We start from the raw sequence: 56851 nt of genomic DNA on the forward strand, positions 1-56851 counted from the left end.
ACCATATCATAGCGTACATTTTTTTTTATTTCAACTCTATTCTTTTTGTAAAACATAAGTGCCTATAAAAAAACAAGAGCCTAAAATCAGCTCTTGTCTTTCTACTATATAGCTACCAATGTTAAGTGAGGATCATTATAATATACGACTTCTGAAAGAACTTTACAGCCATTTGTTTTAGCAAAAGCTTCCCTCGCCTGCTTTTCAGTTTCAAATTCAAACATTTTCATTTCTTTTCCCGCATACACCGTCAGTACCCACATGAAAAGATTCGCCTCCGATTATTGTAGTGATCGCTATATCCACATTATGACGAAACCATTTCCTTTTGAAAACCCATTCTACAAAACTTGTCACAAGAAACTTTTAAAAATTTAAAAACATTTTAACTCCTCAGAATGAACAAAATGTACAAAAGGTATAAGCATTACCATACCTTTTTGAAAAGGCTTTCTTACACATCCGATGCAGCATCAGTAAAAATACGGATAACATCTCCTGCCCTGAACTCTTTTGCATAAAAATGCATTAGCTAACTATTCATTTCTTAAAGCAGAACCATGTTTGACTGTACATAGTTATAAAGAAGCTTATACGTATGATTCAATGAATCTTGATGCGTTCTCTCAAACGCATGAGAAGAATCAATTCCTGGACCAATTAAGCCGTGTACGATGTCGTGTCCGGCGCGAATAGCAGCAGAAGCATCTGATCCGTAAAACGGATAAATATCTAATTTGTACTCAATATCATGCTGATTGGCTAGCTCCACCAAATGCTTTCTCAAACCGTAATGATAAGGGCCGCTTGAATCTTTTACACAAATAGACACGGTGTATTCATCGGTAGATTGCCCATCTCCCATAGCACCCATATCAACCGCTAAGTATTCTACCGTTTGAGGCGTAATGTTGGAGTTTCCTCCATACCCAATTTCTTCATTATTTGAAATGAGAAAGTGCGTGGTATATGGCAGTTCTATTTGTTCTTCTTGAATCGTTTTAATAAGCTGAAGCAATAAAGCTACGCTTGCTTTATCATCAAGATGACGAGATTTAATAAAACCGCTTTTTGTTATTTCTACACGAGGATCAAAGGAAACAAAATCGCCGACTTCAATTCCGAGGCTGCGAATATCCTCTGCGCTATGTACTTTTTCATCCAGTCGAATTTCTATATTTTCTTGATTTCGCTCCGCTTTTCCTGCATCTTTATACACATGAACAGATGTTTGATGCATAAGGATGGTTCCTGTAAATACTTCTCCTGCTGACGTTTCGATTTCACAATATTCCCCTTCAATGGAATTGTAGCGAAACCCTCCAATCAAATCGATTTTCAGACGCCCACTCGGTTTAATTTCTTTTACCATGGCACCTAGTGTATCGACGTGAGCCGTCAGCATGCGGTGATGATTAGTATCTTTACCGGGAATAGTAGCGACTAAGCCTCCTTTTCGATTGCGATACGTTTGAACATTTAACTCTTTTACATAGTCTTCGACAAACGAAATAACCTTTTCCGTATTTCCAGAAGGACTGGGAATCGAAACAAGCTTTTTAATTAACTGAACAGTTTCCGTCATTATGACACTTCCTTTGTCTCTCATTTCTTTTATTTTACCATATGTTTCAAAAAAGATAACAAGCGGCTCCAAACAAAAAAAGCCGGGCAGATTCCCGGCTTTTTTTGCATTAAGCTATATTTGATTTCTTTAATTCATTTGTGTAATTTAATGATTTTTGCTTATCAAATTCGCCTTCAGACTTCGACATTACAATCGCGGCTAAAGCATTTCCTACTACGTTAACTGTTGTACGCATCATATCAAGAATGCGGTCGATTCCTGCAATAAATGCCATGCCTTCGAGTGGAAAGCCCATGGATTCAAGTGTAGCAAGTACAACTACAAATGATGCCCCCGGCACGCCAGCCATTCCTTTTGACGTTAACATCAGGACAAGAAGGAGCTGAATTTGATCCATAATGGAAAGGTCGATGCCGTACATTTGAGCAATAAACAGCGATGCCAGCGCCTGATAAATGGTTGAACCATCTAAGTTAAACGTGTAGCCTGTTGGAATTACAAATGATGTAACCGATTTAGAACAACCGAAGTCCTCCATCTTTTTGATAAGAGATGGTAAAACGGCTTCTGAACTTGCCGTTGTAAAAGCAAGAAGCAACTCGTCTTTTAACACTTTTATCAGTGTAAACATACTTGTTCCAGCCATTTTAGCGATGATTCCAAGAACTACAAGCACAAAGAAAATCATGGTGAAGTAAACGGCGAACACTAATTTCCCTAATGGAATTAGTGATCCGACACCAAACTTTATAATATTAACGCCAATAAGCGCAAATACACCTACTGGAGCAAATTTCATCACCAAATTAGTTACCCAAAACATCGCATCCAAGACGCCTTCAAAAAAGGCTAAAACAGGTTTTCCCCTCTCTCCAATCGAAGCTACGCCTACACCAAACAATACGGAAAATAAAATAATTGGTAAAAGATCGCCTTCTGCTACCGATTGAAAGACATTTGTCGGAACAATATGAAGAAGCTCCTGAGCAATTCCTGTACTTTCAGACGTTTTTGCCGTTGCCTCATATTGAGAAATATCGCTTTTTTCAATATGTCCCATATCAACCCCTGCACCAGGGTGAAATAAGTTAGCGGCAATAATCCCCACTACAATAGCAATGGTTGTAACAATCTCAAAATAAAGAATTGTTTTTCCGCCAAGCTTACCTAATTTTTTGATATCGCCTACTCCTGCGACCGCTACGATTAATGCTGAGATCACAATTGGTACGACAATCATCTTAATTAAATGAATAAATATGTCTCCAACTGGCTGTAAAATAGAAATGGCCGTATTGCTTCCGTAAAAGATAGCACCTACAGCTACGCCTAAAATCAGTCCAATTAGAATCTGAGTTGCTAGACCTAACCTTTTCACTTTCTTGCTCCTTTCGCACAGTTGACTTCATCCATTGAGCATATGCAGTTCAACGAACCGTGTATAAATATACACCCTTACAGCATCTTATGTAAACAGCTCTTTACTAAAAGAATGTAAGACCGCACATGCGAATTTTTAAAAGTCACGGTTCTGTTTTATCATATCAAATAATTGTTGTATATTGAGATTTTTTTGCTAAGTATTTTTCTATTTTTACTATTTCAGCGAATAAATTAAAAAAATCAAATTTTATATTGAAATATGCATTTTAGGTTAGTATAATACGATACATGTTTATTTTTATTATTCGAATATAAAATTCTGAAAATTTTAATTATTCAACGCGATAATAAAAAGCATTTATAATTTTGGAGGTTTTAATGTGTCAAACAAAGTTCCTTTTTCATTTATAGTGGTTATTGGCTTTATGCTTTTCGCCCTATTCTTCGGCGCAGGTAATTTAATTTTCCCTGCAATGTTAGGTCAGTCTGCCGGAAGCAATATTTGGTCAGCAAATGCTGGATTTTTAGTAACAGGTGTAGGTCTGCCTCTTCTAGGCGTTCTCGCATTTGGTTTTTCCGGAAAAGAGGATCTACAGTCTTTAGCTAGTCGTGTACATCCAGCTTTTGGTATTATCTTTACTACGATTTTATACTTGGCAATCGGGCCACTTTTTGCAATGCCAAGAACGGGAAGTGTTTCGTTTGAAATTGGCGTTAAGCCTTTTTTATCAGAAAATTCAGGTCATCTTCCCCTTATCATTTTCACCGTAATTTTCTTTACAATTACGTGCTTTTTTTCGCTAAATCCTGCGAAAATTGTCGACTTAGTAGGTAAAGTTTTAACACCTATTAAATTAACATTTATCGGAATATTAGTAATTGTAGCCGTTGTGAATCCGATTGGAAAATTTGAAGCACCAAGCGAAGCTTATACAACTCACGCATTCTTTAAAGGCTTCCAAGAAGGTTATTTAACAATGGATACACTAGCATCATTTGTTTTTGGAATTATTATTATTAATGCAATTAAAGAAAAAGGAGCAAAAACAAACCGACAAATTATCACAATTTGTGCAAAAGCTACGGCTATCGCTGCCGTTATTTTAGCTCTTATTTATAGCGCATTGTCCTACATGGGTGCTTCAAGCGTATCAGAACTTGGCCGTCTTGATAACGGCGGTACGGTTTTGGCTAAAGTATCAGATTACTACTTTGGCTCTTACGGAGGAATCCTTTTGGGTCTGATGATTACGGTTGCTTGTTTAACAACAAGTGTAGGCCTTGTAACATCTTGTTCTTCCTTTTTCCATAAGCTGTTTCCAAAGGTTTCTTATAAGTTGATTGCTGTCATTTTATCAGTATTCAGCGCCGTTGTAGCAAACTTTGGTTTAACGGAATTAATTGCTATTTCGGTTCCGGTCTTAACAGCTATTTATCCATTAGCTATTGTGTTAATTGCTTTAACATTTTTACACCCTTTATTCAAAGGGCGTTCTGAAGTATATCAAGGAAGCCTTCTTTTAACGTTTATCGTTAGTTTATTTGATGGCTTAAATGCTGCTGGATTCAAAATTGCGGCAGTAAACGATCTGTTTACATCGATTTTACCTATGTATGGAGTGGGTCTCGGCTGGATTGTTCCTGCTATTATAGGAGGATTAATTGGTCTTGGTATTACCTTCCTTCGTACAAATGATAGTACAAACAGAAACGCTTCAAGAAAATTGATTAAATAAAAAGAGGATGCGCATGCATCCTCTTTTTATTATGGCGTTTTATAAATAAGGCGTTTTTTTCTCCGTTAACTTCACTTCTTTTGTTAACACATGTTTTTCATATAGATATTTATCCGTTCGTTGAAAATCGTATCTATCAGCTTTTTCTTTTTCAGATGTGGTTAAAAGCACCCGACCATCAGAAGAACCTGACACCCCAAACGTTTCATTTTGATAAGTAGCATACGGAGCTACAAAAAATACTTCTTCAACAGCCTCTCTAGGAATTTCTTTTGTGAATGTCGTGTCATTGTATGAAATGAATCCATTTGCTACGTCATCTTTATCATAACTAATCAGCTTTATACAGCCGTTTTCCATTTCATAACATTCGTAATCTCGTTCATAATATGTTGCATACAAACCTTTTCGAATCATAAAAAACAGTCCTTTATAGTAGTTTAGCAATGGCTGGCACAAATCGTTTTTCTTCCGCCACATAGGTAGCTAAAAGCACTTCTTCTCCATTTACCACTTGGTATAGTTCTGCATCGTTTGCTGGTGGATAATAGTTATCAAACTTGAACTCTGGAACAGTTTCCCCGTTTCGAGACCCTGAAACCCATTAAGCGTGCATGGAGGTCCATCTGTTGTTTTTCCTCCAAACACAGTTCCGTATGGAATATCAACGTGGCTTACGGCTTGTGATTTAAATTTAATTACACCATACACTGATCCTTCTTCAGGAAACTGCCTTTTACCCGAGCCATCTGTATAATCTAAACGTAAGCTTTCAACAAAATCTTTGTAAGAAGTAATATCATGGACATCTTCGGCTTTAGCTACGTACCCTCCTACTGCTGTATAAGATCCATCTACATACTTTTCAATATCTTTAGCAGGAATCATCTTTTGCAGCAGCGTATCTTTTGTAATGGGCGAAACAGAATCCCGTATAGCTTTCATCACCTCTACTTCATGAGATGTTAATGTTTTAACATCTTTTAATTTTAATTCATTGAACTCTTTTTTTGTAAGACCGACGCGCTTCAGCACCTCATCAATTTTTCGATCAAAATCTTGTAAGTTTTCTAAATCTAAAGCCGTATAATGAGCATCAACTGTTCTTACATCTTTATGTATTTTTTTCACTTCATTTAATTCATACTGCTCTACTTCATCAGCCGTTTTAAATGTTTCAACATTTGAAATGGTTTTGCCGTTCGTATCAGCTACAACGTAACCATCTTCAGCTTTTATCACATATCCGACTTCTTCGTTACCTAGCGCAATTAAGTCTGACTGTTGAAAAGCCGCTTTCTCTTTTTCTTTTTGAAATTCTTTATCTGTCATTCCTTTAGTAACGAGAGCTGTAAGTTCTGACGTGTCTTTACTGCCTTTTTGGTTTGCTTCTACTTTCTCGGCTGTAATTGACGAAGTTTTTGTATTAGATGAAGAATGACTAACTGTCCCAATTACAAAAACAAGTCCAAATACAATTCCTATTCCATACAACAATTTGCTTGTTTTGTGAGCTCTAAATAAAATCCCGAGCACAATACAAACAATACCTACAATCAAGCTATCTACCAATAATAAATGTCCCAACTGAATCCCTCCTCTTTAATTCTTATTTATGTTAAAAAAATCCACAAATGAATCCAATACAATTAAAGTAAATAAAGTATTAAATAGGAATGTAATCGTATTTATTACTAATTAATTCCTTTTACTAGTTCTCAAAAATAAAACACACCATCTAAAATAGATGGTGTGTGAAGTATAGTAAGTAATTAGGAAATTTGTTTAAGTTCTGATGAGAGCTTTAAAAACTCTTCTTTATTTTTCATTAATAGCGTGCGGTCGATTTCTTCTTTTAGCTGTGCTTTACGAAATTCTGCAATCGCTTTGTCTAAAATCATCTCAGCGAATAATGCATCAAGCACCTTTCCGTTGGATTTTTGCGGTGAATTAAGTAAATTCTTTTTCATAAGAAATCAACTCCTTGGCTTTTTTATAATATAACACAAATATTCTGACTTTTCAATCATTTAAACCGAGTTTTTTAAACCTATTTTTTCCCACATAAAAAAGCTGCCCTTTGGTTATAAAGAGCAGCCTTCCCTTAAGAATCCGCGGTTTTTTCTTTCACTTCCGCATAGTAGTTTTCATATTCAATAAATTCAGGAGCTTGATGAGCTGCCATGATACCATGATAGCTGATATCTAAGCCCACTTCTTCTTCTTCTTCTGTAGATCGAAGCGGAACCACCAAGGAAATAACCTTTAACCCTATCCACGTTGTAACAAAGCCCCAAATGCATAGAGCGATTAATCCAAGAAGTTGAACACCGAGTAGCGTCCACCCTCCTCCTGTAAACACTCCACCATCTGTAGAAAACAAGCCCACAGCCAACGTTCCCCATATTCCCGAAGCAGCGTGTACAGGAAAAGCTCCTACAGGATCGTCAATTTGACGTGCTTCAAGCCAGTTTGTAGCTGCCATCATTAATAAGCCAGATACAGCTCCAATAAAAATTGCAGATGGTGTATTAACAAAAGCACAGCCCGCTGTGATGCCAACCAGTCCGGCAAGCGAACCATTTATCACAGAAGGTGCATCTGAACGGTTGTAGCGAAATAAGGTATAAAATAAAGTAGCTGCTCCGCCTGATGCTGCTGATAACATTGTGACAATAGCAATGTGACCAATTCTAACGTCAGTGGCACTTAGCGTACTTCCTGCGTTAAACCCAAACCAGCCAAACCATAATAAAAAAGCACCCACTGATGCAAGCGGCAGATTGCTTGGAAGAGAAACAGAACTAATTCCATTTTTCGTGAATTTTCCTTTTCTTGGTCCAATCATTATTGCAGCTGCTAAAGCTGAAAAACCACCTAGTGCATGAATAACTGCTGAACCAGCAAAATCCAGCATTCCTAACTTACTAATCCATCCGCCTCCCCAAATCCAGTGACCGGCTATAGGATAAATAAATGTAGTCATTAAAATTGCATATAGAAGGTATGCACGGAAATTAATTCGTTCTGCTACTGCTCCAGAAACGATCGAGATGACAGCAATAACAAAAGCACATTGAAACAGCCAAAACGTTTCAAGCCCAATCGGAATGTCGAGATGCGATAAATTCCCTGATAGCGCAAAGCCGCTTTTACCGACAATCCCACCTAAATCGTCTCCGTACATCAATCCAAAACCAATTAAATAGAAACAAAGCGTTCCTATTGTAATATCAGCGAATACTTTCATAATAATATTTACGCTATTTTTATAGCGGACAAACCCTGCCTCTAGTAAGGCAAAGCCGCCTTCCATTAACAAAATCATCGCGGCTGTTAACACAACCCACGTCGTATTTATACCTAAACTTAGTTCATTAACGCTCATATAGCCACGTCTCCACAGTTTTTTAGTCGTTTTATTTCTTGTACAATAGCAGGCGAAAGCGTAATTTCACTTGTTTCTTCATTTTCTGCTTTTATTAGTTCGAGTACGTCATGAAGTTCTCTCATTTGCGCTTTAAGGTTATCAATTTTTTTAAAGCGTTCCTTTACGTATACCATATATTCGACCGCTTGATGCTGACTTAAAGGACGCCCGGTAAAAAATTTACGAAACGGCGATAGTGATTGATACCAAGCTTCTTCAGCACGTTTCTTCTCTTCATATTTACTAATTTTCGTCTTTATCTCTTCTATCTCTTGTGCTTTAGCTTCTTTTAACTTCATTATAAATTCAATTAATTTTAATTGAGGCAATGTAATGACCACATTATGATAAAGTTCATCCACTATAACCATGTTATATCTCCTTACATAAGATGTTATATTTAGATTATATGTAGAACACTACAGTAAGTCAATGTAATTTTTTGAAAACTCTTTAAATAGTAAATGTGCCCTATCTTTTTAATACTTGTAGAATATTAAGTTCGTATGTATTGAAATATGACGTTATTTGTTTTATCGTAGGAAGAGGAATTATGTTAGTTCCCTATTTTAATTTTATTTACCTAGGCAATTATTCACGTTATTTTTATGAACTTTTATTAAACAAAGGGTTACGAGGTTTTTCACTCTATTTTTTCAACGAAATGAGTTGATTTTATCTCGTATTAAAATTAAAATAGAATTATGTGCAAGATTTCACAACTTCACAATGTAGTTTAGAAGTCTAGCAGATAACTAGGAACTACATATGCAACAGTATCCAGCAAAGGAGGACTTTTCATGTCTCAATCAACTATTCAAAAATCAGCTGCAGAGGAAAATGCTGCTGTACAAACAGAAGCGGCAGTTAACAAAGGTCAAGCGGATGTGTTAGATCAATTGTTAAAGCCTGAAGTACAAGAAGCTCTTACTGTTCTTGTAGATAATTTACCAAAATTATCTGAAATGGTAACGGTGCTTACAAAAACTTACGACGTTGCGCAATCATTATTAACTGACGACGTATTAAAAGAAGATCTACTTGGTGGAGTAAAAGAATTTATCGAGCCAGTAGAAGGAACAGTAAAAGGTCTTGCAGCTACTGCAATCGAAGCAAACGATCGTGCAGAAGCAAATGCTTCTAATTCAATCGGTTTATTCGGTTTATTACGCATGCTTAAAGATCCACAAGCTCAAAAACTATTCCGCTTTGCACAAGCGTATTTAGACATTACAAACGAAAAACAAAAATAATTTTCATTAAAAAGTGTGGACGGAGGATCGACTATGTCAAAACATATTTTAATTTTAGGCGGCGGTTACGGTGGTTTGTTAACTGCAATGACAGCTCGCCAACACTTAAGTGCGGATGAAGCAAAAATTACAGTAGTGAACCGTTTTGCTACTCACCAAATCATTACAGAATTACACCGTCTAGCTGTAGGCGGCGTTTCTGAACAAGCGGTAGCTTTACCACTTGATAAATTACTTAAAAACTACAACGTTGATTTAAAAATTGCAACAGTAAAAGAAATCTCACCAGATCAACGTGAAGTATCTCTTGAAGATGGTACAAAATTAAGCTATGACTACCTTGTTACAGCTTTAGGTAGTGAAACGGCTTACTTCGGTATCCCTGGTTTAGAAGAGCACAGCTTCGTTCTTAAATCAGTAAATGATGCAAACCGTTTACGTGCACACGTAGAAGCTTGTATCGCTGAATACAGCAAAACAAAAAATAAAGCTGACGGTACAATCGTAGTTGGCGGCGGCGGATTAACAGGTATTGAACTTGTTGGTGAATACGCTGACTTAATGCCAAGCCTATGTCTAAAACACGGTATTGATCCAAAAGAAATTTCTCTATACTGTGTAGAAGCAGCTCCTACAGTTCTTCCAGGCTTCCCTGCTGAATTAGTAGAGCGCGCTCAATCAAGCTTAACAAAACGCGGCGTTACATTCGTTACGGGTACACCTGTAACAAAAATGGATGCTACAACTGTTGAACTTAAAGACGGCAGCAAAATTGAAACAAAAACAATGGTATGGACTGGCGGAGTTCAAGGTAACTCTGTAGTGGCTAACTCAGGTATCGAAGTAAACCGCGGTCGTGCACTTGTTAATGAATTCTTACAATCTACATCTCATAAAGATGTATTCCTTGCTGGTGACTCAGCAGTTGTAATGGGTCCAGAAGGTCGCCCTTACCCACCTACTGCTCAATTAGCTTGGCAAATGGGTGAAGTTGTAGGCGTGAACTTAGCAGTAGCTATTCGCGGCGGAGCAATGGAATCATTCGTTCCTGTCTTCTCTGGTACACTAGGAAGCCTTGGACGTAAAGATGCAATTGGTACCATCGGCGGAAACAAAACGCAATTAAAAGGTTTACCAGCGTCACTTATGAAAGAAGCAAGTAACGTTCGTTACTTATCTCATATCAAAGGATTATTCGCATTAGCTTATTAATCCGCTTGAAAACGAAAGAGGAATTCTCCTCTTTCGTTTTTTTATTATTTACATAAGCCAAGAAATAAGGAGCGGCAGCGTAACCAATGATAAAATAGCACTAATGACAAAAGCAGATGCCGTTTCGTTTTCCAAGCTTTCAAACCGTAAAGCAATCATGGCTGCTACAGCAGAGCCAGGAAAAGCTACCAATAAAATAGCTTTTGTCACTTCATCTGAAGACAACCCTACCCATACTGCAATTCCAAGCATAACGATCGGTTGGACTGCTACTTTTAAAATAGCAATTCCAAGCGCGCCTTTACTGAAGTTAATTTTTCCAATTCCAATCGTTACTCCTACTGCAAATAAAGCAGCTCCCGATGTGATACTTCCGATTTGATCAAGCATATCTTGTAGAAGTTTAGGTGACTGAAAGCCGCAAAGCGTTAAAATAACTCCAATTAACGGTACGCATGCCAAAGGCTCAGATAAACCATGCAAAATAGAATGAACCGTTACTTTGAATAAACTTGTTTTCTCTTCCCCTTTCTTTTGCCCCCGTTGTCCAACAGTTCCCAAAATCGTTGCCAACGGATCTAAAATCGCATTCACAACGATTCCGGTTATTGCAATGGGAATAGCTACTGCACCTGCGCCGAACAAGCCTCCGAGTACCGGAATGCCCATAAAAGCAAACGTTGGCTGAGCTGAGTTTAGGGCAAACATAGAAGAAGAAGTTAACGTATACTTCCCTGCATACTTCACAATAAGCAATATAATGAGATAAAACCCGACAATTCCTAAAATCAACGCGACTAAAAAGGACCATTCTTCAATAAGTGTTTTTCTTGGCGTTGTCGTTACACCTACAAATAAGTGTGCAGGAAGCGCAAACTTCGTTACTAATGTATTAAGCCCCTTAGACGTTTGCTTATCAAATTTTTTTAAATGCCCTGCTAAATAACCAAGCAAAATGACAAAAAAGATAGGCGCGAGAATGAGAAAAATTTGACCTATGCTCATTTATTCATTCACCTCATTCATTTCTTGCCTTAACATGTTTATAAATAGGCTGCCATACAGCTGCTTCTACAAGTTCACTTACATTTTGCTCAGTAACAGTTGCTACGTTATCTTTTACGGCAGCATTGGCAACCGCCACAGCAACCGCCTTTGATACTTTTTGAAGGTCTTTAATATTAGGAAGAAGCGTATCTCCTTTTGTATCTGTTTCTGCTATACGCGCTACTGCATTGGCTGCTTCAGCAAACATAGATTCAGTAAACTTTTGAGCACGAACAACAATTGCCCCTAAACCAAGACCCGGAAATACAAATGCATTATTTGCCTGTCCAATTTCATAGGTATGGCCGTTATATTCAACAGGTTCAAATGGACTTCCCGTTGCAATAAGCGCTTTTCCTTCCGTCCATTTTATAATATTTTCCGGAACAGCTTCAGCAAGTTTTGTTGGGTTGGAAAGCGGCATGATCACTGGACGCTCTACATGTTTTGCCATTTCTTTAATAATTTCTTCGGTAAAAGCATCCGTGACGCCTGACGTTCCAATTAAAATGGTTGGCTTCACTTGCTTTACGAGCTCGAGCAGTGAAACTTTATTTTCATCATCTTTTTCCCATTCTTTAATCTCTTCACTTTGACGAACGTAAGGCTGTTGAAAAGGAGCTAAATCTTCCATACCTTCGGTTAATAGACCTCTATAATCATACGCCCAAAAACGATCATATGCTTCTTCTTCAGATAACCCTTCAAGCATCATCGCACTATGGATACGATCAGCATTCCCAATTCCAGCAGACCCCGGTCCAAATACAACAACCCGCTGATCTTTTAAAGGCGTTCCTGTAATACGCACCGCTGTTAAAACGGCTGCAAGAGTAATCACTCCTGTTCCTTGGATATCATCATTAAAAGTTAAAATTTTATCTCCGTATTCTTTCATAATGTGACGCGCATTAATATTCCCCAGATCTTCCCAATGAAGAAGCGCTTTAGGAAACTTAGTTGTTATTTCTTTTACAAAGTGATCAATAAAGCGATTATAGTCTTCTCCTTTTACTCGTTCATGGCGATTTCCTAAATAAAGCGGATCTTCAAGAAGCTTTTTATTATTGGTTCCCATGTCAAGAACCACAGGCAGTACGCGGCTTGGATCAATTCCTGCTGCAGCTGTGTATACGGCTAACTTTCCCACTGCAATATTTATGCCTCCTACCCCCCAGTCCCCAATGCCTAAAATACTTTCTGAATCCGTTACAACGAGTAAATCAATATCTTCGCTGTCGAGCCCTAAGTTTTCAATCGCATCACTTAATCTATCCGCTTCATTTACAGATAAATATAAGCCGTCAGGTCGGTGGTATTCATGGCTATATTCTTGGATGGATTGACCTACAGTAGGCGTGTAAATAATGGGAAGCATTTCACTTAAATGATCGGTTAATAAACGATAAAATAAGACGACGTTCCGGTTATGTAGATCATTCAACGAATTATTTTTTTGAAGATCATTCGGTGCTTTTTTGAACTGCTCATAGGCTCTCTTTGCCTGTTCTTCTAACGTTAAAACCGTTGGAGGAAGAAGTCCCTGCAGATGAAGGTCTTCTCTTTCTTCTTCAGTAAAAGCAGAACCTTTGTTTAAATAAGAAGTGGATAAAACTGATTTTCCTTTTAGTGAAGTTGAAATTGAACCATCTTTTTCTACTTTATATGCTCTCATGCTTTTTTACCTCTTTTCCTAAACAATTAGATAGGGTTAGGTTCAGCAAAGAGATATATTTTTAACCATTTATTTTTAATAAAAATAAAAAATCAGCACATGAACAAGAGTTCATGTGCTGTTCTTTATACAACGCTATAGTCTTCTTGGTCACTTTCTGAGTAATTAGGGGGCTGTATATGTGAAGGTACAAGATATTCATAGCTTTCCCCTTCTAGCCTATCCTCTAGCTCTTGTTTAGCTTTACTAATCAGCTCTTGATTTTCTATCATTTCAATCGCCGTAGCCGCAATGGCTTTTCCAGCTAATAACATCGCATTGTGAGCATACTCCGTTTTCCCTTGAGCAACAGCTTGCCATGTATGAAAAGGTGTTGCATAAGCCCATGTCGCCGTCACGCACTGCGCAGCGGGAACATTCCAGCTAACATCTGCAACATCGGTTGATCCTGTCATAAATGAAACATTTTTGAACATAGGAGCAATTTGGTTGAAGACCGGATACTCTGCTAAAGCTTTGTCTAGTAATGAACCTACTTGTTTTTTTGCTGTTTCTTTATCTTCAACAGATGTAGATTCGTAGATAGCTTTAGCAAAAACCATTTTTTCTTATTTAACTTGAGGTAAATTTATCTGTTCCATTGTTTGGTTTGGAATTAGGTTCGCACAAGCTCCTTGAATTTCCTGTTCCATTTACGTTTCTGTCATTAAAGCCGCGCCCTTTGCAATTTTCACAACGCGTTCAACAAGTTCTTTTACCTGAGATGGCTTTGGAGCACGAATTAAGTACATCACTTCCGCTTCTGCTTGAACCACATTAGGAGAGAAGCCTCCGCTATTTGTAATTGCATAGTGTACGCGCGCTTCGTCTATCATATGTTCACGCATATAATTCACGACAATATTCATTAACTCTACAGCGTCTAAAGCGCTTCTTCCAAGGTGAGGGCTAGCAGCCGCATGACTGCTTCTTCCTTTAAATTTAAAAGTTGCTTGCATGACCGATTCGATGACGTATGCATGACGCCATTAACCGTAGCGGGATGCCTTGAAAACGCTATTTCTACATCTTTAAAAAATCCTTCTCGTACCATATACATCTTTCCGTAGCCACTTTCTTCAGCTGGACAACCATAGTATCGTACGGTCCTCGGAACGTTTTTTTCTTTTAAATATTCTTTTACAGCAAGTGTAGCTGCTAGTGAGCCTACACCAAGTAGGTTATGCCCTCACCCATGGCCATTTCCATTTTTTTGACCGGATCTGCTACTGCACACTTATCTCTTTGACTCAGCCCGGTAAGCGCATCGTACTCACCGAGAATAGCTATGATTGGATAACCGTGCCCATAGCTTCCAATAAAACCTGTTTCAAGAGAACTATAACTATGTATTTTTTAACATTAAGCAGTCTATAAGAGGTTGTTAATGTGAATGATTTATTAGCTAATATGAAAGGTTATCTTACATCTGTTATCCAAAACAGTTCTTATCAAATTTGGGCAAGTATTGATTCTGCAAATTTCAACATGATTTTTTCCAGTTCCTCATGCTCTTCTCTAATTTATGCTCCTCCAACTAGCCTACATAACGGGAGTGATTACTTTCAAAAGCATATTGTATATGAAGAGTAGGAAGAAATTTACTTATCCTTTCCAAATCGCTATGCGTTTGTTATTCGCGTGTTTGCTAAGCATCACTGGACCTCCCAACAAATAAAGCAGCTATCTGCTAACTTTTCTCCTTATGTGCTGCAAAAAAAAGCTAGAGCGGCACGAGCGAACGTGCTTATGAAAAGCATTAAGGAAATTTTCCTTTTACAAGACTTTGACTATCTATTAACAAGAATTCTTGGAAATGCTCTTTCGGTTATTTCTGTTGCGGATATAGGCGTGCTATGGATGTTTGATTCTTCCGCTCAATTTCTTGTGCCTCGCGCCTGAGCCGGGGGCCAAACAATGAAATTCAAAACATGAAAATGAAAGTTGGCGAAGGAATTATTGGAAAGACATTTCAACATAATAAAAGCTATATGTATACGAAGTTAGAGGATATATTACATGATTCTTCTACCATGACTCACGACAATATTCATTATCTTAATCAGTCTTATACATTTACAAACATTCAATCTATTATTTCTGTCCCCATTTGTATGGAAGAACAAACGGTATGCGTACTCATTATTTATCAAAACGGGACAATCCCTCTTTTAAATGAAGAGGATAAAGAATTGTTGGAAAGCTTTTCCGATCAAGTTTCTATTGCTCTCTTAAACTCAGCGCTTTTTGAAGATGTAAAAAAACAAAATGAACTTTTAACACGCCGCGATCAAATTCATCGCACATTCATGAATATTTCACTTCAAAGTAAAGGAATTGAACCAATACTTACCGAATTGCGCCGAATGGTTACATCTCCGGTCACCATTGTAGATTTTGTTGATAATAAGAGCTATGGCTTTTTGAAGTTCCTTGATATAGACACAAAAGCAGCTGAATTTCATACGCATTTTCTTTTGAATAGCAAACCTTGCTTTTATACCATTGATGCAAACAACCAGGCACAAAGCGTCTATATTCAACCCATACACGGTATTGGCACGCTCTTAGGATTACTTATTATAAAGGCAAACTAAGGAGACCTTTCCTCTTTAGATCAAGTGACACTCGAACAAAGAAACTCTGTTATTGCACTAGAAATGTTGAAAAAACAAACGTTAGTCGATTTATTTTACAAGCGAACGCATGAATTATTCAGTGAATACTTATCATGTTATGACACCACTTTGCTGTATCAAAAAGCATATTCTGGTCGCTCTTATTACCATTCGTGCACAAGCTGATCTGCATCTCTTAACTTTACATCTTCATCGCCTTGTGTCTGACATTAAATCTGTTTTCATTTCAAAAGCGCCGGTCGTATACGGATTCGACACCAAAGTAAACATTGTATTTACGCTTGACCCTTCTGAAGAGCAGCATGCTATTATCAAACAATTAGAGGATTTACTTTTAAAATGGCGTTACTATAATGAATGTCATGTAAAAATAGGAATTGGAAGTCGTTATTCTCGCTTTACTCAAATAGGAAAAAGTTATAGCGAAGCTGAAAAAGCTATCTCTTACCTTCTGTCTCAGCAGCAAGATAGATGCATGTTGTATGAGGAAATAGGAATTAACCGATTATTTATTAATCAATCGAAAGAAGAAGTAAAAACTTTTATTGATGAAGTCTTTGCCCTCTTAAAAACAATCACTTGAATGATGAACCTTTAGAGCAAATGCTAGAAGCGTACTTCGATAATAACCGCTCTGCTTCGCTTACAGCTAAGCAACTTCATATTCATGTTAATACACTCTATCAGCGGTTGAAAAAAATCGAAGAAAAAATGAACATATCATTTACAAATAGTGAACACCTATTAAAAATCCAATTGGTATGCTATTTAAAAAAATTTCACTACAGCTAAAAACCGATTCTTATTTTTAAGAATCGGTTTTTTCGGTGGAAAAAACAACCTCAAGTGATTGCTTCCAGCGGCTCAGTACCTCTTTAGAATCATGCAGCTGAAATTGAATTCCTGATGTCAAAACTGCATATTTTGCGTAATCTTCTTTAACAGCGGCTACTTCTCCCGTAAATAGCTCATAGCCTGATAACACAGGAGCTTCTTTTTTTAGCAAAAATTTAATGTAATAAGCTTTTCCTTCAATAACTAATGTAACGGTTGCTTTATGATTTTGTATCATGTTTGTTGAAGACGTTGTATTTTTCCATACTAACAGCTTGACGCGTGAGGAGCTAATAGCTAACAGCTCTCCTACGCTAATCATTGCTACGTGAGGAAAACCCTCGGGTGTCACAGTAGATAGCAACATTGCATCATGCTGTTTCCTTTCTAAGTCTTTTCCATTTAAAAATACACGCACGGCTTTTGGCAGCTCTGCTTTATTCATTTTACTTACCACCTCTGCTTATTAAGATTGGAGCGGCACAGGAGGCACATGTGTTGCTAGCGGTACGTCTTTTGGATTGACTTTAAATGGTCGAGGGTATTTTTCAGGGTTTGTGATCGTCTCAGGTTCAGAAGAACGCCAGGTAAACAAACATACATTGCATAAATAAATTTCCCAGGCTCCTTCAACTGGTGATTTAGACACTAAGTTCGCTTGTTTGGCTTCACATCTTGGACAAGTATGCATGTTGATTCCTCCTTGATTATTTTTGCATCATATTCGTTAAGATTTTTTCCCATTTTTCTGTTTCAAGCGGTGTATCTAGAGGCTGGGAGTAGTGACCTCTTGTTTCTGGTGCTACTGGTGTTGTAGCATCCAAAATCATTTTATCTGTAATACCAGCTGGCTCAGATCCTGGATCAAGCGGAAGAACCGAGAGATTAGGCACTGTTATAACATCATGTTTTGGGTGCATTTTTGTTGAGAGCGCCCACATGACTTGCGGTAAATTGAAGGGATCCACGTCTTCATCTACTAAAATAACTAGCTTGCAATATCCTAATCCGTGCGGCGTAGTTAATGCCCTCATACCAACAGCCTTAGCAAACCCTCCGTATCGGCTTTTTGTTGAAATGATAGCAACAAGCCCATGCGTATACATCGCGTTCACGGCTTCGATTTCTTCAGGGTATGCTTCTTTTAGCTGCTGATATAAAGGAACGCTTGTATTAATGCCAATTAAATAATCTGTTTCTGTCCAAGGCATACCGATATATAAACTTTCAAAAATAGGATCTTTTCGATGATATACACGGTTGATTTTGATAACAGGCATGCTTCTACCACCGGAGTAATGACCTGTAAATTCACCAAAAGGACCTTCATACTCACGTTCACCGGCTAAGATTTCTCCTTCTAAAATAACTTCTGCTCCCCAAGGCACATCTAAGTCAGAAAGTTTAGATTTCACAATTCTGTATGGTTCACCTTGAATAGCTCCTGCCATTTCATACTCTGATTGATCGTAATGAAGCGGTGTAGCAGCTGCTGTAACAATCGCAGGTTCACATCCTAAAGCAATTGATACAGGGAGGTTTTCACCTTTTTCTTCGGCTTGTTTTAAATGAATGGCAATATCGTGCTGTGGCACGGGCTGAATGCCTAGACGGTCTTTCCCTTTGACCTGCATACGATATATACCTACATTTTGTTTACCGAAATTGCCCTTATCATGCTGATCACGAGAAATAACGCACGCTTTATCTAGATAATAGCCTCCGTCTCCTTGATTTAAGCGAAACAACGGCAAAAGGTCGAATAAGTTAATATCGTCTGTTATTTCACACTCATGAAATGGCGCTGTTTCTTCTCTTTTCACTTCGACAGGAAATTTTTCATATCTCCGAGCAAACTCAAAGAACTGTTCTTTTACAGGAGTCGATTTAGGCAGTCCCATCATTAACGCGTGATTTGACCAGGAACCCATTACGTTTAGAGCTACCTTTGCATTGTGATATCCATAAATATTAGTAAACAATAACCCCGGCGTTTGATCTCCTAAATTACTGATGGCTTGACCTGCTGAACCCAAATCAGGATCAGGCTGCACTTCATCTGTAATCGTCAGCAGCTGCCCTTCTTTATGTAGCGTATCAAGGAAATCTCTAAAGTCTTTATAAGCCATTTTTATTTTCCTCCTTGTGATAAATGTTTAATTCCTTGCCATCTTTTTGCTTCAGAAAGCTCAATTCCCAACTGATCTAACGTTCGAACAGCAATATGTGTGACAATATCGTCGATCGTCATAGGTTTGTTATAAAAAGCTGGCATAGGCGGCACGAGGATAGCTCCCATTTTTGAAAGATCCAGCATGTTTTCTAAATGAATTGTATTTAAAGGCGTTTCGCGAGGAAGTAGCACAAGTGGCTTTCTCTCTTTTAACATCACATCTGCCGTTCTCGCTATTAAGTTATCTGCCAGTCCCATTCGAATAGATGCTAATGTTTTCATGCTGCAAGGACTAACAATCATTCCATCTATACGAAAAGAACCGCTTGAAATTTTTGCTGCTTGGTCTTGATATGAATAGCAATAATCTGCTAGCGCTTCTACTTGCTGAACGCTATAAGATGTTTCCAGCTTAATTGTGGCATGAGCCCAAGGTGACATGACTAAATGCGTTTCAACAGAAGCCTTCTTTAACAGCTCTAAAATTCGAATACCTAAAATAGCCCCCGTGGCTCCCGTTATTCCTACAGCTATTTTCATTTCCCTTCCTCCTCTCTGCTCTGGTTACACATTTAACTTTACACTTATTTTCCATACAATTAAAATATTGATAAAGTATATAATAATACCTTTAAAGTATGGAGTTGAATACAATGGAATTAAGACAGTTGCATTATTTTATTGTCATAGCTGAAGAATTAAATGTGACCAAAGCGGCGAAGCGTCTGCACATGGCTCAGCCTCCTCTAAGCAGACAGCTAAAGCAGCTCGAAAATGAGCTAGGCCTTTTACTCTTTGAACGAAACAATAACAAGCGCTTATTGTTAACAGTAGAAGGAGAGCTTTTTTTAAAACGAGCGAAAGAAATTGTGCAAAGGGTCGAAAAATCAGTATTGGAAGTACAGGAATGTAAAAACGTAACAAACGAAAAGCTTGAAGTAGGGTGTACAATCTACTGTGCATCAACGGTTCTCGATAAGCTAACTCTTATCCAAAAACAGTATCCAAACAGTACATTTAATATCTATGAAAACGAACCAGCTCATTTAAACGAATTATTGACGGAAGGAAAAATTGATGTAGCGGTCACCACTACAGACTTACCTTATCAACATGTCAAAACAAAAACACTTGCACCAGATGTCTTTGTTGTAGCAATTCCCAAAGAAAGCGGTTATGCAGAAGAAAAGATTTCAGTAGCTGAAATTGCTTCTCTCCCTCTTATTCTTCTTCGCTCAAACCGGGAAATAAGCATATATAATCGTATTGTGACGGAATTTGAAAAGATGGATATAACACCTAACATTTTATGTGAATGTCATGATTCAGCCATGCTTCTTAATTTAGTATGTCGTGGTCTTGGTGCTGCCATTGTCCCTTATTCAATGCTATCCTCTTTTTCACTAGAACATATTAAAATTTTAAACATAGAAGATAATCCATTTGTGATTGAGCCTTTAGTTACCTGGCGTACTGACAGTTATCTTCCCAAAATCGCCCGAGACTTTTTAAAGCTTTTTTAAATATAAATGCATAAAAAAAGACTTTACTAAGATAGCAAAGTCTTTTTTCTTTTATATGGATATATGTGATTACATTAACCAAGAAATTAACAATGGTAATGTAACAAGTGACATAATGGCACTAAGTACAAATGCTGAAGCCGTTTCACCAGCTAGGCTGTCAAAGCGAACTGAAATCATCGCTGCTACAGCTGAACCTGGGAACGCTACTAATAATACTAATTTTACGATGTCAGCTGATGATAGGCCCATTGCTGTTGCAATTCCTAACATCACAAGCGGCTGAATAGCAACTTTTAAAATCGCAATACCAAATGCTGCTGGGCTAAATTGAATTTTACGAATACCAATTGTTACCCCAACTGCGAATAGTGCCGCACCAGACGTAATTGAACCAATTTGGTCTAAGCTGCTTGATAATAAATCTGGAGCTTGGAAGCCAAATAATACTAATACTACGGCGATTAACGGAACACAGGCTAATGGCTCAGAAAGACCGTGTAAGATTGATTTGATTGTTACTTTAAATAAGCTTTCTTCTGAATCATCTTCGCTTTTTTCACGTTGTCCAACCGTACCAATAATAGTGGCTAAAGGATCAAGCATCGCGTTTACTACAATACCCGTAATGGCGATTGGAATCGCTACTACATCCGCACCAAACAAGCTACCTAATACGGGAATACCCATAAATGCAAACGTTGGTTGCGTAGAGTTTAGAGAGAACATTGATGCTCCTGTTAATGAGTATTTGAATACATATTTTGCAACAAGTAAGAAAAGAACATAAAATCCAATAATACCAAGAACTAATGCTAATAAAAACGGCCACTTTTCAATAAGCGTTTGTTTTGATGTTGTCGTAATACCAACGAATAGATGTGCAGGTAACGCAAATTTTGTTACAAGCGTATTTAACCCTTTAGATGTCGTTGCATCAAACTTTTTAAAATACCCTGCTAAATAACCTAGCAAAATAACAAAAAAGATTGGGGTTAAAATAATAAAGATTTGACTAATTTCCATTTTTGAACACTCCATTGTCTAGATTAGAATCAATCATATAATTTTGCTTTCTTAGAAAGGTAATTATTTTCTAAGGCTTGTCTATGGATCTTGTTTACGTCAGGCCATTCATCTCCCCTTTTGCTAAATATCTCTACGAATATGAAGTAACGTATAATGGTTCATTAAAACGCATGGACTTTGTTTTTCTGCAATCATTTCTTTACTTCGAGGCTGTTCATTTAGTTAACGTCAAATCACACAAAACTTGTCATACAATACAGTAACTATACAACCTTATTGAAAACTTGTCATACAATCATGTTGCTAGCTTACTTAGACTGAAAAAAAACACCTTCAAATGAAAGATGCTTAATCTTATAACGAAAGAAAGCTACTTTTGATTGACGAGGAATGATGTGTAAGAGTTTGAAACTCCCAGTTAGAAAATTCCATAATTTCACAAGTTCTTTACAAATAATTTTACGTATTTGTATATTGCTTTCTGTGACGAATTTATGAACATGTTTTAACTTAACATTTGTAGGGCAATTATTCAATTACATTGCTTAAAATTTTAATGAAAAAAATATTTTAATCCTGTTTTTTTTACATAAAATAGATAAATATAGTCTTAAAGATCTATATATTATTCGTTAAAAAGAAGATGGCTCATCTGTCATCTTCTTTCGTTCACTTTATTTAATGGTTACGCTTAAATCATAACGTTATTTTATTTTAGCATCAATAATAGAAAAATTGTGTTCTTCTGAAAACCACGCTTTAATTTTTTCTTTTGCTTTTAGTTTAACATCTTCATCAATGTACATGGCAACTTGAATCAATGCAAGCCCTAAAGCTCCTAAATCATCTGTAAACCCAATTCCTGCTGCAAAGTCCGGAATTAAATCTAAAGGAAGAATAAAGTACCCTAATGCTCCTATTATAACTGCTTTGGCTTTTGGCGGAATATCAGGCTTTTGCAGCGTGTAGTATAAAAGCAATACGGCATAAACAACGTTCGCTCCCGCTTTTTTACCAAACTTTTTAAGCTTGTCCCAAAATTTTTCTTCCGAATAGTATTTGGCTGTTTCCTCTGTACGAACGGCTACAATTTCTTGTTTCTCTTCCATACCGATCACCCTTTCATCACCATATGTACTTATTATAAACGATTATCTCTACCCGATTCCATTGAGAGATTAAACTCCATAAACCTGCACAAAGCAGGCTTAGGAATTTTTTAATGAATAATGCTTCATAACGATGGTAACTAAGTCATTCAGCGCTGTTTTACTTTTAGAATGATTTTCAAACTGTTGAATGAGATCCATATGTTCAAGCAACACTTCGTAATTACCCGTCATCTTTCTGAGAACTTCATATGCGGAACTATTCAAATCCACTTGTATTTTTAAATCCTCCAGCTGTACTAAATACTCGTTCCAGCGCTGGTCTTGTTCTAGTAGCAGCCATACAATTTCCTTTATCGCTTTCCGCACATCGGATTCCATCTTTTCATCTCCTTTGATAAACAGATATAACAAAGTCTATGAAAAAAACGAGCTTTTTCATGCCCTAATTAAGCAAAAAGAGTTCCTTTTATTTTATAATAAGCCCGCTTAAAAGCTCTTCCCATACTTTATCATCGCGCAGTACGTCCATTGAAAAAATAAGTGCATGTAAGACACACGTATACGGCAAGTCCCAATTAGCTTCAGACAAAAGTTCTTTTTCACTATTTGTCAGCAACAGGATATAGAAATCGTTTTTGACCATTCCCTTTAAGATATGCTCTAATTCTTTTGCTTCTTCATACGTTCCACCCATACGAATAAACAATATACAAGAACTAGTTTCCAGCGACGTTAAAAACCGCTCCGTTCTCCGCTCATATTTTTCTTTAACTTCATTATACGAAAGCCAGTTATCTTCTGTATTAATAGACGATGGAAAATCATGAGCAGAATCAATTTGATACACCTTATCTCGCAGTCTAAGCGTGGAACCATCTCCGAAAGAACTGACGTAGGTTAAATGTTCATATAAAAATAAATCTTTACAGCGATTTTTCAGAAGCTTATTTACATGAGAAAGAGAAATACTAATACACCAGTCAATCACGCCGGCTTGTTTTCGCAAAGAATATTTTTTCATGTATATCCCTGGAAAACAGTTATAGCCTAAACTGTATATCATATCGTACCGTTTGCTTTTTAGTTCACTTAAAGTAACCATATTCATCCTCCCTTCTCCTATAAAATATGACAACCTTTTATAGAAAGAGGCGGCTTCTGCCTTATACTGTACAAGCTTTTTGCTTCTTAGGAGCTTGTGTAATAAAAGAAGAACCATTTAACGAAAATAACCGAAGCAAAATATTTTGGAACTCGAAAGATTATTGTTAAAATACTTGTATTCCATTGAAATAACAAGGCGTATGAAGTCTTTAAAGAAAGAAGATGAAATTGATGAGTAAAGAATTAAAAGATATTCCGATTTCCGTATTGGATCTTTCTCCTGTAGTCGAAGGAGGAACTGTATCTGACTCACTTAGAAATACATTAGATTTAGCTCAGCACGCTGAAAAATGGGGGTATAACCGCTACTGGCTAGCTGAACATCATAATATGACAGGTATTGCAAGCTCCGCTACCTCTGTTGTAATTGGCCATGTAGCTGCAGGCACCTCACGCATTCGCGTAGGTTCTGGCGGTATTATGCTTCCTAACCACTCTCCGCTTGTTATTGCGGAGCATTTTGGAACGCTTGAATCACTATTTCCAGGGCGTATTGATTTAGGCTTAGGGAGAGCACCCGGGACAGATCAACTGACAGCACATGCGCTGCGACGTGATCGCAGAAGCGACGGCAGTGACTTTCCAGAACAACTAGCTGAACTACAAGAATACTTTAAACCTGCTTCAGAAAGCCAAATGCGCGTTAAAGCTGTTCCAGGGGAAGGGTTAAATATTCCGATTTGGCTACTTGGCTCAAGCGGTTTCAGCGCACAGCTTTCTGCTCAGCTAGGTTTGCCATTTTCATTTGCAAGTCACTTTTCACCTAATAATACAATGACAGCTCTTAATATGTATCGCCGTTATTTTAAGCCGTCTGACGTGTTAGAGAAACCATATGCGATGCTAGGTGTAAACGTAATTGCTGCTGATACAGATAGAGAAGCTGAACGCTTGGCTACTTCTATGCAGCAGCAGTTTCTAAATTTAATTCGAAACACACCAGGTAAACTAAAAGCTCCTGTGGATAATATGGATGAATTATGGACTGACTTTGAAAAAGCTTCTCTTCAACAGCAGTTGGGCTCTTCCATTGTCGGAAGCCCTGAGACAATTAAAGTCAAGCTTGAACAATTTATTGAAGAAACAGAAGCAGATGAACTTATGATTAATGCTCAAATTTACAATCATAAAGCTCGCCTTCGTTCGTACGAAATTGTTTCTCAGCTGTTCAAATAATAAAAAGGCCGGATATGTCGGCCTTTTTTATTTACTTTCCACTGCTTCAAGAAGTAAATCTGCAAGATGAATCGCTCTTACACTTCCTTCTGCTCCTTCTCTTATTACACCTAGCTTCATTTGAATGAGACAGCCAGGGTTTGCTGTTACAATTGTATGTGCATGCGTTTCTTTCACTTTTTCCATTTTGTAATCCAAAATTTGCATGGACATCTCTTGTTCCGTTAAGTTATAAATACCCGCTGATCCACAGCAATGATCGGCATTTTCCATTTCGTTAAACACCGATCCGTTAATCGCTTGGATTAGTTTTCTCGGTGCGCTGGACGTTTTCATCACGTTTTTCAAATGACACGAGTCTTGATACGTAATAATTTGACTTGGAAGCGATAACTTTTGTTTTTCCATAAATTGCTGCTGTAATAGAATCTCTGAAAAATCTTTGACTTTTGCAGAAAAAGCCGCAGCTCTTTCTTCCCATCCTGGTTCATCTTTTAATAAATGATCGTATTCCACTAACAGCGCACCGCATCCTCCTGCATTAAGAACAATATCATCGGCTTGAATGGATTCAAACGCTATAATATTTTGCTTCGCTAACTTCTTTGCTTGATCTTTTTCTCCTCCGTGCGCATGCAGTGCACCACAGCACGTCTGCAATTCCGGTATTATGACTTTACACCCCGCTTTTTGTAAAAGCGCAATCGTTGCATTATTTGTTTCCATAAACATCGTATCCATTAAACACCCTGTAAAAAAAGCAACCGTACGCTCTGCTGTTCCTTCTGCTTCAAATAAAAAAGGTCGCTCTTTCATTTCTTTTTTAGTTGGCACAGGCGGAAGCGTTTTTTCCATTTGTGCTAGATTACCGGGGAAAACATTTAATATATTTGTTTTTTGAACAGCTTTTTGCAAGCCGCTTCTTTGATAGAAAGCAAGCAGAGAATGTACATTTTTTAATCGTTCTTTATGCGGAAAAAGCTGGTCAAATACCATATGTCTGAGCGCTTTTACCGGCCATTTATGTTTTTTCTTCTGCTGAATAATATCACGCGCTTCTTCTAATAAATGCCCGTACTTCACACCCGAAGGACAAACAGGTTCACACGCTCGGCAGCCAAGACAAAGGTTCAATTGTTTTTCAACGGATTCATCAGGTTCAATGAGCCCGTCTACCACTCCTTTCATTAAGGCAATTCTCCCACGCGGTGACGCTGCTTCATATTGATTCGTTTGTCCATACGTAGGACAGCTAGGCAAACAAAAACCGCATCTCATACAATTCATTAACTCGTCATAATCTAAACGCTCTTTGAACGCTTGCTGAATGTCTTTTGTTGCCGTCATGAACGAACCACCACTCTTTTTCTTGTGTCTTTAGCAAAAATTTTACCTGGATTCATAATTCCTTGTGGGTCCAGAGCATACTTGATTGCTTTCATCGCAGCTACTCCTTCTCCGCCCATTTTTAACGCTAAATACGGTGCTTTCATTTCTCCCACTCCGTGTTCGCCCGTAATCGTTCCCCCAAGCTCGATAGCTTTGTGGAAAATTTCCTCGAAAGCTTGTTCGACACGCTGAAGCTCTTCTTCATCGCGTGCATCCGTTAAGCAAGTTGGATGCAGATTACCATCTCCCGCATGACCAAACGTACAGATTTTAACGTTATATTTTACAGCAATTTCGTTAATCGCTTTTACCATTTCACTAATTTTAGACCGAGGAACGGTTGCGTCTTCTAAAATCGTCGTTGGCTTCATTCGCGCTAAAGCAGAAAGCGCAGATCTTCTTGCTGTACTTAAAGCTTCTGCTTCTGCTTGCGAAGCCGCTACTTTTACCGATACAGCCTTTCCTTCGCTGCAGATGCGTGAAATCATTTCGATATCGCGATTCACTACCTCTGGTGGGCCATCTTGTTCAATCAATAAGACAGCGTTTACATCTGTTGGGAGCCCAACTTGTGCAAAATCTTCTACTACTTCGCACGTGGGCTGATCTAGAAATTCAAGCGTAGCTGGAATAATTTTATGCGCAATAATAGCTGAAACGGTCTTAGCAGCTGCATCCATGTCTTCAAATAGTGCGAGCAGGGTTTGTTTTGTTTCTGGTATTGGAATGAGCTTTAAAATTGCTTCTGTCACAACGCCAAGCGTTCCTTCAGAACCGACAAACAAGTTCGTTAAATCGTATCCGGCTACATCTTTAGCTAGCTTGCCTCCGGTCTTAATGCAGTCGCCGTTTGCAAGCACTACTTCAAGACCAAGAACATAATCTTTTGTCACGCCGTATTTTAAACCTCGTAACCCTCCTGAGCATTCATTGATGTTTCCCCCGATGGTTGATATTTTCATAGAGCTTGGATCAGGAGGATAAAATAAACCTTTTGCCTCTACAGCCTTAATTAAATCTAACGTTATAACGCCCGGCTGAACGGTAACGGTTAAATTTTCTTCATCAATTTCCAAAATTTTATTCATTCGGTTAAATGTAAGAACAACTCCACCTTGCGTTGGACACGTTCCTGCGCTTAAATTTGTACCTGAACCTCTTGGAACAATAGGAACATGATCTTCATTACATATCGTTAAAATCCTTTTCACTTGATCTTTGTTTTCGGGCATAATAACCGCATCAGGAAGCGACTGAAAGTTAGGTGTTGCGTCATAAGAATACACGAGTCTTGCCTCACCGCTATCTTGAAAATTGGCTGCTCCTACAACTTCAACAAGCTTTGCTTTTGTTTGTTCATTAAGCATAACGTTCCTCCTTATATGTATCTCTTAATCTTATTATAGTGGCAGAAGCAACATGGGACTATGGATAAAAGACTAAAAAAAAGGGCTTTAAAAACTCGTTTTTTGTATGTTTATCTAATGAAGAGCGCACTTCACTCTAGTAGAGACAGCGCAAGGTAAAAAAGCGTGAGGCCCTTTACGCTTTTTGGATCAATGCCTGTTAGCTCTTTCATTTGTTTCAAGCGGTAATGTAGCGTATTAATATGAATATGTAAATCAATCGCCGTTTTTTTTAATGATTGATCATTGTCCAAATAATATTTCAGCGTTTCGAGAAGCTCCTTTTCTTTTTCAAGGGAGGAAAGCACTCGACCCAAAAATTCCTTTTTTACGGGTTCAGAAACGTCTTCTAAAATCATGTCCATCAGCAGTTCCTCGTAAAAAACGACGGTTTGACGTTTCGAAGCCACTTTAAGCGCTTTTTTCGCTTCTTCATATGAAGCATGCAAATCAAATTGCTCCGCTGGCTTTCCTACGCCAATGGTTATAATAACTTGGTTGTTTGCTTGAATGTACTGCTGACATTTTTTCAATTCTTCTTTAAATCCTTGTCTTGCCTTTTCACTTACAGCCTCTTTCAGTAAAAGCAAGCGGTCGTATCCCCAGTTTGCGATATAATCTCCTTCATCTTTATGACTTTCAAACCAGTAGCGAATCATTTCTTGTACCTGCTGCTGCTTATTTTTAGAAAGAGATGAGTCAAATTGAAACAGAGTGCAGCAATAAGAACTGTCTACTTGTACTCCTAAAGTATGACCTCGTTCCATAAATTCTGCATCTACTTGCTGGCCATAAATCCATTCACGAAAAAAAGCTTCCACTCCTTTATTTTCCCATTCCTTTGCTTCTATATAATATGCTTCGCGAATAATTAACTCCGTTAATCTTCGAATAATGTCTGCAAAAGGCTCAACAGCTTCTGGAGTACCTGTAATGCCAATAACGCCAATAATGTCTCCTTGATAGCTGATGGGTAAGTTAATACCTGGCTTAACACCTTTTAAATCCGCTGCCTCTTTTTTGGAGATATATAGTTTTTGCTTTCTTTGCATCACCTTCCATGCACCTTCATGAAAACAGCCAACCCGCTTTTCTTCCGTTGAGGCAATAATAATTCCACGTGGATCCGTTACAATCACATGTTCTTTCATCACAAGCTGCACTTCTTTTATAATTTTCCTCGAAAGCTCAGACACAAGCTGCACGTTGTCTACACCTCATCTGTAATCATTTAAAAGAGCTGAAAGAATCGTTTTCTCTCAGCCCTCCTTTTTTTATTACGCGTTCACTTTTTCAGCTTTTTTTAGTACTTTAAGAAATTCTTTCATAAACTTAGGTAAATCAGGCCAAGCTTGTCCTGTTACTAAGTTTCTGTCTACGTGAAGCGTCTGTTCAATAAACACAGCACCCGCCGCTTCTACTTCCGGGCGACAAGCAGGATAAGCCGTTACTTCTCTGTCTTCCAGGTACTCTCTCACCGTCGTTAACACGAGCTGACCATGACAAATAACGCCTAAAGGTTTACTTTCTTTTAAAAAATGAGCAGCAATTTCCTGAACTTTTGTGTTCATTCGAATGTATTCAGGCGCTCTTCCTCCAGGAATAATAAGTCCATCATAATCAGCGGGATCAACTTCATCTACGGAAGCGTGAGAATCAATTTTATATCCTGTTTTCTCTGTGAATGTTTCCATTTCTGGAAGGAAATCATGAACAACCGTTTGGAGCTTCTTTTTCACGGGGGAAGCAATGGTACACTGAATATCTTCTTCTAAGCAGCGATAGTACGGATAGAAAACTTCTAAAGCCTCCACGGCATCTCCTGTTAAAATTAAGATTCGTTTACTCATCTTTCATCACCTTTTCTTTCTTAATGTCGTCATTTACTTCTTCTCTCCAACTGCTTTTCATTCCTGCTTTTTCCTCATATGAATAATAAAAAAAAGCAGGGCCTTCATTCCTTCATCAGGAATGTCAGCCTTGCTTTTTATCTTGTAATCTTTTTAATTCAGCTGTTAATTCGATAAACCAAGCTTCGTCTTTCGTTAACAACGCGAGATCAATCAATGAAAGAATCTGCTCTTCATGCACCGTTTTTTGAAGGGGCAGCTTCTCTATTTTTTCATCCATCATGCCAATGGTTGTTCCCACCATTTTTTCATCATCACTTTTCACCACATTGATTAGTGCTGCTTTTTTAGACGGATTAATCGTTTTAATATATCCATATATAAGTTCACCATCGCGAGACTTTCCTTTGACCCAGTCGCCTACTTTTAAATTTCCTTCAAATAGCTTCATAGTCATTCTCCCTTCTTCATAAACATGCTAAAAGCTAATATAACGGCATATAGTATTGCAGAAAGTAGTGTAATCATAATACTTACAGTTTAGAAAGTCAAAGAATCTGTTTTATAGCAAAAAGCTTGGAATATAACTAAATCACTCCAATCTAAAAACAAACAGATGGGGTAAATGATTTAGCATGGATCACTTAGTACACCGCTGTTGATTTCCGTGCAAGGCTCCTCTTTCCGCGCTGGAGTCTTCGCCTTGCCCTCCAATCAACCGCTAGAAGTAACTACATACATGAAACCTACGTTCACCATCACAATAAAAAAATCCGAACGAAGTTGATTCTCAAATAAGAACCTGGATTCATCGTTCGGATCTTTCTTCAACTAAACTACTTTTGTCCTAGCCTCTTTATTTATTATACGAGTCCAGTTAAGCTGTAGATTCCAATGATTAAGAAACATGCAAGCGTTTTTATAATAGTGATAGCAAAAATATCTCGGTAAGACTGTTTGTGGGTTAACCCCGTAATAGCAAGCAGTGTAATAACGGCTCCGTTATGAGGGAGCGTATCCATACCACCTGATGCCATTGCTACAACTCTATGCATAACTTCAGGAGGAATGTTGTACTGATTAATAGCTTCTACATACTTATCTCCCATCGCACTAAGCGCAATTCCCATACCTCCAGAAGCAGAGCCTGTAATACCTGCCAAAATATTGGTGGTGACGGCTCCATTGACAAGCGGATTTGTAAACGTATGTGAAATACCGTCACGAACGACTGCAAACCCAGGGAGAGATGAAATAACGCCTCCAAAGCCGTACTCAGCTCCCGTATTCATCGCAGCAAGAAGCGCTCCGCCAATACTTGCGTTAAGACCTGCTTGGAAACCGGTGGTCACTCTCTTCCAATCATACGCAATCGTTGCAATAATTCCGATAACAAGTGCCAACTCCACTGACCAAATACCAACAACTGCGGTTAAATCTACTTTTCCGAACGCTTCAAGGCCAATTTTGGCAAAATCAAAACCGTCTGGATACCATTTTGGAATAGAAACGGTGAAAAATTTGTTTGCAACCCCTACAAGCACAAGAGGAACAAATGCAAGAATCTGTCTTGCTACGCTAGGTTCATAGTTAGGTTCTGTAGAAGGTACAGACTCTTTTTCTAGTTCTGCAGCAGCCGCTAGTTCATTATTAAATCCGTAGTAGCCTTCTCCAGCTTTTCTCGCTTTTTTGCTTCGACTTTCTAAATACCAAAGACCTAAGCTAAAGACAATAACCGATCCGATAATCCCCAGTGTCGGAGCAGCATAGATGTCTGTTTTAAAAAAAGTCGTTGGAATAACGTTTTGAATTTGCGGTGTACCCGGAAGCGCATCCATGGTAAACGAAATAGCTCCTAATGCAATCGTTCCCGGTACTAACCGTTTTGGAATATTCGCTTCACGGAATAAGTTAGCCGCAAACGGATAAACTGCAAACGCAACAACGAATAAACTTACTCCGCTATACGTTAAGATTGCCCCCATTAAAACAATAGCCAAGATGGCACGTTTAGCCCCTACTACTTTAACAATGGTTTTCGCAATCGACTCAGCGACTCCAGACATTTCAACCATCTTCCCGAAGACAGCTCCTAATAGAAAGACAGGGAAGTAGTTTTTAATAAACCCAACCATTTTCTCCATAAAAACATTTGAGAAAAACGGGAGTGCATAGCTTGGTTCCGTTAAAATAACGGCTAGTAACGCACAAAGCGGAGCAAACAAAATAACTGAAAATCCGCGGTAAGCAATCAGCATCAAAAGCCCCAGAGACAGCAAAATAATCAGCAAATCCATAACGTTTCCCCTTTCATCCCTCAATCAATTTGTCTTGAATTCATCTTATTTTTTATAAAGTGTAGACTCAAACTCATATTCATAGCACGTGTAATAAAGCTGAATAATTTCTTCTACCGTCGGTACAACCGGATGGTTAGCAGGACTTCCGCTTTGAATCGCATCCGCTGCCATTTTCTCAACCGCCGCGTAAAATAGCTGTCGATCAATGCCCCACGATTGAAGATTAGGAATGTCTAAATCGATACAAAGCTGCTTAATGGCTTCAATTAACACATTTGCTCCTTCTTTTTTGGTATATGATACATTTGGAAAAAGAGCTTGTCCTATTTCACCTAAACGATCTATTGAAGCCTCTTTTGTATAATCCAAAACGGCAGGCAAAAGCATGGCATTAGAAATCCCGTGCGGCACATGGAATAACGCGCCAATAGGTCGTGACATCCCATGCACTAGAGCAACGGATGAGTTTGAAAACGCCATTCCCGACAGCATAGAAGCATAGGCCATTTCGTTTCTTGCTTGAATATTTTCTCCATTTCTGTACACAAGGCGGATATTTTTCATGATTAATTCAATCGCTTGAATCGCAAGTGAATCTGTAAACGGATGCGCTTTTCTAGATAAATACGCTTCCACTGCATGACTGAGTGCATCAATTCCTGTAGCTGCTGTCACATTTTTCGGACATGATCGAGTTAATAACGGATCAACAATGGCTGTATCAGGCAATAATTGAGGACTTGCGAGCATCATTTTCACATCATACGCCGTGTCTGTAATAACCGTCGCTTTGGTCACTTCTGAGCCTGTTCCGGCAGTCGTAGGCACCGCAATCAAAGGAAGAGGGCTATCCTGAAAATTTCGTTGCTTTTGAAAATACGTGCGTAGATGTCCTTCATTTGTCATCATAACGGCAACCGCTTTTCCAGTATCGATACAGCTGCCTCCCCCTAAAGCAATAACCACATCGCACTGCTCCGTTTTACATACAGCAAGCGCTTCATCTAGATGAATATCCGTTGGCTCTGAATTCACCCCTGTATACACGGCACAGTCCATGCCAACCTCTGCTAAGTAACGACGACAAGTTTCTACATTTCCTGCTTTCACCATAACGTCATCACTTATAAGCAATGCTTTTGTTCCCAGCAGTTCAGCCTGCTTTCCTATTTTAGAAAATGATCCTTCTCCGTATAAAACCGTGCGTGGTACAAGTAATTCATAAATTGCCACTGTTTTTCCCCCTTGTTATCTCGCTAACAATCTCTCCTTCCGTATTTTCACGCTGACTTATGTAAGCGATTTCATTTGTTCGTGCAAAAAACCAACATGAACTTCGTTTTTCTCCCCTATTTATTCTCTTTTTATATACCCCTTTCCTCTTTCATTCTAAAATTTCATCTTATATTTTTCAATCTTTTTTTGTAACTTTTTAAAAATTACAAAAAAAGCCAGAGGTATTCTCTGACTTTATCATTTAAATAAACTTTTGAACAGTATTATTTCGATTTAATTTATAAATAGACAGCAGGAAAAAAACGAGCGCAAAAGCTAGTAAAATACTGATATTTAACCATAGGCTGCTTAAAACAGCTCCTTGTTGAACACTTTTTAACGTGCTTAACACCCACGTTTGAGGAAGAAAATCGGCTATTTTCTGCATCACATCCGGCATGAATTCAGGCGGGAAAAAGCACCCTGACAGTAAACAAGTTGGCGTAATAATAAGCGTCTGAAGACCATTCGCTGCTTTTGAACTTTCTGTAAAAGCGATAATTACAAGCGACAAGCCGATGGCTACTAGCCCAAACAGTACTAAAATCAAAAACAGCTGCCAGACGGGAATGTTCATATCTACGTGAAAAAGAGTCGTAATACAAACAAGTGTAATCATTACTTGTAAAGTTAATAAAATCATGTTTGTAATAACATTGGATATCACGTATTGCCTTGCACTAACTGGAGAAGCTAACAGTCTAAAATACGTTCGCTGCTCTTTTTCTTTTGTAATAAGAGCGGATAAATTCACCGCAGAAAAAAGCATAAACATAATTAAATACCCAATTGTCTGCTTGACAATATTCTGATCTGTTCCTTTGTCTTCAAGTGCATGCGTAGACACGTGAAACGGCGCTTTTTGATAGCTCTCATACATTTGTTTAAACTCAGCATCGTTACCCTCAGCTGCTTGATTAAGCGCAGAAATATTATCAATATATTGATACAAATAAGACTTAATAAAGCTCGTTACTTCTGCTCCTTTTATTGAAGTGATCGTAATATGATCTGGTTGGTTCGTTTTGACGCTTTCAGAAAACCCTTTTTCAAATGTAATCACTGCATCAATTTTCTTTGAAGTAATTTCATGATCCACTTCTTTGTCAGTGAGCATTTTGACATTTGTTTTGTGCAGCCCTTTTAAAAACTGAACTGTATCTTTTGTGATATCCGTTGAGTCGTGATTGACAACTCCGATATTCACCGAAGCTCCTCCTGCATTTCCATAAATAAGAACAGACATTAAAATACCTGCAATAGGCAAACCAATAACAAGCACAAGCGTTCTTTTGTTTCTAAGCAGCATATTTCTCAGCATATTCGTTACAAGCCACATGATATTTTTCATGTTATAACCCCTCTCTCTTTCTCAAAAGCACAATTGCTATACCCAAGAATAAAATAGAGAAGCCTACATTCAATCCAATAACTGGAAGAGAAGCACCGATATCATTTGTATAAATCAATTTAATAAGTCCATTATTCATCCAAGTTAAAGGTGATACATTGACGAAGCCCTCTCCAGATCCATTTTGAAAATAGGTTCCTCCCACAATACAAGACACTTGAATAACAACCATGATGATCGCTCTTGCCGCCGCTTCTGTCTTAGTTAGGTAGCTAACTCCTAACCCAAAACTAATGGTAAAAAGAATTTGAGATACTAACATCAGCAGTACTAGGAGTAAATGATCTCCCCAGTTGGCGTGAAAAAAGTATTTAGTCGACATAATCACGACTAATACACAAATCGAGTGAACCAAAACAGTACCTAAAATTTTCCCTGCAAAAATTTCAGCAGTTTTAATCGGAGCTGCTACTAATCGATTGGCTGTATTTCGCATACGCTCTCCTCTAATTAAATAACTCGCTGAGATAGATCCATACAAAACAATCATGGTGGTCATTGAAATGGCGTAGTAGTCTATTGAATTAGGCTGTTTTTGAGAATGAAGGGATGTTTCTTGAATATAGTCACGCTTAGACGCACGTAGCAGGTTATCCACTTGCTGGGGGTTTACTTTGGCCACTTCCATAGCCACATTGTACTTATCAACAAACGTACTTAACATACCTTGCACCATGTTAAATTCAATGCTGTTTTCTTCATTTCCGTAAAGATGAATTTCTTGATCTTTCACTTCTGCATACGCTGTATAGCGCTGCTCTTTTACTTCTTTTTTTCCATTCTGATCTTTTTTCAGCTTTTTAAAGTGAATGCCAGATTTTTTGGCATTTGCAGCAAACTGCTTAAAAGCAGCAGATGCTTCATTACTTGTGTCAATTTTATATAGAACGTAACTGTCGTCTATCGTCATATCGTTATTGAAGGCTTGAGACAAAGCCGTTCCTAAAATAAGGACAAGAGCTAGCGGAAAGAGAATCATAAAGATAAAGGCACGTTTATCTCGCAGATCACTTTTCATTTCTTTCAAAGCAATTGCAATAATATTCATTCGTTATTCCTCCTTTCTTTTATAAATCTCTTAGACTGCGTCCTGTCAACGTCAGAAAGACCGTCTCTAAATTTGGTGCTTGTTCTTTAACTGCTTTAATTTCGATATGGTGCGTCATTAAATAATGAAGGACTTTGTTCAAGTTATTCACTTCTGCACTTGAATTAATTTTAATGATTCCATCTTCATACGTAACGGCTGTTACGCCGGGAATTTCTTTTAGATCGCTGCAATCTATATCATCGGCTGCTTTTACTTCAATCCAAATATCTTTTGTATCGGTAATAATAGCTTTCAGCTGCTCTTTTGTTCCTTCAGCAATAATTTTGCCGTGATCAATAATCGCAATCTTTGTACATACCTCTTCTACTTCTTCCATATAGTGACTCGTATAAATGATTGTGCTTCCCATCTCATTTAGCTTTTTTACAGATGTTAAAATATAATTTCTTGACTGAGGATCAATGCCCACCGTCGGTTCATCCATAATGATAAGCTTTGGGCGATGAGCAATTGCGCATGCGATATTTAACCTTCGTTTCATTCCTCCTGAAAAACTTTTCGGATACGCCTTTTGTTTATCTAAAAGCCCCACAAACGCTAAAGCTTCTTCGACTCGTTCGTTAAGCAATGAGCCTCTTAATCCGTAAAGTCCTGCAAAAAACTTCACATTTTCATATGCTGTCAAATCTTCATAAATCGCTAAGTCTTGCGGAACAATTCCAATGTTCACCTTTGCAAAATTTCGATGTTTCTTTATATTTTTCCCGAGCACTTCAATATCGCCGCTATTGCTTTGAAGCAGACTAGCCACCATATGAATGGTTGTGCTTTTCCCTGCTCCGTTTGTTCCTAAAAAGCCAAATATATCTCCTTCTTCTACTTGTAAAGATAAATTATCTACCGCAATAAAATCTCCAAATTTCTTTGTTAATTTTTGAATTGATAATACGTTCATCATTTCACCTCTAGTGTGTTGGTATATCCTTATTTTATGAAAAAAAGGCAAACTTACGTCAGTGCATAAGTTCACCTTTTCCCCATGAGAAATCTCATTATTTATGTATGAAGTTTCTCACCTATCGGCAGCAGTGTAGTAACAGAAAATCCGTTTGCCCCGTCAACAATGACCGTTCCGTTAATTGAAGCAGCTCGTTCTTCCATTCCTGCTATACCAAGTCCTTTTTGAAACAAAAGAGCGCCTTTTCCATTGTCTTTTACTTCTACTTTAACCATTTTATTGAGTACATGAAGCTCAATCGCAATCATCGTTGCTTCTGCGTATCTTAAGGCGTTTGTAATAGCTTCCGTTATATTTTCATGGATAATTTTCCACTGAAGAGGCGTAATAAGATCTAAATTCCCTTTGTATACAAGAGGCATGGCTATACTATGCTTGGCCTCGAATTCACCAATAAATAATTTGAGCCTGCTGATTCCTATTTGCTCAGCTGGAGGCTTTATACTTTTTAACGTTAATCTAATTTCTTCAATACCTTCTTTAGAAATCGTAATCGCATTTTGAAGAAGAGACAGCGCTTTTTCTTGATCATGCTTCATCACATGCTTCGCTGCCTCCATTTGAATAAGCGCTCCTGTCATTGAATGACCAATCTTATCGTGAATTTCCTGCGATAGTCGATTTCGCTCTTCTAATTTTGAAGCATATTGAGACTGTCTCACGTACTCTTTATTTTCATTGACATACTTTTGCAGTTTTTGCATACTTACTCTCATTTCATCGAGCTTTTGTTCATAATTGATGGTCCGTTTTTGATAGAGAGCTACTCCTGTATAAATAAAGAAAGTAAACGCAGCGACTAAAGCATACAGCGCACTAATATCAGAGGGAACAAGCAGCACTGGAAGCAAAACAATCAGCAGCACCATCCATTTTTTTGCGACTGATTCTCCAATGAGCTCACAAAGGTTTAGCGGCAAAAGAAGAAAAAACAACGGATGAAGTTTATACGCACAATATAAGATAAGGACAATTGAAATAGCAGCAAACATACGCTTGAACACGCTTTTTTTCACAATAGACGAGGCGATATTAACACAGCTGTAAAGAAGCAGCGCTAACACAATAGCTGAGATGGAGTGTACATAATTAAACTGAATGTATGTAATAGCCAAAAACAGCATAAGGATGAGCTTAGTCATCATTAACCCGACTTCCATAGCCCTACTTTCCTTTACCAGTTAAATAATAAATAGCAATTTGAGTGCGGTGTTCGAGTCCCGTTTTACTTAAAATCGAACTAATATAGTTTGCTACAGTACCTTCTGAAATAAAAAGTGTTTTAGAAATTTCTTTATTCGAAAGCCCCTTGGCAATCAGCGTCATAATGCTTGTTTCACGCTCTGTAAACTGTGTCATATCTGCTTTTGAATTGCGATCAGATGTAGCGTTTAAACTTGATTTAATCTTATCAAGCACAACATCTTGAAGAACCGTATGCCCGTTGAACACACTTTTGATTGCGTCTCGAATGCGCTCTGGTTCTGTATTTTTTAACAAGTAGCCTTTAGCTCCGTTTTTTACAGCGTCAATAATATATTCGTCGTCATCAAACGTAGTTAAAATAAGCGGCTTTGCTTGCGTTGACTCTGAAATGAGCTTTGTAGCCTCCACACCGTCCATAACAGGCATTCTTACATCTAACAATGCAATATCGACGGAATAATTTTTGCAATATTGAACGGCTTCCCGACCATCTTTTAAAGTAGCCACTACGTCGAAATCCTCGTATGTATTTAATATGATTTTCATTCCTTCTCGAATAAACGAATTATCATCTGCAATAATAATAGTAATTTTCATTTCTGTAAGTGAGAATACCTCACCTTTTTTCACATCCTTCTTTCACATCCATCCGCATGCTTCTCATTTATTGTATCCATAATAAACCAAAAATTCAATGTGATAGTTTGCAGTCTTTTCTAAGCATTAAAAAAGAGTAAACCCTCGCAGATTTACTCTTTTTCCCGTTACTTCTGCGCTAACTTGATTACCGTTTCTAAAAGCACATTTACACCTTTTTCGCATTCTTCCCAAGGAGTAAATTCTTCTTCACAGTGACTTTTTCCGTTTACGCTCGGAATAAAAATCATAGCTGTCGGAATATAGCTAGCTAAAAACTGTGCGTCATGTCCAGCTCCGCTTACCATTCGCTTATAGGAATAGCCAAGCGAACGAACGGATTCTTCTACTTCATCGCAAATGGTTTTGTCGAACCAAACGGTATCACGTCCCCAAAGCTTGGTGACTCGCACTTCGCAGCCTTCTAACAGCTCCGCTTGGTCAGGCAGTGACTGAATGACTTTTTCCACGGATGCAATGATGTCTTCATCTGTATGTCTCGCTTCAAGCGAAAAAATAACTTTATGTGGAATAACGGTATGAATATTAGGCAGTACGTTCATACGACCCATTGTATAGACTAAATTTGAATCTAATCTGCCGAGCTCATGACGGGCTTCAGAAATTAAATTATTGGCTGCAAAAAGCGCGTCTTTTCGCATATCCATCGGCGTCGTGCCAGCGTGATCTGACTCTCCGGTAACTTCAATTTCATAGCATACCATTCCGAGCACACACTCGACTACGCCAATAGATTTGGCTTCTCTTTCTAAAATAGGTCCTTGTTCAATATGTAATTCCACAAATGCCGAGGCTTTCGTCAGACGGTTACTCGTATCACCTTCATACCCGCACGCTTGAAGCGCTTGCTCAAAGGTCACGCCGTCAACATCCATCTTCTTCATCATAACGTCTTTTTGAAATTTGCCCGATAAAATACCTGAAGCCATCATAGAAGGCTCAAAACGCGCCCCTTCTTCATTTGTAAAGTTAACAATCGTAATCGGTACCTTCGGCTTAATATTATGTTCAACCAGCGTTCTTACTAATTCTAGTCCTGCAACTACACCGAGTATTCCGTCAAATCTTCCGCCTTTTTTTACGCTGTCCATGTGTGAGCCTATCACAACAGGCGGCTTATCTTCTAGTCCTTCAAGCGTGGCGTAAATACATCCAAGGTCATCGATTTTAATATCCATTCCAAGATCACGGCAGCATGAACAAAAATAATCTCGTGCTAACCGATCTTCTTCTGACAGCGCTAAGCGGGTTACGCCGTTATTCGGTGTTCGTCCATAATCGGCAAATCGTTCAAGCGTATTTTTTAACCTTTCTCCATTCACTGCTACTTTTTGTCGTTGCAACTCAACCACTCTCCTCATTATTTGGTTATAAAGTGCGTCTAAGATGCTGTGTTAATGAATATCATTCATTATGACATAAAATAGGCGATATCACTTGAAGTCTGTTAGAACCCCTTCCATTATTTTTATAATGAAAGTGCGCAGCTTGCCTTATGTATCTATTAGCTTCAAAAAGTAAATTTCCTGCTTTTTTCTATGAATAATGCACGCGTTATTTATGCATTTTTATTATAAAAATAGCGATAGGTTTTTTTCAAAAAAAAGAGAATTAGTTATTATACTAACTCTCCTCTACACACTTACTTTTTATTTGCTTTCTTCGCAATCGCAATCATTGTAGCCAAAACACCAACTGTAATAATCACAATAGCAATTACAGCAGTGGTAATAATAATTCCTGATGTTACTTCTGAAACACCCATTAGTTTACGTTCTCCTTTTGTATCTGACCCATTTATCTACATCAGCGTATTGGTCGATTTATTCCTATTATATACGAACTTGTAAAGCGACGAAATATGTGACACATAATTGACATACTGTTTATATGTTTTCTTTTAATTCTACGTTTTATTTAAGAAAATACGGGAATAATTCAAACATATATAAGAAATACTCTTTATTTCTTTAAAGAAGTATTGTAATATAAATGTAACAATTGTAATATCAACAACATGAATGTTACATATATTTCAATGAATGAGTAGGAGGGAAATGGAAATGAAAAAATTTGGAATAATCTTAGCATCACTTGCTCTTTTCTTTTCACTAAGCACAGGAGTTACAGCTCAAGCAGCATCACAAAATCTATCAACGACTAATGCGGTAAAGATTGCAGCAAACGCAAGCAACCATTTCTGGAATGCACTTCATGGATCTAAAGGTAATCTATGTACTCAACAAACATTTAATTATAAAGGCACTCAGTACTCATATCTTTGTCAAGATTTTAATACAAAAAGTAAACTCGTAAGCTATTTATCTGAAACTTTTACAAACAGTGCTATTCAAAAAGGATTAACAAACTATCGCTATATCACATATAATGGAAAGCTTGCTCGTCCTGTCGGTGACGGATTCAGTATGCTAGAGTGGAACAAAGCAAAAGCAAAACTAACTTATCAGCGCGCCGATGTTCGCTCTTATCAATTTACGGTTCCAACAGTTGACGGAGGAAGTGTAAAACGCACTGTTACATTTTATAAATCTGGTTCACAGTGGAAAGTAAATAAGTTTGATGCTGTACTATAAGTAATAAAAAACAAGGTCTACTAAGGCCTTTTTTTTTTATGCTCCCTTCAGCTCTTTATTGAAGAAGTTTCACTTTATTTTCATCAATTCCCCTTATAGTATGGATACACACTACTACTTATTCGATACATTGTCATCGGAGGATTTTATATGAACATACTACAAAAAAGAACGGCTTTTATCGTCATAGCGGCTTTTCTTTTAGCATTTGTTTTCAGTATCGTTTCACTATCACACTATAAAGGAGAGGAACATTTATTTTCGATTCAAGAAAGTCATCAGTTAAAAAAGATTACTAATGGTATATCTGCTCCTGATAATAATGCGAGGGATTATCGTCTTCCTTCAGGAAACGGTCCTGCTTCGTCTAACAATTCTGGAGAACACGTGACGCCTTTCCATAACTTATCTATGGATAACGGTGCAGGAAGTCAAGGAGCTAATAAAGACTATGAAACACCGCTAGCGCTTTATACCGTGGGCTTTTTTACAGCAGCGGCTTTCGTTTACGGCTTATTAAAGAAAAAGAAATGGCATCATTCTATACGGCATTCTCGCGTTATTTTATGGGCATTACTTGGCACTGGTTTATTTATTCGGATCGCGCTTATTCCGTGGGTAGGCTCCCACATGGATGCGTCTCTCTTCAAAAACTGGGCATCGGTTGCGGCCAATCATTTTTCAAACTTCTACGCTAAAAGTGGAAGCGATTATCCGCCGTTTTATATTTATATCTTGTTTATAGTTGGAAAAGTTAGTAGTTTACCAGATTTTCAGCAGTATTTTTCGCTGTTGATTAAGATTCCGCCTATTTTAGCAGATGTCGTCACATCTTATTTACTCTATCGTTTAGCTCGTAAGTACTTCGCACCTTCTTTTGCGTATTTGTTAACAATTGGGTATTTATTTAATCCGGCGATTTTAATCAATTCAACGTTTTGGGGACAAGTCGATTCATTTTTCACTTTACTTATTGTCCTAGCGATTGTGATGATTACGGAAAAAAGAATTTACGCGTCGGCCGTTATTTTTACAGCAGCGGTCTTAATGAAGCCGCAAGCGATTATTATTCTGCCAATTTTGTTTTTTGAACTCATTCGCCTAAAGCAAGTGAAACATTTTTTTGGCATTGCTTTAACGGCGGCTTTCACTGCTGCAGCGATTTTATTACCTTTTTCAGTTGGAAAAAGTCCAACGTGGATTATTGATTTGTTTTCATCAACCATTGGAGAATACCCGTATGCTTCTGTTAACGCCTATAACTTCTTTAGTTTAATAGGCGCAAACTATAAAGACAGCTCTACAACGCTGCTGTTTTTCAGCTATCACACGTGGGGACTTATTTTCATCGTCGTGACAACTGTTTTTTCATGGTTTATTTATATAAAAGGGCGCAGCTTCAAATACGCCGCTCTTGCAGCGCTTATTCAAATTTCAGGGGTATTTACGTTTTCTTCAAGCATGCATGAACGCTACTTATTTCCAGCAGCAGCGCTTGCTTTACTCGCTTATATTTATTTAAAAGACAAAAACTTGCTGTACTTATCCCTTGGATTTAGCATCAGTATTTTTATGAACACTTTTTTTGTTTTATATGGTGACAGCAACATGCAAAACAGCACGTCCTATCCATTTTCTATGTTCGCTACGTCTATGCTGAACGTTTTGCTGGTTGTTTTTTTAGTAAAAGTTGCTTGGAACTTAGTCCAAAAACGCACGGTTTTAAAAACCGCCTAATACAAAAAGCTCAGTGAGTATGATTGATCACTGAGCTTTTTACATAACAAGCGACATGCCTGGCGCGTCTTCTTCTCTTTCTTGAAATCCTAATTTTTTATAAAAATGATGTTTTCCTTTTGCTGCAAACAGCTGAATTGATTCGATTCCACTTTCTTGACATTTCGTCAACAGCTCTTGGATAATTTGCTTTCCAAGTCCTTTGTTTTGGTATGTGGGATCCACCATCACGTCGCAAATAAGCGCTTGATAAATTCCGTCTGAAATCATACGGCCGAATGCAATTAACCGGTCATTATCATAAATACCGACTCTAAACCAGCTGTTGGCTGCGGCTTCAAACAGCTGTTCTTTTGTATAATTGCCTTTTTTACTTTTATGTAATCCGCTTGCCTCATGCAAAGCTGCAAACTGCTCAAATGGCGGAATTTCTTTTTTTGTTACGTAGGACACGTTCATTCTCCTCTCAATACCGTTGCTTTCTATATCTATATTTATACATCAAAAAGAATAATAATTCAACATTTTTATCTAGTTATCATGTTACCCTTTCTTAAAATAAAAAAACTGCCAAAAGGCAGTTTTTTAAGCTTGAAGTGATTTTTTTCGTTTTTTAAGATCAATTCCTGCAATAATAAGCAAAATGACTCCAAGAGCAATCATGAGTTTACTCACTGTTTCTAACCACGCCGGTGCGCTTCCAGCAAGTAAAATGGCAAACCCAATGATATAAATAGGAAACCCCGCGAGTGCCCAAGGGGATTTTATCTTCGCTTTCTTCATATATACAATCTCCTCTTTCTTTACAGATTCTATGTAGGCTGTATATGATGAGTTTATCGAAAAAAAATGGAAACGACAAAGGAGTTGTCCTCATGTATACGCTGCCTCGAGCATTTTGTGATACCGTTACTCACCTGCATCCTCATAAAGGTAAAGAGTGGCTCGCTGATTTTCCTCAGCTGATTCGCTACTGTAAACGGCGCTGGTGTATCAACATTCACAGTCACTTTCCTCTTTCTTACCATTTTGTTGCTCCTGCGCGTAAAACAGATGGAAGCGAACTAGTTGTCAAACTTTTTGTAGAAACTTCAGAGTTACTTCATGAACAAGAAGCACTGACAGCACTAGCTGGAGAGAACATGGTAAAGGTAGTGGACAGTGATGCTGTAAAAGGCATTTTACTGCTTGAAAAGCTATCTCCCGGACGCTCACTTTCCTCTTTATCAACTAAAGACGAAGCTACGTTAATAGCTGCTCAGCTCATGAAATCTCTATGGCGTGTGCCTTATTTAGACTCCACTATCGACACAGCCGTTAAAAGAGAGAAACAGCTCCGAAAGTGTGTAGAAACGCACCCGAGCGGTATTGATTTTCTTTCTTCGGAAACGCTTCAGAATGCACTAGCCACTTTTTCTGAATTAAATCGATCTTCTCAGCAGCTTTTTCTGCTGCACGGCGACTTGCATCATGATAACATCTTACAATCTGTTGAAGATACGTGGAAAATTATCGATCCAAAAGGGTTAATTGGAGAAAAAGAGTACGAAATCATCCCTTTTCTTTTAAATCATCTGCCTAAGACAAACCCGGCAGAGACGATTGACCATCGAATCAATATATTTGTCGAAGAATTAAACGTAAGTAAAAAACGAATCTTACTGTGGGGATATGCTCATTCTGTACTAGCCACGTGCTGGTTAATAAAAGACCGCCAAGACGCTACTTCTTTTTTAAGTGCCATAGAAGCATTTCAGCACTTATATGAACGCTATTACGGATACAAAAAATAAGAGCCTAATCAGGGCTCTTATTTTTTACATTTCTCTGCTACAAGCTCATACGATTTTAATCGGTCAGCCGGATCGTACGTAATGGTGACAAGCATTAGTTCATCCGCTCCGTAACGTGCTTGAACTTCTTGAAGACGCGCGTGCACTTCTTCTGGATTGCCGATAATCATGGCTTCTTTCATCTTCTTCATTTTTTTCTCTTCTTCTTCCGTAAGCGGATAGCTAGCCGCTTCTTCAATAGAAGGCACGCCTTTTGCTTCCATTTTATCCTGCTGAATTTTCCATACGAGTGAGCTCGTTGCGATGCGATGCGCTTGCTCGGTTGTTTCAGCGCAAATAACTGATACAGTGACAATCGCATAAGGCTGATCACCGCTCCGTCTTGGCTGAAATGCTTGCTTGTACTGATCAATAATAGCTGAACCGTCTTGTTCACTCATAAACTGTCCAAACGTATAGGCCATTCCGTTTCTAGCGGCGAGCTCGGCACTTTTTTTACTTGTGCCAAGCAGCCACGGTTCTGGAGAGACAGGCGGCAGCGGCGAAGCTGAAAGCTTTGCGTATTCATGTTCAGCCTGAATTTTATCGTCTAAAAACTGCAAAAGCTCTTCAACAAGTTCAGGCATTTTAAATACTTGCTGCAAGAAATTATCCGACAGCGCATTTGTTGCTTCAGCCGATCCACCAGGCGCGCGCCCAATCCCTAAATCAATGCGTCCTGGAAACAGCGTTGCCAGCATATTATAAGTTTCCGCTACTTTATACGGCTTGTAGTGAGGCAGCAGCACCGCTCCCGATCCAATGCGAATAGTGTCTGTCTGTGCGCCGATATAGCCAAGCATCACTTCAGGAGCCGAGCAAGCAAGTCCAGACAAATCATGATGCTCTGCAATCCAATAGCGCTCATAGCCAAGCTTGTCACCAGCTTTGGCCAGCTTCATTGATGCTTTTAACGCTTCAGCTGGCGTCTGATGGGATGAAACGGGCGATTGGTCGAGTATACTTACTTTCATCACACATCTGCTCCTTATTCATTCACTTCAATTAAGCTTAATGAAAAATCCCCTACCTGTCCTTTTTCATATAAATTTGTAAAAGACGTGGAGTACTGATGAATCGTTCCTTGGAAATCTAGATCTTCTTCCGGCACGTTCACATGAAAGGTGCCCTTATATAACAGTGTAGTAATATCATGATATTCCTCACTTGTCACTTTAAAATCAACTGAAATTTTCGTTTTGCCTTTTACAATCTCTTGTTCATAGCTGTAAATTTGAATAGGCGTATCATTTAATACAATTTCCTGTACCACGTTAAATCGTCTCCTTTTTTAGTGCGTATGAAAAATAATAGCACTTGAAGAAGTCATGAGCAAATAAAAGAGCTTCTTTTTGCTCATGCAAAAAAGCATGGCTTTTTGCCATGCTTTTAGTCCAAAAACGATATTATACGCGCTTTGTACGCGTGCGTTTGAATACGAAATAAAGAACAATAATAACAAATGCTGCAACCACAAACGGAAGCGTATATTTGCTTGCTACGTCTTCAATGTTCGCCCAGTTCTCGCCGAGCTTTCCGCCTAAGTAAATAAATAAAATCGACCAAGGAATCATCGCTAACACCGTTAAAGATGTAAACTTCCAAAACGGCATTTTAGCAATACCTGCAGGAATCGAAATCGCATGTCGAACAACCGGTACAAAACGAGCGGAGAAAACAACGCCCGCGCCGTATTTATTAAACCAGTTTTCCGCAAGATCAATATGCTTATCATGAATGAATAAGTACTTCCCGTATTTTTGAAGAAACGGACGTCCTCCGTAGGCTCCAATCCAATATAAAAACCACTGTGCAATCGTTCCGCCAATAATTCCGGCAATGACCGCTCCAGGAAAACTAATCATCCCTTGAGAAATCATATACCCTCCGTAGGCTAGTACAATTTCACTTGGAATGATTTCAATCATTAAGCCGAGCGCAATACCTAAATAGCCAAGGCTCGTTAGAAAATCCAAAATACTTGTAATAAATGAACTCACCTTTAATCACCTTACTCATTCTTTAATAATTTTACACTACTACTATATTCCAACCATCAGTATAAAAGGAAACTATGAACTCATTATGAACAGCTTACTTCCCTGCAGACTGCCGGTACCTTTTCCGCAGCTCATGCGTATGCAGATCTGCTAGGCGGACCGGAATCGGAAGCTTACTTTCTCTTGAAATAAAATGCATCATGAGCTTATAAGACATGTCCAAATCAATATAGTTTCCGCACGACAGAAAAATAGGCTTTACTCCTTTTGCTGTCCTTACTACTCTACCATAAACTTCATCATCAATCACAATATCTTCATAAGCGCCTGCTGCATCGTCCGGCATAACGTAATTATGTCCGTTGATCTTCAAATAGCTTTTCCCAATTCCAACGGTAGGTTTATTGAGAAAAAACGAAGCATGTGTGGCTACTCCCATGTGCTCATAGTGCAAATATCCGTTGCCATCAAATAAAAACACATCGGGCTCTACTTGAAGCTTTTTAGCCGCTTCAAGAATTAAAGGAAGCTCTCGAAAAGCTAGAAACCCAGGAAGATAAGGAACGGTTACTTCTCCTACACTGTGTACTTTTTCCACAACGTTTTTCGTCTGATAATCAACCACTACAATGCTGCACGCTCCGTAAGATACGCCGTTTTCTTCCCAATACGCCACATCAACACCAGCACAGTTATGTATATGCGCCATTTTGACACGTGATGTTAAATCAATTTGTGCTTTTAGCTTTTGCTGAAGCGTCCGGCACTCTTCTTTTGTTTGCATCGTAAACGTATGTATGTACTGAATATCCATGTTCCATTCCTTTCATTGACTGACTCACCTATTATACAACTATTTTCTAAGAAATTCCTATTCTTTTTTTCCCACCTTTTATTATAGCGCTGTTTCCTTAATATTTAATTAAAATCACTATTCTTTTACGCATTTTTTGTAAACATCACCATGAAAAAGTCCCTATTTTTCTTTACGAAATGTCAACGCTTTCTACATACTTTCTCTATATCAGCATCACATTTTTTCGTTATGCTATTTCTATACCAACGCATAGGAGAGAAACGTGATGAAAAAATATTTAGCTGGTCTAAGCGCAGTCGCCTTGTTATGCTGTTCAATCACATCTTCTGCTTTCGCACGCACGGAAGAAAAACTCACGAACATCGCGCACCGAGGAGCCTCCGCTTACGCACCTGAAAATACAATGGCTGCTTTTCACCAAGCGCTAGAAATGAATGCAGACTACATTGAACTCGATGTGCAGCAAAGCAAAGACGGTGTACTGGTTATTATGCATGACCGTACCGTAGACCGAACGACAAACGGAAGCGGACACATTCGGCAGTTAACCTACGCTGAGCTTCAGCGCTTGGATGCAGGAAGCTGGAAAGACGATTCTTTTGCGAATGAAAAAATTCCAACTCTGTCACAAGTATTAGATGAATTTCAAGGAAAAATCGGTATATTAATAGAGTTAAAAGCCCCGGAACTTTATCCTGGAATTGAAAGAAAAGTAGCTTTTGAAATCAACAAGCGACAGCTCGATCATGTTATCATTCAGTCTTTTAACGTTTCATCCATGAAAAAAATGCATGAGCTTCTCCCAAACGTTCCTATAGGCATACTAACTTCTTCAGAACAAGATGCAAACCCAAACTCAATCCAGCAATTCGCCGCTTTTGCCACTTACTTTAACCCGTCTTATGACATACTAACGCCTACTCTCATCCACCAAGTCCATTCTGCCGGAATGAAAATATCGCCGTGGTCTGGAACCAAGCGGCTTCCCGCTTCATTTTTGTGGAAAACAAAAAGTGACGGAGTGATTACGAATTATCCCGATGAAGTGAATTGGGTGCAAACATCAACAAAAATAGGGAAGACCATTCACGCAAGCTCCGCGAGTCACACTGCTCGCTTAGTTGGTGTAAAAAAGTGATAGCAGCTTTCTTTAATAAAGAGCTCTTATAACCCTTCTCTTCTGTATAAATCTGACTTTCGATTATCTAAATAGTTCAAAATTTCCTTTGAACTTGCCGAAGACGATAGGTCTATGTCAACAATCGCAAGGTCCTCATTGTTAAGAGATTTAAACACACAGTGCCCATTAGGATTAATAACTTCACTTTCACCAAAATAGACATAGTCAGCTTCTAATCCAACTTTATTAGCAGCTGCAATAAAAATATGATTTTCTAAAGCTCTTGACCTCAAATAAATGTGCTGATGATGCTCGTGTGGTATCAAGATTGATTTCTAATGGATCATCTAAATCATCAAGAATCCCCCATTCATCTTCTTTAAAATAAGTTACTCTCTCTAACGGTACTAGACCCATTGCTCGACTTGGCACATAATAAAAGCCATTATGTAACTTTTCATAAAATTTAACAATAGATTGCGGAACACTTGACCAGGCTTGTTGCATTTCTAAATCGTAAATTGATTTGTTTGGTATTCCCCCTTCATAATAAAGAATTTCGTCATTTTCACTCTTCACGCTATATAGAATGGCGTACTGTCCATTATCTATAATGAGTTCAACATTCTACTAAATTCTCTTTTAAATATGAGATCCTATGACTTAATTCTTTCTCACATACCCGATTCCATAAAGCTATTAATTTATCTTTTCTCTCAGTCTTGTCAGTTCCTATAAATACTTCCATCCATTCTTCCGGGATGTTCTCTTTCTCAATACTTAGTAGTCTTCAGTAGATACAAACTCAATACTTTTTCTGTATTGTTGTAGAAAAGACAACTTATCCACTTAGAATCATTCCTATTTATCCTCTTAAATTCATTTATTAAACTATCTTTATTTTCTGCTGTTAGACTGTTGTAGAAACTAATAGGTGATTTCCAGTATTCATCAGTTTTCGGGTCTATTTAAGCTAGTCAGTATGTTTAAAATCATGAGTTTTCGGCTTTTCACCTGTCTTATTACTTCAATACATTTCATTTTCGTATCGACCAATGATCTTTAATAATTTTTTGTGGAACTGGCTTTGTTTGAACAGGAACTTGCAAAATTAATTCTCCCTCTAACCGACCACCATTTAAAATATTTAGGTTAAATTTACCAGAAGAATACTTTTTAGTAAACTTACTTAAATAACTTAATCCGATTTTTTCTTGTACTTCAGTCAGTTGAGTAAATTTCCTCGAAACAACTTCCTCCCCTGGAACATAAGAATCAACACTATATTTCTTCCCCTTGATTTCTGTTGCCTCCAACTCTACTTCATTATAAGGATATCGAGGACGTCCTTATTAAATCTATTTCCTGCTTCCCGTTGTTTTTTCACAAAATCGGGTATTGATTTCTTTTTAAATACTGCTTTATCCGTACCCTTAGTACACTTATAAAATTATCATGCTCGTTTCACTTTTCATACTACAATACAAAAAGCACTCATCATCTATCGTAGACAATTAAGTGCTTTAAGTTTGCAAGTTTTATAGTGAGAGTGTGACACCCTTTACATGCTGTGACAAATCATACATTAAAACGTATGTGCCAAGTTTACATACAATTTAAAATCAACTTCTATATCATTTTCAACACTTGTTCTTTCACATTTTCGTCAAACTTAGCTCCTTCTACATTTGCTCCTGTCCAAACTACATTGTCGAGTTTAGCACCGGTAAAATCCGCTTCTGTGAAATCCCCATTTAAAAGGATTGCACCGGTAAAATCCGCTTCTGTGAAATTAGCATTTCTAGCATCTACCTCTGATAAAATTACATTTTCCAAATGCACTTTTTCAAATTTACCATTTGTCAGATTGGCACCGCTGAAATCCGTTCCCGTACAGTCGGCCTGTTCCGCATCAATTCCTGACAAATTTGCATGGCGAAATGTAGCATGATTTAAAATTGTTCCCACTAATTCTCCATGTGAAAAATCAACTTCATCAAAACGAGTTTCAAAGCAACTACTTATATTTATCTTTGCATATTTCATATTTGCTTTAGAAAAATCCGCTTCGCCAAACCTACAATCCGCAATGTTAATTTCCTCTAAATTACAACTTCTGAAATCAGCCAACTCAAAATCGCAGTCATGAAACGCTGCTCTCATTAGTGAAGAGGCTCTCAACACAACACGTTTTGCCATAATACGCCTTGCCATTACTTCTGACAGGTCTGAAAAACTAAGGTCTAAATCACTCATATCTACCTGATCTATAACCTCATTATTATATTGAGATCTATTTACTATTTCCATGACTCTTATTCGATCATTACTTTTCTCATCCATGATTACAAATTCCTTTCCTTTAATTTTCTAGATACTTCTTCCAAGCAACATTGGGAGAATACGTGACAACCATTCGACTTTCATGAAAACTTGGCACAGCTATTACTTGAGCTGGTTCTAAGTATTTCATTACATGTAACCAACGATCTAGCAATGTATCACTATCAGCTTCTAATGGATTTTGTAAAAGATCCATACAAACCCCGCCCCATTCTAATTCTGATACGACAGCGGGAGTATTTAGTAAGAATTCTTTATCAAACATTTCCAAAACCTGACCACTAAAATATGTTCTAGCTCCTACTCCCAAAGGACCGTTAGGAAGAAATCTAACCGGTATAGGTAGAGATGAGATATTCATCCACTTTTGTAAACGTTCACGTTCAGTATTCCAAGGATTAGGTACTGGCCAACAAATTTGAGCTACTCCAAAACAAGGTTTTGCAACTTCTGCGATTTGATCAGATAGCATAAAAAAATCTGACCAAAATTTTTGAGGAATAGATTTTTGAAATTCAAATTTCAGAAATGAACCATAGTTCAAGTTAACTTCAAAGCGTCCTCTATAGTGCACAGATTTATCACGATACAGGTGAACTTCAGATACTTTACGTCCCGAAATTACTTCTTCTAGAATTTCCTCACGATTATATTCTACCCGTACCGTTTCGGCGTTCCCCCAATGAGTAGGAGCAAATTTTTCATTTGACTCAAACACATCCAAAAGACGACCCAATAGCTCCTCTTCGTTAAAAGCTACTGTGGGGTACATTGAAATTGAAAAATAATTAGGTTTCATCTATATCCTCCTTAATATCACTAAAATAAAGTTATACAGCATTTTCAATTCACTGCTTTATCCACATACCACCACCAGGTATAGTTGGATCTGGATACCATTTATGTGTCACTTTACCACTCTTTGGATCAGTATAGAAAATGTCACTATTTTCTCCTAAAGGCCCACTTGGTCTTGGCCTAGGAGGAATCCCATTTAAATCCGGATTGTCACTTGATATCGTCACGATATGACTTCCTTTTGTTTCTTTCGCCAGTTCTCTTTCAGCTCGCATTTGACTGTCATTATGAATAACATGTTCTTTGTCACTTATTTTGTGTTTATGATCATGAACCAAGTCAATTTCACCCTTACTATTACGCCCTATACTGTCTGGACGCGTAAGATGCCCTTCACTGGATGTATAGGTAACAACCTCACCGACGTTATTGTTTTCTAGCTTACGACCAAGATGTTCTCCTAAAGCTTTTCTTCCTTTTATTTCTTCTTCTCTACCACGCTCTGTGATCTTTTTAAGATTCTCATTCCTAACATCCCATTTTTCACGATCTAAAGGTTTTTTTGCTTCTTCACAATAACGATCATATCTAATATCATCGGCTACATCATACTCTCCTCGTGCTTCGGCTTCATCTATTTTCTTTCGATAATATATTTCTCGTTCTGGAGTTAGTTTAATTTTGTTTGGGTTTGTATTACTACCTTTACCCATACCCTTAGTACCCTTTTGAATTTGACGTTCACTCACACGCTCTACTTTTACAGGCTTTTCAATCATCTGCATCGTCTGTTTCTTCACATTCTGCAAGGTCTCCCTCACCGTCTGCTGGGCAAGTGCTGGACCTGCTGGTGCTAGTTCTGGCACGAGTCTTGGCATACTGCTGTCTAGGATGTTGTTATACGTTTTATGTAGCGACTGTGTCCAAGAGGCCGGTGCGTTTTTGACGCTTTGGTAGGCTTGCTTTGTGACGTTGGCAACAACGCTTGTGCGAAGCGTGTTGCGCATGTTGTTAAGCTTTTCGGTGCCTTTGGTTACAAGACTTTGTCCCATTTTCCCCGCTACCTTCGTAGAAAGCGCCCCAGCTCCAGCAATTCCTAAGGCTTGCAGAAGACTTGCTTTACGCTGCTCTTCACTGATTTTATTCCCGAACATATCGCGTCCGGTCATATATTCTCCTAGGCCGTTTGCAGCCACAAGACCATAGAGGCCTTTTTCGGTTTGCTGCAGGACTTTGAAGGATTTGGCGGATTTATATGCGTCTAAGGCATGATCCGCTGCGCTTAGGCCTTTAGCCGTTTTGTAGATTGCTTTTCCGCCTTTTGCAGCTCTTCCTACCCAGCCGACGACCGGAATGAAGCCGGCTGCTGCCATGGCTCCTGCTGCGACGCGCTGTGAGGTAGAAAGTTTTTCACCCGTAACAGGGTCCACGCCTTCTGCTGCTCGTTTATAATCATAATATCCGCTGACCTCTCCTGTAAAGGTAGAAACCGCATCCCACGTTTTTTCATACCATGGCTTGTTTGCTTCTTCTTCTTGCTTTTTTTCCAGCTCGTATACTTCTTCTTGCTGCTTGTTGTAGTCAACATACGAAGTCGCATAGTCGTTTAGCTTTGTTTGAACTTTATACAGCTCGCTGTCGTGGTACGCTTTTTCGTTAAAAGCAAGCTGATAGGCGCTTCCTCCTTGGCTCGTAGCAAGCTCTAAGCCGCTCACTAGCGTATTAACCACCGTATAGAAATCGTCCATTTCGCTGTATTCTTTTGACCATTCAGCATCAAGCTGGTTCACCGCTTCAATCGTATCGGTACGTTTTTTCTCTGCTTCTTCTATTTTATCGTTAAACTCACTCGTTGAAAACGCTGAAATAGAGACAATATCGTCGATGCCTTTTAAAATACTCTGCAGATCTTCGTGCTGCTGAGCAACCATTTCTTTAGCGTTGCTGTTGGAATTTTTTAACTCTGTTTCTAAAAAAGATTCATTTACAACCGTGCTTCCGGCTAGCTTTGCTTTCTCAGCTTTGACGTGAAGCGCTGAAAAATAGCTTTTTTGCATTTTAATTAAGTTTTCCCACTGTCCGGCCGTATCGGCGTGCTGCTTGTAAAAAGATTTTATATTGTCAGCGCCTTTTCCTTCTAAGCTGCCGTCTAAGTCCACTACGCCCTGCAGCGCTTTTTTCAGCTCACCCAGCTGGCTTAATAATTCCTCGTAGGCGTTTTCCCTGTCTTTTGCTACGTCAAACAGCGCTTTTGCATCGTATACCTTTCCCACAGTCATCCCCCTTGCTGCTACGAATGGATAATAGATTCGTCTTGTTCTTTTAGTAAGTCTACATTAGATTTTGTATCTTTTACGTTTTTGTTTAGCGCTTTTATATAAGTAGAAATAAGCGTTTGAATTTCTTCTTCGCGCGCTTCCCATTTCTTTGTAGTATCAAGGCTGTTTTTTCCGAGGTCAGGCATTTTGCTGATGGATAAATTTCCAATCGCTGTGCTGACTGCTTCAAGCTTTTTGATAACGTCAGCGTGATCAAGCTTAATCGTCATGAGGACAGCCCCTTTCTTATTTCACTAATCTTGTTTTCTACTGCGTCGTAGGCTTCTTCACCTTTAGCTAACAGAGAATCAGCTTCTCCAATAGCTGCGTTCAAGCCGCTAAAAAATCCTTTTTCGGCTTCTAACAGTCCAATCTTTATTTCGATTTGACGAATATATCCGTCATAATCACCGTCTAAAATGCCTTTTATATTGTCGTAGGCTGCCGTACGTTTTTCTTCAAAATCATCCGATAACATACCCGTCCACTTTTCTCCCAGCTCAGGCTTTTTGATGTGTTCAATTTCTTTTAATGAAACAGCTTGTTCATGCTCAATTTTACTTTTAGCTGTTCTTAGCTTAGAAATTTTCACTTCTACATCTGAGACTCTTCCAGATACTTCGCTCAGCAGTCCGTCTAATACGCTTCCTAAACCCATATCGTTCCTCCTGTTCCGCACATTTGGAGTTTAATCCAATAATTATAAGTATAAAATTTGTCTCATTATAGCTAAATAGGAAAAAACTCTCTTTTTTATGCTTCTAGTTTCATGAATTAGGATAAAAATGAAAAATAAGAGAAAAAAGACTCATGTCTAAATACGTTACCCACCCATATTCCGTTATCTAAAAGAGAGAATAAGTAGAATAAAACCATTTCTTTGTGCCCACACCTATTTTCTTCCATAAATTAAAGCTTTTCGCGTAAAAAGACTAATTTACACTTCGCTTTTTTACACAGCAAAAAACCTCTGCAAATTCTGCAGAGGTTTTATTTTATACTTGAACCGGCGTTGGTTCTTCAGCTGCTGGTTCATGCTGTACAAGTCCGTAGTTTTCCCACGCTCGGCTTCTCCAGCGGAAAAACATAATAACCGCGCGCGTCCATTCATCGGCTGCAATGGCAAGCCAAATGCCAGCGAGCCCCATGTCTAAATGAAAAACAAAGAAATAACCAAGCGGCAAGCTCATCATGACCATCGACATCGCACCAATTAACACCGGATATTTGGCATCTCCCGCTGCCCGCAGCGAGTTAATCAGCACAATATTCATCGTTCTTCCTGTTTCAAGCACAATACTCAGCAGCAGCACCGTCGCCCCTAGCTCAATGATATGCGGGTTGTCTGTGAACACGCTGATCAGCTGTGTTCTAAATGTCATCACAAGAATAACCATCATCATCGTTACAGCACTAGCCCACTTGACGCTTTTCCATACGCGATGGTATGCCTCATCTTTTTCATTTCCGCCTACTAAACGGCCGACAATAATCGCTGTACCCATTCCAATCGCAATGGCAAATAAGTAAATGAACATAGAAATATTCATCGCGTACTGTCTCGCAGCAAGTGATTCTGCTCCTAGGTAGGTTGCATAGTATAAAAAGACAATTTGACAGCCTTGATACATTACTTGTTCAAAAGCTGACGGAATACCGATTTTTAAAATTTTGCCGATATATTCTTTTGAAAGCGTAATGTAGTACTGAAATTTCACTCTATATTCCATCACTTGATACAGCAGCCAAAAGAACACAATCAGCGCAACGAATCGGCTGAACGCAGATGAAATCGCTGCTCCTTGCACGCCCATTTCCGGAAAGCCGAACTTCCCGAAGATTAAAGCATAGTTTCCTGCAATATGAAAAATGTTCATTCCAAGTGATACAAACATCGCCTGCTTCGTAAAGCCGTGTACGCGAATAATCGCTGCAAGAGAGTTAATAATCGCTTGAAGAAAAATAGCTCCTCCGACGATGGATAAATAGCTTTGTGCATACATCAGCACGTCGCCTTGCAAATTCATCGCTTCCATCATATGTCTTGAAAACAAAAGAAAACCCGCGCTAATGACTAGCCCGACTCCTAAATTTAACGTAACGGCCAAAGCAGAAATCTTTGACGCTTCCATATAACGTTTTGATCCTAAATACTGAGATACAACAATTGCTGCCCCGTTACCAATGACCTCTAACACCAAAATTGCAATGTGAAGGTATTGATTGGCTGCTCCGACTCCAGATACGGCATCATCCGAAAGCGCACTTAGCATAAAGGTATCAGCAATTCCCATCAACATAAAAAGAAACACTTCTAAAAAGATTGGCCACGTTAAGAAAAACAAATTCAGCTTTTCTTTTGGCCCTTTTTTTGTTTCGACCGCGGTCATCCCATCACCTTCTTTACCGATATCTAATTTCAAACAAGAAGTATCTTACCACACATTTCCTTTGTATACATCCCCTTTTTAGCACATTTTTTATTTTATTTGTTTAGGCATAAAAAAAGCTGCTCCCTTGAAGGAAGCAGCTTTTTTCGCTATTAAATTGAAATTTTCACTTCTGCACTCATACCTGGGAGAACTTTATCTGATGCATCATCAATTGAAATTTTCACCGGTACTTTTTGCGTTATTTTTGTGTAGTTTCCTGTATTTTGAGCTGGAAGCATAGAAGAAACTGAATTTGTTGCGCGGCCGATTGCTTCAACATGACC

At 38.3% G+C, this 56851-nt stretch carries 62 protein-coding genes (1 of these 62 cut by a window edge); 13 read left to right on the plus strand and 49 right to left on the minus strand.

All coding sequences use genetic code 11. The features are described from left to right. Positions 1 to 104: 104 nt before the first annotated feature. From ACLHDF_RS20505 to ACLHDF_RS20515, 3 genes are all read right to left on the minus strand, one after another. The gene (locus tag ACLHDF_RS20505) at positions 105 to 263 is read right to left on the minus strand and encodes a hypothetical protein (RefSeq protein WP_013057318.1); all 159 of its coding nucleotides are present in this window, start codon (positions 261 to 263) and stop codon (positions 105 to 107) included. A 284-nt stretch (positions 264 to 547) separates the two neighbouring features. Then, on the minus strand, positions 548 to 1585 hold the full coding sequence (locus ACLHDF_RS20510; RefSeq protein WP_413920492.1) for a M42 family metallopeptidase: 1038 nt from the start codon (positions 1583 to 1585) through the stop codon (positions 548 to 550). Between the two features lie 109 nt (positions 1586 to 1694). Beyond that, positions 1695 to 2966: a cation:dicarboxylate symporter family transporter gene (locus ACLHDF_RS20515; RefSeq protein WP_413920493.1), complete on the minus strand. Its 1272-nt coding sequence runs from the start codon at positions 2964 to 2966 to the stop codon at positions 1695 to 1697. A gap of 385 nt (positions 2967 to 3351) precedes the next feature. On the opposite strand from ACLHDF_RS20515, the gene brnQ reads away from it, so the two are divergent. Then, positions 3352 to 4707, plus strand: a complete 1356-nt coding sequence (gene brnQ / locus ACLHDF_RS20520) for a branched-chain amino acid transport system II carrier protein (RefSeq protein WP_413920494.1) — start codon at positions 3352 to 3354, stop codon at positions 4705 to 4707. A gap of 39 nt (positions 4708 to 4746) precedes the next feature. On the opposite strand, the gene ACLHDF_RS20525 is transcribed toward brnQ, so the two are convergent. The 5 genes from ACLHDF_RS20525 to ACLHDF_RS20545 form a co-directional block, all read right to left on the minus strand. After that, on the minus strand, positions 4747 to 5124 hold the full coding sequence (locus tag ACLHDF_RS20525) for a hypothetical protein (RefSeq protein ID WP_413920495.1): 378 nt from the start codon (positions 5122 to 5124) through the stop codon (positions 4747 to 4749). Positions 5125 to 5214: 90 nt separating this feature from the next. Beyond that, positions 5215 to 6294 (minus strand): hypothetical protein, encoded by a 1080-nt coding sequence (locus tag ACLHDF_RS20530; protein WP_413920496.1) that lies wholly within the window; start codon positions 6292 to 6294, stop codon positions 5215 to 5217. A 185-nt stretch (positions 6295 to 6479) separates the two neighbouring features. Continuing rightward, the gene (locus ACLHDF_RS20535) at positions 6480 to 6677 is read right to left on the minus strand and encodes an IDEAL domain-containing protein (RefSeq protein ID WP_013057324.1); all 198 of its coding nucleotides are present in this window, start codon (positions 6675 to 6677) and stop codon (positions 6480 to 6482) included. A 134-nt stretch (positions 6678 to 6811) separates the two neighbouring features. Further along, positions 6812 to 8095 (minus strand): ammonium transporter, encoded by a 1284-nt coding sequence (locus tag ACLHDF_RS20540; protein ID WP_413920497.1) that lies wholly within the window; start codon positions 8093 to 8095, stop codon positions 6812 to 6814. Further along, positions 8092 to 8508 carry a hypothetical protein gene (locus ACLHDF_RS20545; protein ID WP_413920498.1) on the minus strand — a complete coding sequence of 139 codons (417 nt, stop codon included), beginning with the start codon at positions 8506 to 8508 and terminating at the stop codon, positions 8092 to 8094. The genes ACLHDF_RS20540 and ACLHDF_RS20545 overlap by 4 nt, the downstream gene beginning before the upstream one ends. 429 nt (positions 8509 to 8937) lie before the next feature. Between ACLHDF_RS20545 and ACLHDF_RS20550 the strand changes: the two genes are divergently transcribed. Both ACLHDF_RS20550 and ACLHDF_RS20555 read left to right on the plus strand, forming a co-directional pair. Next, the gene (locus ACLHDF_RS20550; protein ID WP_013057327.1) at positions 8938 to 9390 is read left to right on the plus strand and encodes a DUF1641 domain-containing protein; all 453 of its coding nucleotides are present in this window, start codon (positions 8938 to 8940) and stop codon (positions 9388 to 9390) included. 33 nt (positions 9391 to 9423) lie between these two features. Beyond that, positions 9424 to 10602, plus strand: a complete 1179-nt coding sequence (locus ACLHDF_RS20555; RefSeq protein WP_413918288.1) for an NAD(P)/FAD-dependent oxidoreductase — start codon at positions 9424 to 9426, stop codon at positions 10600 to 10602. A 48-nt stretch (positions 10603 to 10650) separates the two neighbouring features. Here the strand turns inward: ACLHDF_RS20555 and ACLHDF_RS20560 are convergent, their stop codons facing one another. The 4 genes from ACLHDF_RS20560 to ACLHDF_RS20575 form a co-directional block, all read right to left on the minus strand. Beyond that, a complete protein-coding gene (locus tag ACLHDF_RS20560; RefSeq protein WP_413920499.1) occupies positions 10651 to 11607 on the minus strand; it encodes an AEC family transporter in 957 nt (318 codons plus the stop codon). Between the two features lie 13 nt (positions 11608 to 11620). Beyond that, on the minus strand, positions 11621 to 13324 hold the full coding sequence (locus tag ACLHDF_RS20565) for an NAD-dependent malic enzyme (RefSeq protein ID WP_413920500.1): 1704 nt from the start codon (positions 13322 to 13324) through the stop codon (positions 11621 to 11623). 125 nt (positions 13325 to 13449) lie between these two features. Next, the gene (locus ACLHDF_RS20570) at positions 13450 to 13926 is read right to left on the minus strand and encodes a hypothetical protein (protein WP_413920501.1); all 477 of its coding nucleotides are present in this window, start codon (positions 13924 to 13926) and stop codon (positions 13450 to 13452) included. Positions 13927 to 14016: 90 nt separating this feature from the next. Further along, on the minus strand, positions 14017 to 14322 hold the full coding sequence (locus ACLHDF_RS20575; RefSeq protein ID WP_413920502.1) for a peptidase dimerization domain-containing protein: 306 nt from the start codon (positions 14320 to 14322) through the stop codon (positions 14017 to 14019). Between the two features lie 790 nt (positions 14323 to 15112). On the opposite strand from ACLHDF_RS20575, the gene ACLHDF_RS20580 reads away from it, so the two are divergent. The 4 genes from ACLHDF_RS20580 (at position 15113) to ACLHDF_RS20595 (ending at position 16794) form a co-directional block, all read left to right on the plus strand. Next, positions 15113 to 15265 carry a hypothetical protein gene (locus ACLHDF_RS20580; protein ID WP_413920503.1) on the plus strand — a complete coding sequence of 51 codons (153 nt, stop codon included), beginning with the start codon at positions 15113 to 15115 and terminating at the stop codon, positions 15263 to 15265. Positions 15266 to 15294: 29 nt separating this feature from the next. Continuing rightward, positions 15295 to 15960, plus strand: coding sequence for a GAF domain-containing protein (locus tag ACLHDF_RS20585; protein ID WP_413920504.1), 666 nt, complete (start codon positions 15295 to 15297; stop codon positions 15958 to 15960). Between the two features lie 121 nt (positions 15961 to 16081). Further along, entirely contained in the window at positions 16082 to 16585 is a 504-nt protein-coding gene (locus ACLHDF_RS20590) for a hypothetical protein (RefSeq protein WP_413920505.1), read from the plus strand. A gap of 20 nt (positions 16586 to 16605) precedes the next feature. Next, entirely contained in the window at positions 16606 to 16794 is a 189-nt protein-coding gene (locus ACLHDF_RS20595; RefSeq protein WP_413920673.1) for a PucR family transcriptional regulator, read from the plus strand. A gap of 16 nt (positions 16795 to 16810) precedes the next feature. Here ACLHDF_RS20595 and ACLHDF_RS20600 read toward each other — a convergent pair whose 3' ends face one another. From ACLHDF_RS20600 to ACLHDF_RS20615, 4 genes are read right to left on the minus strand one after another with little or no spacing between them, the layout of a single operon-like run. Further along, positions 16811 to 17281 carry a pyridoxamine 5'-phosphate oxidase family protein gene (locus ACLHDF_RS20600; RefSeq protein WP_413920506.1) on the minus strand — a complete coding sequence of 157 codons (471 nt, stop codon included), beginning with the start codon at positions 17279 to 17281 and terminating at the stop codon, positions 16811 to 16813. A 21-nt stretch (positions 17282 to 17302) separates the two neighbouring features. Then, positions 17303 to 17527, minus strand: coding sequence for a non-oxidative hydroxyarylic acid decarboxylases subunit D (locus ACLHDF_RS20605; RefSeq protein ID WP_216889755.1), 225 nt, complete (start codon positions 17525 to 17527; stop codon positions 17303 to 17305). 16 nt (positions 17528 to 17543) lie between these two features. Then, positions 17544 to 18965 (minus strand): non-oxidative hydroxyarylic acid decarboxylases subunit C, encoded by a 1422-nt coding sequence (locus ACLHDF_RS20610; protein WP_413920507.1) that lies wholly within the window; start codon positions 18963 to 18965, stop codon positions 17544 to 17546. A gap of 2 nt (positions 18966 to 18967) precedes the next feature. Beyond that, positions 18968 to 19549: a non-oxidative hydroxyarylic acid decarboxylases subunit B gene (locus ACLHDF_RS20615; RefSeq protein WP_413920508.1), complete on the minus strand. Its 582-nt coding sequence runs from the start codon at positions 19547 to 19549 to the stop codon at positions 18968 to 18970. Positions 19550 to 19662: 113 nt separating this feature from the next. Here ACLHDF_RS20615 and ACLHDF_RS20620 point away from each other — a divergent pair, with 113 nt between their 5' ends. Continuing rightward, positions 19663 to 20532 carry a LysR family transcriptional regulator gene (locus ACLHDF_RS20620; RefSeq protein ID WP_413920509.1) on the plus strand — a complete coding sequence of 290 codons (870 nt, stop codon included), beginning with the start codon at positions 19663 to 19665 and terminating at the stop codon, positions 20530 to 20532. Positions 20533 to 20601: 69 nt separating this feature from the next. Here the strand turns inward: ACLHDF_RS20620 and ACLHDF_RS20625 are convergent, their stop codons facing one another. From ACLHDF_RS20625 to ACLHDF_RS20640, 4 genes are all read right to left on the minus strand, one after another. Further along, the gene (locus ACLHDF_RS20625; RefSeq protein ID WP_251393283.1) at positions 20602 to 21558 is read right to left on the minus strand and encodes an AEC family transporter; all 957 of its coding nucleotides are present in this window, start codon (positions 21556 to 21558) and stop codon (positions 20602 to 20604) included. Positions 21559 to 22265: 707 nt separating this feature from the next. Further along, complete coding sequence (locus tag ACLHDF_RS20630) at positions 22266 to 22670, minus strand: YkvA family protein (protein WP_413920510.1); 405 nt, start codon at positions 22668 to 22670, stop codon at positions 22266 to 22268. A 99-nt stretch (positions 22671 to 22769) separates the two neighbouring features. After that, complete coding sequence (locus ACLHDF_RS20635; protein ID WP_413920511.1) at positions 22770 to 23051, minus strand: hypothetical protein; 282 nt, start codon at positions 23049 to 23051, stop codon at positions 22770 to 22772. An 88-nt stretch (positions 23052 to 23139) separates the two neighbouring features. Continuing rightward, positions 23140 to 23781: a DUF1796 family putative cysteine peptidase gene (locus ACLHDF_RS20640; protein ID WP_413920512.1), complete on the minus strand. Its 642-nt coding sequence runs from the start codon at positions 23779 to 23781 to the stop codon at positions 23140 to 23142. Positions 23782 to 24008: 227 nt separating this feature from the next. Between ACLHDF_RS20640 and ACLHDF_RS20645 the strand changes: the two genes are divergently transcribed. Beyond that, positions 24009 to 25013, plus strand: coding sequence for an LLM class flavin-dependent oxidoreductase (locus ACLHDF_RS20645; protein ID WP_413920513.1), 1005 nt, complete (start codon positions 24009 to 24011; stop codon positions 25011 to 25013). A 27-nt stretch (positions 25014 to 25040) separates the two neighbouring features. Here the strand turns inward: ACLHDF_RS20645 and ACLHDF_RS20650 are convergent, their stop codons facing one another. The 14 genes from ACLHDF_RS20650 to ACLHDF_RS20715 form a co-directional block, all read right to left on the minus strand. Next, positions 25041 to 26360 carry a (Fe-S)-binding protein gene (locus ACLHDF_RS20650; protein ID WP_413920514.1) on the minus strand — a complete coding sequence of 440 codons (1320 nt, stop codon included), beginning with the start codon at positions 26358 to 26360 and terminating at the stop codon, positions 25041 to 25043. Continuing rightward, positions 26357 to 27769: a glycolate oxidase subunit GlcD gene (glcD, locus tag ACLHDF_RS20655; RefSeq protein ID WP_413920515.1), complete on the minus strand. Its 1413-nt coding sequence runs from the start codon at positions 27767 to 27769 to the stop codon at positions 26357 to 26359. The genes ACLHDF_RS20650 and glcD overlap by 4 nt, the downstream gene beginning before the upstream one ends. Before the next feature lie 131 nt (positions 27770 to 27900). Beyond that, the gene (locus tag ACLHDF_RS20660) at positions 27901 to 29013 is read right to left on the minus strand and encodes a CdaR family transcriptional regulator (RefSeq protein ID WP_413920516.1); all 1113 of its coding nucleotides are present in this window, start codon (positions 29011 to 29013) and stop codon (positions 27901 to 27903) included. A 72-nt stretch (positions 29014 to 29085) separates the two neighbouring features. Next, a complete protein-coding gene (locus ACLHDF_RS20665; RefSeq protein WP_413920517.1) occupies positions 29086 to 29658 on the minus strand; it encodes a DJ-1/PfpI family protein in 573 nt (190 codons plus the stop codon). Between the two features lie 124 nt (positions 29659 to 29782). After that, a complete protein-coding gene (locus ACLHDF_RS20670) occupies positions 29783 to 30109 on the minus strand; it encodes an IDEAL domain-containing protein (protein ID WP_413920518.1) in 327 nt (108 codons plus the stop codon). Positions 30110 to 30521: 412 nt separating this feature from the next. Then, positions 30522 to 31955, minus strand: coding sequence for a GntP family permease (locus tag ACLHDF_RS20675; RefSeq protein WP_413920519.1), 1434 nt, complete (start codon positions 31953 to 31955; stop codon positions 30522 to 30524). Positions 31956 to 32000: 45 nt separating this feature from the next. Then, on the minus strand, positions 32001 to 33191 hold the full coding sequence (locus tag ACLHDF_RS20680) for an iron-containing alcohol dehydrogenase (protein WP_413920520.1): 1191 nt from the start codon (positions 33189 to 33191) through the stop codon (positions 32001 to 32003). Between the two features lie 244 nt (positions 33192 to 33435). Next, a complete protein-coding gene (locus ACLHDF_RS20685; RefSeq protein ID WP_413920521.1) occupies positions 33436 to 34584 on the minus strand; it encodes an ABC transporter permease in 1149 nt (382 codons plus the stop codon). A 1-nt stretch (position 34585) separates the two neighbouring features. Beyond that, positions 34586 to 35692: an ABC transporter permease gene (locus ACLHDF_RS20690; protein ID WP_413920522.1), complete on the minus strand. Its 1107-nt coding sequence runs from the start codon at positions 35690 to 35692 to the stop codon at positions 34586 to 34588. A gap of 19 nt (positions 35693 to 35711) precedes the next feature. Next, a complete protein-coding gene (locus tag ACLHDF_RS20695) occupies positions 35712 to 36650 on the minus strand; it encodes an ATP-binding cassette domain-containing protein (RefSeq protein ID WP_413920523.1) in 939 nt (312 codons plus the stop codon). Between the two features lie 101 nt (positions 36651 to 36751). Further along, positions 36752 to 37873: a sensor histidine kinase gene (locus ACLHDF_RS20700; RefSeq protein ID WP_413920524.1), complete on the minus strand. Its 1122-nt coding sequence runs from the start codon at positions 37871 to 37873 to the stop codon at positions 36752 to 36754. Positions 37874 to 37877: 4 nt separating this feature from the next. Next, complete coding sequence (locus tag ACLHDF_RS20705) at positions 37878 to 38516, minus strand: response regulator (protein WP_413920674.1); 639 nt, start codon at positions 38514 to 38516, stop codon at positions 37878 to 37880. A gap of 167 nt (positions 38517 to 38683) precedes the next feature. After that, positions 38684 to 39919 (minus strand): Zn-dependent hydrolase, encoded by a 1236-nt coding sequence (locus ACLHDF_RS20710; protein ID WP_413920525.1) that lies wholly within the window; start codon positions 39917 to 39919, stop codon positions 38684 to 38686. Positions 39920 to 40218: 299 nt separating this feature from the next. Further along, positions 40219 to 40341 carry a hypothetical protein gene (locus ACLHDF_RS20715; RefSeq protein ID WP_013057357.1) on the minus strand — a complete coding sequence of 41 codons (123 nt, stop codon included), beginning with the start codon at positions 40339 to 40341 and terminating at the stop codon, positions 40219 to 40221. A 292-nt stretch (positions 40342 to 40633) separates the two neighbouring features. Between ACLHDF_RS20715 and ACLHDF_RS20720 the strand changes: the two genes are divergently transcribed. Together ACLHDF_RS20720 and ACLHDF_RS20725 are read left to right on the plus strand one after the other, a co-directional pair. After that, on the plus strand, positions 40634 to 41170 hold the full coding sequence (locus ACLHDF_RS20720; RefSeq protein WP_413920526.1) for an IseA DL-endopeptidase inhibitor family protein: 537 nt from the start codon (positions 40634 to 40636) through the stop codon (positions 41168 to 41170). Positions 41171 to 41320: 150 nt separating this feature from the next. After that, positions 41321 to 42907 (plus strand): hypothetical protein, encoded by a 1587-nt coding sequence (locus tag ACLHDF_RS20725; protein WP_413920527.1) that lies wholly within the window; start codon positions 41321 to 41323, stop codon positions 42905 to 42907. 39 nt (positions 42908 to 42946) lie between these two features. Here ACLHDF_RS20725 and ACLHDF_RS20730 read toward each other — a convergent pair whose 3' ends face one another. Both ACLHDF_RS20730 and ACLHDF_RS20735 read right to left on the minus strand, forming a co-directional pair. Next, entirely contained in the window at positions 42947 to 43360 is a 414-nt protein-coding gene (locus tag ACLHDF_RS20730; protein WP_413920528.1) for a GNAT family N-acetyltransferase, read from the minus strand. A 132-nt stretch (positions 43361 to 43492) separates the two neighbouring features. Beyond that, on the minus strand, positions 43493 to 43690 hold the full coding sequence (locus ACLHDF_RS20735; protein ID WP_413920529.1) for a hypothetical protein: 198 nt from the start codon (positions 43688 to 43690) through the stop codon (positions 43493 to 43495). A gap of 92 nt (positions 43691 to 43782) precedes the next feature. Between ACLHDF_RS20735 and ACLHDF_RS20740 the strand changes: the two genes are divergently transcribed. After that, positions 43783 to 44700, plus strand: coding sequence for an aminoglycoside phosphotransferase family protein (locus ACLHDF_RS20740; protein ID WP_413920530.1), 918 nt, complete (start codon positions 43783 to 43785; stop codon positions 44698 to 44700). Positions 44701 to 44717: 17 nt separating this feature from the next. Here the strand turns inward: ACLHDF_RS20740 and ACLHDF_RS20745 are convergent, their stop codons facing one another. From ACLHDF_RS20745 to ACLHDF_RS20760, 4 genes are all read right to left on the minus strand, one after another. After that, positions 44718 to 45713: an LLM class flavin-dependent oxidoreductase gene (locus ACLHDF_RS20745; protein ID WP_413920531.1), complete on the minus strand. Its 996-nt coding sequence runs from the start codon at positions 45711 to 45713 to the stop codon at positions 44718 to 44720. A 14-nt stretch (positions 45714 to 45727) separates the two neighbouring features. Beyond that, positions 45728 to 46012 carry a DUF3219 family protein gene (locus ACLHDF_RS20750; protein ID WP_251393264.1) on the minus strand — a complete coding sequence of 95 codons (285 nt, stop codon included), beginning with the start codon at positions 46010 to 46012 and terminating at the stop codon, positions 45728 to 45730. A 133-nt stretch (positions 46013 to 46145) separates the two neighbouring features. Next, positions 46146 to 46739: a DedA family protein gene (locus ACLHDF_RS20755; RefSeq protein ID WP_014459791.1), complete on the minus strand. Its 594-nt coding sequence runs from the start codon at positions 46737 to 46739 to the stop codon at positions 46146 to 46148. Between the two features lie 94 nt (positions 46740 to 46833). Further along, a complete protein-coding gene (locus tag ACLHDF_RS20760; protein WP_413920532.1) occupies positions 46834 to 47553 on the minus strand; it encodes an endonuclease V in 720 nt (239 codons plus the stop codon). 268 nt (positions 47554 to 47821) lie between these two features. On the opposite strand from ACLHDF_RS20760, the gene ACLHDF_RS20765 reads away from it, so the two are divergent. Further along, a complete protein-coding gene (locus ACLHDF_RS20765) occupies positions 47822 to 48694 on the plus strand; it encodes a glycerophosphodiester phosphodiesterase (protein ID WP_413920533.1) in 873 nt (290 codons plus the stop codon). Positions 48695 to 48720: 26 nt separating this feature from the next. Here the strand turns inward: ACLHDF_RS20765 and ACLHDF_RS20770 are convergent, their stop codons facing one another. The 9 genes from ACLHDF_RS20770 to ACLHDF_RS20810 form a co-directional block, all read right to left on the minus strand. Next, positions 48721 to 49002, minus strand: coding sequence for a nitrilase-related carbon-nitrogen hydrolase (locus ACLHDF_RS20770; protein WP_413920534.1), 282 nt, complete (start codon positions 49000 to 49002; stop codon positions 48721 to 48723). A 711-nt stretch (positions 49003 to 49713) separates the two neighbouring features. Next, positions 49714 to 49992, minus strand: a complete 279-nt coding sequence (locus tag ACLHDF_RS20775; protein ID WP_413920535.1) for a hypothetical protein — start codon at positions 49990 to 49992, stop codon at positions 49714 to 49716. Between the two features lie 313 nt (positions 49993 to 50305). Further along, entirely contained in the window at positions 50306 to 51019 is a 714-nt protein-coding gene (locus tag ACLHDF_RS20780; RefSeq protein WP_413920536.1) for a pentapeptide repeat-containing protein, read from the minus strand. A gap of 19 nt (positions 51020 to 51038) precedes the next feature. Then, positions 51039 to 51818, minus strand: a complete 780-nt coding sequence (locus ACLHDF_RS20785; protein WP_413920537.1) for a hypothetical protein — start codon at positions 51816 to 51818, stop codon at positions 51039 to 51041. Between the two features lie 49 nt (positions 51819 to 51867). Continuing rightward, positions 51868 to 54090, minus strand: a complete 2223-nt coding sequence (locus tag ACLHDF_RS20790; protein WP_413920538.1) for a ribonuclease YeeF family protein — start codon at positions 54088 to 54090, stop codon at positions 51868 to 51870. Positions 54091 to 54107: 17 nt separating this feature from the next. Beyond that, a complete protein-coding gene (locus ACLHDF_RS20795; RefSeq protein WP_057236031.1) occupies positions 54108 to 54365 on the minus strand; it encodes a YwqI/YxiC family protein in 258 nt (85 codons plus the stop codon). Continuing rightward, on the minus strand, positions 54362 to 54793 hold the full coding sequence (locus tag ACLHDF_RS20800) for a DUF5082 domain-containing protein (RefSeq protein WP_413920539.1): 432 nt from the start codon (positions 54791 to 54793) through the stop codon (positions 54362 to 54364). The genes ACLHDF_RS20795 and ACLHDF_RS20800 overlap by 4 nt, the downstream gene beginning before the upstream one ends. 337 nt (positions 54794 to 55130) lie before the next feature. Beyond that, a complete protein-coding gene (locus ACLHDF_RS20805; RefSeq protein ID WP_413920540.1) occupies positions 55131 to 56525 on the minus strand; it encodes an MATE family efflux transporter in 1395 nt (464 codons plus the stop codon). Positions 56526 to 56677: 152 nt separating this feature from the next. Continuing rightward, a protein-coding gene (locus ACLHDF_RS20810) for an efflux RND transporter periplasmic adaptor subunit (protein WP_413920541.1) crosses the window boundary here: on the minus strand, positions 56678 to 56851 show its final stretch. 459 nt of this gene lie beyond the right edge of the window; only the last 174 of its 633 coding nucleotides appear in the window; its start codon lies off the right edge, out of view; its stop codon occupies positions 56678 to 56680.

It is taken from the genome of Priestia megaterium (genome assembly GCF_046599315.1).
GTDB lineage: Bacteria > Bacillota > Bacilli > Bacillales > Bacillaceae_H > Priestia > Priestia megaterium_F.

What these genes read in the sequence shown, in the direction of transcription:
- ACLHDF_RS20650 (WP_413920514.1), bottom strand. Translation starts at nt 26,360, where the DNA reads ATGACGGCAACAAAAGACATTCAGCAAGCGTTCAAAGAGCGTTTAGAT.
- ACLHDF_RS20695 (WP_413920523.1), bottom strand. Translation starts at nt 36,650, where the DNA reads ATGAACGTATTATCAATTCAAAAATTAACAAAGAAATTTGGAGATTTT.
- ACLHDF_RS20580 (WP_413920503.1), top strand. Translation starts at nt 15,113, where the DNA reads ATGAAAAGCATTAAGGAAATTTTCCTTTTACAAGACTTTGACTATCTA.
- ACLHDF_RS20740 (WP_413920530.1), top strand. Translation starts at nt 43,783, where the DNA reads ATGTATACGCTGCCTCGAGCATTTTGTGATACCGTTACTCACCTGCAT.
- ACLHDF_RS20550 (WP_013057327.1), top strand. Translation starts at nt 8,938, where the DNA reads ATGTCTCAATCAACTATTCAAAAATCAGCTGCAGAGGAAAATGCTGCT.
- ACLHDF_RS20505 (WP_013057318.1), bottom strand. Translation starts at nt 263, where the DNA reads ATGTGGGTACTGACGGTGTATGCGGGAAAAGAAATGAAAATGTTTGAA.
- ACLHDF_RS20605 (WP_216889755.1), bottom strand. Translation starts at nt 17,527, where the DNA reads ATGCATACTTGTCCAAGATGTGAAGCCAAACAAGCGAACTTAGTGTCT.
- ACLHDF_RS20665 (WP_413920517.1), bottom strand. Translation starts at nt 29,658, where the DNA reads ATGAGTAAACGAATCTTAATTTTAACAGGAGATGCCGTGGAGGCTTTA.
- ACLHDF_RS20765 (WP_413920533.1), top strand. Translation starts at nt 47,822, where the DNA reads ATGAAAAAATATTTAGCTGGTCTAAGCGCAGTCGCCTTGTTATGCTGT.
- ACLHDF_RS20645 (WP_413920513.1), top strand. Translation starts at nt 24,009, where the DNA reads ATGAGTAAAGAATTAAAAGATATTCCGATTTCCGTATTGGATCTTTCT.
- ACLHDF_RS20745 (WP_413920531.1), bottom strand. Translation starts at nt 45,713, where the DNA reads ATGAAAGTAAGTATACTCGACCAATCGCCCGTTTCATCCCATCAGACG.
- ACLHDF_RS20620 (WP_413920509.1), top strand. Translation starts at nt 19,663, where the DNA reads ATGGAATTAAGACAGTTGCATTATTTTATTGTCATAGCTGAAGAATTA.
- ACLHDF_RS20725 (WP_413920527.1), top strand. Translation starts at nt 41,321, where the DNA reads ATGAACATACTACAAAAAAGAACGGCTTTTATCGTCATAGCGGCTTTT.
- ACLHDF_RS20720 (WP_413920526.1), top strand. Translation starts at nt 40,634, where the DNA reads ATGGAAATGAAAAAATTTGGAATAATCTTAGCATCACTTGCTCTTTTC.
- ACLHDF_RS20670 (WP_413920518.1), bottom strand. Translation starts at nt 30,109, where the DNA reads ATGAAGCTATTTGAAGGAAATTTAAAAGTAGGCGACTGGGTCAAAGGA.
- ACLHDF_RS20700 (WP_413920524.1), bottom strand. Translation starts at nt 37,873, where the DNA reads ATGGAAGTCGGGTTAATGATGACTAAGCTCATCCTTATGCTGTTTTTG.
- glcD (WP_413920515.1), bottom strand. Translation starts at nt 27,769, where the DNA reads ATGCTTAATGAACAAACAAAAGCAAAGCTTGTTGAAGTTGTAGGAGCA.
- ACLHDF_RS20805 (WP_413920540.1), bottom strand. Translation starts at nt 56,525, where the DNA reads ATGACCGCGGTCGAAACAAAAAAAGGGCCAAAAGAAAAGCTGAATTTG.
- ACLHDF_RS20795 (WP_057236031.1), bottom strand. Translation starts at nt 54,365, where the DNA reads ATGACGATTAAGCTTGATCACGCTGACGTTATCAAAAAGCTTGAAGCA.
- ACLHDF_RS20690 (WP_413920522.1), bottom strand. Translation starts at nt 35,692, where the DNA reads ATGAATATTATTGCAATTGCTTTGAAAGAAATGAAAAGTGATCTGCGA.
- ACLHDF_RS20735 (WP_413920529.1), bottom strand. Translation starts at nt 43,690, where the DNA reads ATGAAGAAAGCGAAGATAAAATCCCCTTGGGCACTCGCGGGGTTTCCT.
- ACLHDF_RS20585 (WP_413920504.1), top strand. Translation starts at nt 15,295, where the DNA reads ATGAAAATGAAAGTTGGCGAAGGAATTATTGGAAAGACATTTCAACAT.
- ACLHDF_RS20555 (WP_413918288.1), top strand. Translation starts at nt 9,424, where the DNA reads ATGTCAAAACATATTTTAATTTTAGGCGGCGGTTACGGTGGTTTGTTA.
- ACLHDF_RS20640 (WP_413920512.1), bottom strand. Translation starts at nt 23,781, where the DNA reads ATGAATATGGTTACTTTAAGTGAACTAAAAAGCAAACGGTACGATATG.
- ACLHDF_RS20595 (WP_413920673.1), top strand. Translation starts at nt 16,606, where the DNA reads ATGCTAGAAGCGTACTTCGATAATAACCGCTCTGCTTCGCTTACAGCT.
- ACLHDF_RS20545 (WP_413920498.1), bottom strand. Translation starts at nt 8,508, where the DNA reads ATGGTTATAGTGGATGAACTTTATCATAATGTGGTCATTACATTGCCT.
- ACLHDF_RS20800 (WP_413920539.1), bottom strand. Translation starts at nt 54,793, where the DNA reads ATGGGTTTAGGAAGCGTATTAGACGGACTGCTGAGCGAAGTATCTGGA.
- ACLHDF_RS20675 (WP_413920519.1), bottom strand. Translation starts at nt 31,955, where the DNA reads ATGGATTTGCTGATTATTTTGCTGTCTCTGGGGCTTTTGATGCTGATT.
- ACLHDF_RS20575 (WP_413920502.1), bottom strand. Translation starts at nt 14,322, where the DNA reads ATGCAAGCAACTTTTAAATTTAAAGGAAGAAGCAGTCATGCGGCTGCT.
- ACLHDF_RS20570 (WP_413920501.1), bottom strand. Translation starts at nt 13,926, where the DNA reads ATGGTTTTTGCTAAAGCTATCTACGAATCTACATCTGTTGAAGATAAA.
- ACLHDF_RS20760 (WP_413920532.1), bottom strand. Translation starts at nt 47,553, where the DNA reads ATGGATATTCAGTACATACATACGTTTACGATGCAAACAAAAGAAGAG.
- ACLHDF_RS20560 (WP_413920499.1), bottom strand. Translation starts at nt 11,607, where the DNA reads ATGAGCATAGGTCAAATTTTTCTCATTCTCGCGCCTATCTTTTTTGTC.
- ACLHDF_RS20615 (WP_413920508.1), bottom strand. Translation starts at nt 19,549, where the DNA reads ATGAAAATAGCTGTAGGAATAACGGGAGCCACGGGGGCTATTTTAGGT.
- ACLHDF_RS20510 (WP_413920492.1), bottom strand. Translation starts at nt 1,585, where the DNA reads ATGACGGAAACTGTTCAGTTAATTAAAAAGCTTGTTTCGATTCCCAGT.
- ACLHDF_RS20715 (WP_013057357.1), bottom strand. Translation starts at nt 40,341, where the DNA reads ATGGGTGTTTCAGAAGTAACATCAGGAATTATTATTACCACTGCTGTA.
- ACLHDF_RS20540 (WP_413920497.1), bottom strand. Translation starts at nt 8,095, where the DNA reads ATGAGCGTTAATGAACTAAGTTTAGGTATAAATACGACGTGGGTTGTG.
- ACLHDF_RS20525 (WP_413920495.1), bottom strand. Translation starts at nt 5,124, where the DNA reads ATGATTCGAAAAGGTTTGTATGCAACATATTATGAACGAGATTACGAA.
- ACLHDF_RS20630 (WP_413920510.1), bottom strand. Translation starts at nt 22,670, where the DNA reads ATGGAAGAGAAACAAGAAATTGTAGCCGTTCGTACAGAGGAAACAGCC.
- ACLHDF_RS20785 (WP_413920537.1), bottom strand. Translation starts at nt 51,818, where the DNA reads ATGAAACCTAATTATTTTTCAATTTCAATGTACCCCACAGTAGCTTTT.
- ACLHDF_RS20705 (WP_413920674.1), bottom strand. Translation starts at nt 38,516, where the DNA reads ATGAAAATTACTATTATTATTGCAGATGATAATTCGTTTATTCGAGAA.
- ACLHDF_RS20565 (WP_413920500.1), bottom strand. Translation starts at nt 13,324, where the DNA reads ATGAGAGCATATAAAGTAGAAAAAGATGGTTCAATTTCAACTTCACTA.
- ACLHDF_RS20610 (WP_413920507.1), bottom strand. Translation starts at nt 18,965, where the DNA reads ATGGCTTATAAAGACTTTAGAGATTTCCTTGATACGCTACATAAAGAA.
- ACLHDF_RS20535 (WP_013057324.1), bottom strand. Translation starts at nt 6,677, where the DNA reads ATGAAAAAGAATTTACTTAATTCACCGCAAAAATCCAACGGAAAGGTG.
- ACLHDF_RS20625 (WP_251393283.1), bottom strand. Translation starts at nt 21,558, where the DNA reads ATGGAAATTAGTCAAATCTTTATTATTTTAACCCCAATCTTTTTTGTT.
- ACLHDF_RS20635 (WP_413920511.1), bottom strand. Translation starts at nt 23,051, where the DNA reads ATGGAATCCGATGTGCGGAAAGCGATAAAGGAAATTGTATGGCTGCTA.
- ACLHDF_RS20600 (WP_413920506.1), bottom strand. Translation starts at nt 17,281, where the DNA reads ATGAATAAAGCAGAGCTGCCAAAAGCCGTGCGTGTATTTTTAAATGGA.
- ACLHDF_RS20685 (WP_413920521.1), bottom strand. Translation starts at nt 34,584, where the DNA reads ATGAAAAATATCATGTGGCTTGTAACGAATATGCTGAGAAATATGCTG.
- ACLHDF_RS20780 (WP_413920536.1), bottom strand. Translation starts at nt 51,019, where the DNA reads ATGGATGAGAAAAGTAATGATCGAATAAGAGTCATGGAAATAGTAAAT.